This window comes from uncultured Winogradskyella sp. (genome assembly GCF_937958655.1).
GTDB lineage: Bacteria > Bacteroidota > Bacteroidia > Flavobacteriales > Flavobacteriaceae > Winogradskyella.
The window spans coordinates 1-45,772 of the sequence record NZ_CALGNH010000030.1 but is presented as its reverse complement, the minus strand read 5'-3'; the positions used below and the strand labels follow the sequence as shown (position 1 = coordinate 45,772).

44 protein-coding genes are annotated in these 45,772 nt (G+C 33.8%); 17 read left to right on the top strand and 27 right to left on the bottom strand.

Going from position 1 to position 45,772, the window contains the following annotated elements:
• The coding region (locus tag Q0800_RS06485) for a Type 1 glutamine amidotransferase-like domain-containing protein (RefSeq protein ID WP_299128433.1) at positions 1-208 on the bottom strand (208 nt) is incomplete at its 3' end.
• Positions 209-335: 127 nt separating this feature from the next.
• On the opposite strand from Q0800_RS06485, the gene Q0800_RS06480 reads away from it, so the two are divergent.
• From Q0800_RS06480 to Q0800_RS06460, 5 genes are all read left to right on the top strand, one after another.
• On the top strand, positions 336-1,154 hold the full coding sequence (locus tag Q0800_RS06480) for a carboxypeptidase-like regulatory domain-containing protein (protein ID WP_299128432.1): 819 nt from the start codon (positions 336-338) through the stop codon (positions 1,152-1,154).
• Complete coding sequence (locus Q0800_RS06475) at positions 1,138-1,932, top strand: hypothetical protein (RefSeq protein ID WP_299128431.1); 795 nt, start codon at positions 1,138-1,140, stop codon at positions 1,930-1,932. The genes Q0800_RS06480 and Q0800_RS06475 overlap by 17 nt, the downstream gene beginning before the upstream one ends.
• 46 nt (positions 1,933-1,978) lie before the next feature.
• Positions 1,979-2,485 (top strand): DUF6702 family protein, encoded by a 507-nt coding sequence (locus Q0800_RS06470; protein ID WP_299128430.1) that lies wholly within the window; start codon positions 1,979-1,981, stop codon positions 2,483-2,485.
• A gap of 63 nt (positions 2,486-2,548) precedes the next feature.
• Positions 2,549-4,846, top strand: coding sequence for a M1 family metallopeptidase (locus tag Q0800_RS06465; protein WP_299128429.1), 2,298 nt, complete (start codon positions 2,549-2,551; stop codon positions 4,844-4,846).
• Between the two features lie 94 nt (positions 4,847-4,940).
• Complete coding sequence (locus tag Q0800_RS06460; RefSeq protein ID WP_299128428.1) at positions 4,941-5,231, top strand: twin-arginine translocase TatA/TatE family subunit; 291 nt, start codon at positions 4,941-4,943, stop codon at positions 5,229-5,231.
• Here Q0800_RS06460 and Q0800_RS06455 read toward each other — a convergent pair.
• The 6 genes from Q0800_RS06455 to Q0800_RS06430 all read right to left on the bottom strand — a co-directional run bounded on the left by Q0800_RS06455 (position 5,228) and on the right by Q0800_RS06430 (position 11,531).
• A complete protein-coding gene (locus Q0800_RS06455) occupies positions 5,228-5,875 on the bottom strand; it encodes an O-methyltransferase (RefSeq protein WP_299128427.1) in 648 nt (215 codons plus the stop codon). The genes Q0800_RS06460 and Q0800_RS06455 overlap by 4 nt on opposite strands.
• 51 nt (positions 5,876-5,926) lie before the next feature.
• The gene (locus tag Q0800_RS06450) at positions 5,927-7,054 is read right to left on the bottom strand and encodes an amidohydrolase family protein (RefSeq protein WP_299128426.1); all 1,128 of its coding nucleotides are present in this window, start codon (positions 7,052-7,054) and stop codon (positions 5,927-5,929) included.
• Between the two features lie 59 nt (positions 7,055-7,113).
• Positions 7,114-7,602: a 3-hydroxyanthranilate 3,4-dioxygenase gene (locus Q0800_RS06445; RefSeq protein ID WP_299128425.1), complete on the bottom strand. Its 489-nt coding sequence runs from the start codon at positions 7,600-7,602 to the stop codon at positions 7,114-7,116.
• Between the two features lie 112 nt (positions 7,603-7,714).
• Complete coding sequence (locus Q0800_RS06440) at positions 7,715-9,130, bottom strand: NAD(P)/FAD-dependent oxidoreductase (protein ID WP_299128424.1); 1,416 nt, start codon at positions 9,128-9,130, stop codon at positions 7,715-7,717.
• Between the two features lie 71 nt (positions 9,131-9,201).
• Complete coding sequence (gene kynU, locus Q0800_RS06435) at positions 9,202-10,470, bottom strand: kynureninase (RefSeq protein WP_299128423.1); 1,269 nt, start codon at positions 10,468-10,470, stop codon at positions 9,202-9,204.
• A gap of 377 nt (positions 10,471-10,847) precedes the next feature.
• Positions 10,848-11,531: a hypothetical protein gene (locus Q0800_RS06430; protein ID WP_299128422.1), complete on the bottom strand. Its 684-nt coding sequence runs from the start codon at positions 11,529-11,531 to the stop codon at positions 10,848-10,850.
• Between the two features lie 39 nt (positions 11,532-11,570).
• Between Q0800_RS06430 and Q0800_RS06425 the strand changes: the two genes are divergently transcribed.
• The gene (locus Q0800_RS06425) at positions 11,571-12,371 is read left to right on the top strand and encodes a class I SAM-dependent methyltransferase (protein WP_299128421.1); all 801 of its coding nucleotides are present in this window, start codon (positions 11,571-11,573) and stop codon (positions 12,369-12,371) included.
• Positions 12,372-12,529: 158 nt separating this feature from the next.
• On the opposite strand, the gene msrA is transcribed toward Q0800_RS06425, so the two are convergent.
• From msrA to Q0800_RS06410, 3 genes are all read right to left on the bottom strand, one after another.
• A complete protein-coding gene (gene msrA / locus Q0800_RS06420) occupies positions 12,530-13,192 on the bottom strand; it encodes a peptide-methionine (S)-S-oxide reductase MsrA (protein WP_299128420.1) in 663 nt (220 codons plus the stop codon).
• A 126-nt stretch (positions 13,193-13,318) separates the two neighbouring features.
• A complete protein-coding gene (locus Q0800_RS06415; protein WP_299128419.1) occupies positions 13,319-14,104 on the bottom strand; it encodes a C4-type zinc ribbon domain-containing protein in 786 nt (261 codons plus the stop codon).
• Between the two features lie 2 nt (positions 14,105-14,106).
• A complete protein-coding gene (locus Q0800_RS06410) occupies positions 14,107-15,201 on the bottom strand; it encodes a Nif3-like dinuclear metal center hexameric protein (protein ID WP_299128418.1) in 1,095 nt (364 codons plus the stop codon).
• A gap of 40 nt (positions 15,202-15,241) precedes the next feature.
• Between Q0800_RS06410 and lpxK the strand changes: the two genes are divergently transcribed.
• Entirely contained in the window at positions 15,242-16,243 is a 1,002-nt protein-coding gene (lpxK, locus tag Q0800_RS06405) for a tetraacyldisaccharide 4'-kinase (protein ID WP_299128417.1), read from the top strand.
• Here the strand turns inward: lpxK and Q0800_RS06400 are convergent.
• Genes Q0800_RS06400 through Q0800_RS06370 form a run of 7 tightly spaced genes read right to left on the bottom strand, consistent with a single transcriptional unit; the run spans position 16,240 to position 23,535 of the window.
• Complete coding sequence (locus tag Q0800_RS06400) at positions 16,240-18,474, bottom strand: ATP-binding protein (protein ID WP_299128416.1); 2,235 nt, start codon at positions 18,472-18,474, stop codon at positions 16,240-16,242. The two genes, lpxK and Q0800_RS06400, sit on opposite strands and share 4 nt — an antisense overlap.
• Positions 18,475-18,501: 27 nt before the next feature.
• Complete coding sequence (gene gap, locus Q0800_RS06395; RefSeq protein WP_299128415.1) at positions 18,502-19,518, bottom strand: type I glyceraldehyde-3-phosphate dehydrogenase; 1,017 nt, start codon at positions 19,516-19,518, stop codon at positions 18,502-18,504.
• On the bottom strand, positions 19,518-20,390 hold the full coding sequence (gene lipA / locus Q0800_RS06390) for a lipoyl synthase (RefSeq protein WP_299128414.1): 873 nt from the start codon (positions 20,388-20,390) through the stop codon (positions 19,518-19,520). The genes gap and lipA overlap by 1 nt, the downstream gene beginning before the upstream one ends.
• Before the next feature lie 42 nt (positions 20,391-20,432).
• Positions 20,433-21,677, bottom strand: a complete 1,245-nt coding sequence (locus tag Q0800_RS06385; protein WP_299128413.1) for a divalent metal cation transporter — start codon at positions 21,675-21,677, stop codon at positions 20,433-20,435.
• Positions 21,677-22,222: a sigma-70 family RNA polymerase sigma factor gene (locus Q0800_RS06380; protein ID WP_299128412.1), complete on the bottom strand. Its 546-nt coding sequence runs from the start codon at positions 22,220-22,222 to the stop codon at positions 21,677-21,679. The genes Q0800_RS06385 and Q0800_RS06380 overlap by 1 nt, the downstream gene beginning before the upstream one ends.
• On the bottom strand, positions 22,213-23,325 hold the full coding sequence (locus Q0800_RS06375; protein WP_299128411.1) for a glycosyltransferase: 1,113 nt from the start codon (positions 23,323-23,325) through the stop codon (positions 22,213-22,215). The genes Q0800_RS06380 and Q0800_RS06375 overlap by 10 nt, the downstream gene beginning before the upstream one ends.
• A gap of 6 nt (positions 23,326-23,331) precedes the next feature.
• Positions 23,332-23,535, bottom strand: a complete 204-nt coding sequence (locus tag Q0800_RS06370; protein ID WP_299128410.1) for a membrane or secreted protein — start codon at positions 23,533-23,535, stop codon at positions 23,332-23,334.
• 131 nt (positions 23,536-23,666) lie between these two features.
• On the opposite strand from Q0800_RS06370, the gene aqpZ reads away from it, so the two are divergent.
• The gene (aqpZ, locus tag Q0800_RS06365; RefSeq protein ID WP_299128409.1) at positions 23,667-24,353 is read left to right on the top strand and encodes an aquaporin Z; all 687 of its coding nucleotides are present in this window, start codon (positions 23,667-23,669) and stop codon (positions 24,351-24,353) included.
• A gap of 87 nt (positions 24,354-24,440) precedes the next feature.
• Here the strand turns inward: aqpZ and Q0800_RS06360 are convergent, their stop codons facing one another.
• From Q0800_RS06360 to Q0800_RS06345, 4 genes are all read right to left on the bottom strand, one after another.
• Positions 24,441-25,229 (bottom strand): anti-sigma factor, encoded by a 789-nt coding sequence (locus Q0800_RS06360; protein WP_299128408.1) that lies wholly within the window; start codon positions 25,227-25,229, stop codon positions 24,441-24,443.
• Positions 25,230-25,238: 9 nt separating this feature from the next.
• Entirely contained in the window at positions 25,239-25,772 is a 534-nt protein-coding gene (locus Q0800_RS06355) for a sigma-70 family RNA polymerase sigma factor (protein WP_299128407.1), read from the bottom strand.
• Positions 25,773-25,956: 184 nt separating this feature from the next.
• Positions 25,957-26,970 carry a UDP-N-acetylmuramate dehydrogenase gene (murB, locus tag Q0800_RS06350; protein WP_299128406.1) on the bottom strand — a complete coding sequence of 338 codons (1,014 nt, stop codon included), beginning with the start codon at positions 26,968-26,970 and terminating at the stop codon, positions 25,957-25,959.
• Complete coding sequence (locus Q0800_RS06345) at positions 26,970-28,160, bottom strand: pyridoxal phosphate-dependent aminotransferase (RefSeq protein ID WP_299128405.1); 1,191 nt, start codon at positions 28,158-28,160, stop codon at positions 26,970-26,972. The genes murB and Q0800_RS06345 overlap by 1 nt, the downstream gene beginning before the upstream one ends.
• A gap of 166 nt (positions 28,161-28,326) precedes the next feature.
• On the opposite strand from Q0800_RS06345, the gene Q0800_RS06340 reads away from it, so the two are divergent.
• Complete coding sequence (locus Q0800_RS06340; RefSeq protein WP_299128404.1) at positions 28,327-29,655, top strand: aspartyl protease family protein; 1,329 nt, start codon at positions 28,327-28,329, stop codon at positions 29,653-29,655.
• Between the two features lie 41 nt (positions 29,656-29,696).
• On the opposite strand, the gene Q0800_RS06335 is transcribed toward Q0800_RS06340, so the two are convergent.
• The gene (locus Q0800_RS06335; RefSeq protein ID WP_299128403.1) at positions 29,697-30,122 is read right to left on the bottom strand and encodes a DUF1573 domain-containing protein; all 426 of its coding nucleotides are present in this window, start codon (positions 30,120-30,122) and stop codon (positions 29,697-29,699) included.
• A 185-nt stretch (positions 30,123-30,307) separates the two neighbouring features.
• Here Q0800_RS06335 and Q0800_RS06330 point away from each other — a divergent pair, with 185 nt between their 5' ends.
• The 7 genes from Q0800_RS06330 to Q0800_RS14165 all read left to right on the top strand — a co-directional run bounded on the left by Q0800_RS06330 (position 30,308) and on the right by Q0800_RS14165 (position 39,215).
• On the top strand, positions 30,308-32,962 hold the full coding sequence (locus Q0800_RS06330; protein ID WP_299128402.1) for a valine--tRNA ligase: 2,655 nt from the start codon (positions 30,308-30,310) through the stop codon (positions 32,960-32,962).
• The gene (locus Q0800_RS06325) at positions 32,955-33,449 is read left to right on the top strand and encodes a gluconokinase (RefSeq protein ID WP_299128401.1); all 495 of its coding nucleotides are present in this window, start codon (positions 32,955-32,957) and stop codon (positions 33,447-33,449) included. Before Q0800_RS06330 ends, Q0800_RS06325 begins: the two co-directional genes overlap by 8 nt.
• A gap of 2 nt (positions 33,450-33,451) precedes the next feature.
• Entirely contained in the window at positions 33,452-34,849 is a 1,398-nt protein-coding gene (gndA, locus tag Q0800_RS06320) for an NADP-dependent phosphogluconate dehydrogenase (protein ID WP_299128400.1), read from the top strand.
• A complete protein-coding gene (locus Q0800_RS06315; RefSeq protein ID WP_299128399.1) occupies positions 34,849-36,192 on the top strand; it encodes a gluconate:H+ symporter in 1,344 nt (447 codons plus the stop codon). The genes gndA and Q0800_RS06315 overlap by 1 nt, the downstream gene beginning before the upstream one ends.
• Before the next feature lie 229 nt (positions 36,193-36,421).
• On the top strand, positions 36,422-37,861 hold the full coding sequence (locus tag Q0800_RS06310) for an NADP-dependent isocitrate dehydrogenase (RefSeq protein WP_299128398.1): 1,440 nt from the start codon (positions 36,422-36,424) through the stop codon (positions 37,859-37,861).
• A gap of 313 nt (positions 37,862-38,174) precedes the next feature.
• Entirely contained in the window at positions 38,175-38,699 is a 525-nt protein-coding gene (locus Q0800_RS06305) for a hypothetical protein (protein WP_299128397.1), read from the top strand.
• A 315-nt stretch (positions 38,700-39,014) separates the two neighbouring features.
• Positions 39,015-39,215 (top strand): PLDc N-terminal domain-containing protein, encoded by a 201-nt coding sequence (locus Q0800_RS14165; protein WP_366518835.1) that lies wholly within the window; start codon positions 39,015-39,017, stop codon positions 39,213-39,215.
• A gap of 62 nt (positions 39,216-39,277) precedes the next feature.
• On the opposite strand, the gene rodA is transcribed toward Q0800_RS14165, so the two are convergent.
• From rodA to Q0800_RS06280, 5 genes are read right to left on the bottom strand one after another with little or no spacing between them, the layout of a single operon-like run.
• Entirely contained in the window at positions 39,278-40,558 is a 1,281-nt protein-coding gene (rodA, locus tag Q0800_RS06300; RefSeq protein ID WP_299128396.1) for a rod shape-determining protein RodA, read from the bottom strand.
• Between the two features lie 2 nt (positions 40,559-40,560).
• Positions 40,561-42,501: a penicillin-binding protein 2 gene (mrdA, locus tag Q0800_RS06295; RefSeq protein ID WP_299128395.1), complete on the bottom strand. Its 1,941-nt coding sequence runs from the start codon at positions 42,499-42,501 to the stop codon at positions 40,561-40,563.
• Positions 42,498-43,001 (bottom strand): rod shape-determining protein MreD, encoded by a 504-nt coding sequence (mreD, locus tag Q0800_RS06290; RefSeq protein WP_299128394.1) that lies wholly within the window; start codon positions 42,999-43,001, stop codon positions 42,498-42,500. Before mreD ends, mrdA begins: the two co-directional genes overlap by 4 nt.
• Complete coding sequence (gene mreC / locus Q0800_RS06285; protein ID WP_299128393.1) at positions 42,994-43,815, bottom strand: rod shape-determining protein MreC; 822 nt, start codon at positions 43,813-43,815, stop codon at positions 42,994-42,996. The genes mreD and mreC overlap by 8 nt, the downstream gene beginning before the upstream one ends.
• A 10-nt stretch (positions 43,816-43,825) precedes the next feature.
• Positions 43,826-44,854, bottom strand: coding sequence for a rod shape-determining protein (locus tag Q0800_RS06280; RefSeq protein ID WP_155088459.1), 1,029 nt, complete (start codon positions 44,852-44,854; stop codon positions 43,826-43,828).
• Positions 44,855-45,111: 257 nt separating this feature from the next.
• Between Q0800_RS06280 and Q0800_RS06275 the strand changes: the two genes are divergently transcribed.
• The coding region (locus Q0800_RS06275) for a hypothetical protein (RefSeq protein WP_299128392.1) at positions 45,112-45,772 on the top strand (661 nt) is incomplete at its 3' end.

Here is a 45,772-nt window from a genome sequence, read left to right as displayed (position 1 = left end):
GTATACCTTTAATTGTTTTACCTATTTTATTAAAGGCCTTAGAAGCGATTTTAGTGTAGTCGTCATAAGACATTCCTCCAGGTCTGGCGTAAGGGATAAATAAAATTTCGTTAGCAGATTTAAAATGACTACGTAGGGCGTCCAAAAGATAGTCTAAATAGCCACTGCCATGGACCGTAGATGTACTTGCAATTAATAGTGATTTCATAGTGTAAAAATAATCCTAAATACCAAGATAACCCAAGCTCAATGTTGTTGAATTTAACAAAGTTTTATTAGCCAAATTTTATGAGAAGTGAATATAATCAACGAACTTTATAAATCAATAACCAAATATGAAACATATAATTACAATTGTACTCTTTGCTTTAACACTCACAACGTATAGCCAAGACATTGAGCGTGTGCAAATTAACGGCAGAATAGCCGTTACCACCCAAGATAAAGAAGGCGTAGCTGTCTATAATACCTCATCTAATAAAGGTACGGTTACGGACAAAAACGGAGAATTTACCATAAAAGTTGCGCTTAATGATCTTATTCAATTTAGTTCTCTACAGTTTAAAGATTTTGATGTAAAGATTTCAGAAGAAATAATAACGTCTAAAAAGCTTACAGTTATCTTAGTAGAAGAGGTTAATAAATTAGATGAAGTTGTTATTTTACCTTTTGGTTTAACAGGAAATCTAAATGCAGACCTAGAAAATGTAAGAACCTATAATGTTAGTTTAGATGATGTTTATTTTGGCTTAGATCATTTGGAAGACTTTGAGTTTTCACCAGATTTTAAAACCAAAGCAGATAACTTGGCTTTTAATGAAAACAACCCAAGAGTAGAGCATATGCTTAATGTCGTAAACCTTGCAGAGTTTGTTGTAAGGCAAGTGGCAGATATAGATAAAGACTACCCTGTAGATCATAATGCTAATAGCATACAACAAACACCCTTTAAGCAAGCCTTAGATAAATATAGTATGAACTATATTCATGTAAATTTTAATATTCCTTTAAAAGAAGTAGACAACTTTATAGCGTATGTAGAACGTAAAGGAGTGGACAAGAAACTTTTACAAAAGGATAAAGAACTACAATTTTTAGAGCGTATTACGCAATTAAGTAGATCTTTTCTAAAAATGAATGTTGAAAAGAATTAGGCTTTTTATTTACTTAGTTACGCTATTTTCTTTTTTTTTGGTAAATGCCCAAAGGAAAGAACTTAAGGGTAAACTCATGGCCAATGATGAGGTAGAAGGGTTACACATTTTAAATAGAACAGCTTCTAGTTATGCCATATCAGAAGATGATGGAAGTTTTAGGATTAAAGCCAAAGCCTTGGATACCTTGCTAATTTCTGGTTTAAAATATGAAACTACTACTCATATTGTATCGCAATTACAAGAAGCGTCAGGGCAATTGTCAATTCAACTGATTGAAAAAATTAATGCCTTAGATAAAGTTATAGTTGGAAAAATCTTAACCGGAAGTTTAGAATCTGATTTAGAGAATTCAGATGCCAAAACTGAGATCAATTTTTACGATTTAGGAATCCCAGGAAACACAAATTTACCTTTAACACAAAATGAACGTAAACTCCATGATGCAGAAAGTGGCGGGCCAATATACACAGGTTTAGGGCTTAACGTTCATAAATTACTTAATAGAATCAGTGGCAGAACAAATAAGCTCAAAGTAATTGTAGATCTAGACAATAGAGATAAATGTATTACTAGACTGAGAACAAACTACGAATCTATTATTTTTGAAAACGTTGACTTAGACGAAAACCTTAAGGTAGAATATTTTTTATTTTGCCAAGAGGACGCCCAATTTTTAAATCTTTGCAATCAAAAAAATGAAATAAAATTAATAGAATATCTACATCAAAAACTTAAAGATTACCAAAAAAATAGAGCATCTTTAAAGAAAGACTAATTTTGGAATGTTTTTTGGTTCCCCTTAAATTCACAATTATTCTAGTATGAAAGCATTATATCTTTTACTCTTATTTTATCTTACACCACTAAATATATCACAAGATATAAAGCATGAGTATTATGTGAGTGTTACTAATATTGAGTATGTTAAGGATCAACAAGCACTTCAAATTATCAGTCAAATTTTTATAGATGATTTCGAAAAGTTGTTGCAACAACGGTACGACGAAAGCATTACACTAGCACCAGACAATGATGCTACAACCATAGATAAATACATTAAGCGCTATTTAAACGATAAGTTAGAGATAGCGGTAAACGGACAACCTGTAACTTTAAATTATTTAGGTAAAGATTATAAAGACGATATTACGTATTGCTATTTAGAAGTTGAGGGTATTTTAAACCCTAAAACAGTTGCTGTAACAAATACAATTTTGTTTGATGTTTTTGAAGAGCAACAAAATATATTAAGAATAAAAGGTCTTAGTAAAAATAAGAGCTTTCTACTCATCCCTGGTAATGATAATTGCATGTTAAACTTTAACTAAAATTATGTTAATGCAACTCATTTGAGTAATTTTATGCAGCATTTTTAAACAACACTATTTATAATGAAAATCTTCAAGTATTTCTTGGTAGCAATACTATTTGTATCTGCAAGTACCTCTGCACAAAATGAGATTGAGCCAGTGCGTAAACCTGGTCACACTAATCAAAACAAATTCAAGCAATTATACGATGAATTTGCAACTCCAAACATGTTTAGGACTGGTTCTGGTGCACCTGGTCCAGCCTATTATCAGCAGCAAGCGGATTACAAAATGGATATAGAGATTGATGACGTAAATGCTAGGCTATACGGAGACGAAACTATTACCTATACAAATAATTCACCAGACGAATTAAAATATTTATGGGTTCAGTTAGATCAAAACATGCGTGCTAAAGATTCTAAAACCCCTCTAATCAATAGTACAGGTATTGGTCCTGCTACATCTGCATCTAGAGCAACATCTACCTATTTAAAAGAACGTTTTGATGGCGGTTTTAATATAGAGCACGTAAAAGATGTTAATGGTAAAGACTTACCACATACTATTAACCGTACTATGATGCGTGTAGAATTGCCAAAAGCAATGAAAACAGGCGATAAGTTTTCTTTCAGTATTAAATGGTGGTATAATATTAACGATCACGTTAAAGACGGTGGGCGTTCTGGTTATGAGTATTTCGAAGAAAATGATAACAGAATATATGTAATGGCTCAGTTCTATCCTCGTATGGCTGTGTACAATGACGTAGAAGGTTGGCAGAATTCTCAGTTTTGGGGACGCGATGAGTTTGCTTTACCATTTGGTGATTTTGATGTGAACATTACAGTACCTGCCGATCATATTTTAGACGGTACAGGATATCTTACCAACAGAGAAGATGTCTTTACAAAAGAGATGATGAAGCGCTATAAAAAGGCTAAGAAATCTTTTGATAAACCTGTAATGATTGTAAACGAAGAGGAAGCTCGTAAAACAGAAAAAACTAAAAGTAAAGACAAGAAAACGTGGAAGTTATCTGCACAAATGGTTAGAGATTTTGGCTTTGCTACATCCCGAAAATTTATTTGGGATATGATGGCGGTTAAAATAGGTGACCGAGATGTTATGGCCGTTTCTATGTATTCTAAAGAAGGAAATCCACTATGGGAGCAATGGTCTACAAGAACCGTAGCTAGTACTTTAAAATCATATTCGCGTATGACGTTTGATTATCCGTATCATAAAGCCATTTCTGTGCATGCACCAATGGGAATGGAGTACCCTATGATTTGTTACAATTTTGGTCGTCCAGATAAAGATGGTAACTATTCAGACAGAACTAAGTACGGAATGATAAGTGTTATTATACATGAGGTTGGTCATAATTTCTTTCCTATGATAGTTAACAGTGATGAGCGTCAATGGACATGGATGGACGAGGGGTTAAATACCTTTGTGCAATACGTAGCAGAACAAGATTTTGGGGAGTGGAATCCAACAGCATTATCTACAGAGCACGCTAAGTATCCGTCTCGTAGAGGTCCTGCAAAAAATATTGTGAGGTATATGGGTGGAAACCAAGATTATATTGCGCCAATTATGACTAAAGGTATAAACACCTATCAGTTTGGAAGTAACGCTTATAGCAAGCCAGCAACAGGTTTAAATATTTTGCGCGAAACTATAATGGGACGAGATCTTTTTGATTATTCATTTAGAGAGTATGCTAACCGTTGGATGTTTAAACACCCAACACCAGAAGATTTTTTCCGTACTATGGAAGATGCATCTGCAGTTGATTTAGATTGGTTTTGGAGAGGGTGGTTCTATACTACAGACTACACAGATATTGGTATAAAAGAAGTTAAGAAATATGCCGTTACCAGCAATCCAAATGAGAATGGTAGAAAATTAGCAGAACGCTATAATATGAATCCCAGTGACTTAGTTTATTTTATTGGGGAAGGTGACGAAGGTTATGATGATGCTTTAAACTCTAATGTAGCTATTGAAGAGTTGCCTACCGTAAAGGAATATATTATGGATAACTTTACACCAGAGCAACAAAAAACTATGAAGAAATCTCCTAAATACTTCTATCAAGTTACTTTTGATAAACCAGGTGGATTAGTAATGCCTTTAATTGTGCAGTACGAGTATGCAGATGGTTCTAAAGAAAAAGTAACCTACCCAGCGCAAATTTGGAGATACAATGATAAAGAAGTTAGTAGAGCAGTAGCTAGTGATAAAGAAATTGTGGCTATTACTGTAGATCCAGATTTAGAAACAGCCGATATTGATACAACTAATAATTCTTGGCCAAGAGAAGCTAAAGAAAGCGACTTTAATAAGTTTAAGAACAAGGTGAAGAACTAAGTTTAGTAATTTAACTAAACAATTCTAAGATAATAAGCCGACACTTTAACGAGTCGGCTTTTTTTATTAAATAAAGTCGCTATATATTTGCAATGTGATACAATTAAATACATTATTATTTATTGGAGGTACAGAAGTCGTATTTATACTATTTATTGTGGTACTCGTTTTTGGTGCTGATAAACTACCAGAAGTTGCCAGAGGCTTAGGAAAAGGCATGCGTACTCTAAAGGATGCAACTAATGATATAAAGCATGAAGTAACTAAAAGTGCCAATGATAGTAACTTAATTGATACAGATGCCGCCAAAGATATTCAGAAAGAAATCAATAAAATTAAAGATGATGTTGAAGATTTTTCTGGTTCAATCAAAAGAAATCTCTAAATCATTTTTTTTCTACTAATAGTAAGACCATCTCGGATAGGAAATATAACGGTCTCAATACGATCATCAGTTTTAAGTAACGTATTATAGTCTAAAACAGCTTTTGTAGAATTGTCTTTAGGATTTAGCTTCTCAACAACTTTTCCATGCCACAATACATTGTCTGAAAGTATAATCCCGCCAGGATTTAATTTGTCTATAATAAGATTAAAATAGTTGCTGTAGTTGGGTTTGTCTGCATCAATAAAAACTAAATCAAAGGTATAGTTTAACGTTGGTATAATGTCTAATGCAGATCCTGTATGCTGTATGATTTGATGTCCAAACCCAGATTTATCAAAATATTTACGCTGAAAATCAACAAGCTCTTCATTAATATCAATTGTGTGAAGCGCACCTTTAGACTGTAAACCTTCTGCAAGACAAATTGTGGAGTATCCTGTAAAGGTTCCTAATTCTAGGACGGATTTTGGGTTTACGAGTTTAGAAATCATGCTCAAAACTCTACCTTGGTAAGGGCCGCTAAGCATTATGGGTTGCAGGACTTTTTGGTAGGTTTCTTGTGTGAGTTGTTGTAACAATTCTGGTTCATTTTCAGAATGATCAACAATATAGTTATCTAGTTTTTCGGGTAGAAAGTACATAGTTGTTACCAGACCTTTCAGGTTTTTAAAACCTTAAAGGTCTTAATTGCGTTAATTTAAGATCCGTTTTGTCAATTTATCTTTCGCCTTTTGGTCATCACCACACAGCCATTGTATTACATTATCTTCCCAAATAGCATCGCTCTCATCTTTTGTAATTATTTTACGATCAATGGCTAAGTCTAAAATTTTACCAGGATATGAGGACTGTTTTTTACTCTCCATTTCACCTAGAGGATAAGGGTCATCTAAACCCATAAGTACTTGCTTAGAAGTCTGGTTTTTTATGAGTAGCTCTAAACCACCAGTATCGTGTACTAGCGTATCAAAGAAAATATTTTTGTGTCCCACAGCTTTTCTAGGATGTTCTTTATCCTCAAATAAATCTGGACGGCCATCAAAACCTTGTATACGCCTCCCTAAGTTAATCTGTGCTAACTGGCCACCATGTGCAAAACAGACACGCATGTTAGGAAATTTTTCATAATATCCATTTAGAGTTAAAAAATGATAGGCATCTGCACATTGAGCAAGCATCCAAATAAGATGAAAACGCCAAGATGTATTTTCTAATTTTATAAATTTCTCACCATCATAAGGGTGGATTTCAACGGCAAGATTATATTTATCTGCAAGCTCAAAAATAGGTTCATTCTCTTCGTCAAAAATACAACGCCAAGTCCCTATAGTATCCATGTAGTGCGTTGGTAGGCATAAAAGCTGAAGACCTAATTCTTCAACACAACGCTCTATTTCCCAACAAGCACCTCTAACAAATCCTGGATGTACAACAAAACCACAGGTAAATTTACTCGGATTGTCGTGCTGAATTTTTGCATTAAAATCATTTTGAAACCGCAATGCCTTCTTCATTTCTTCTAAACGTAAACCATTACCATATAACTGAGAAAGGTTTAAAACTACAGCATGGTCAATATTAAAATGCTCCATCCAGGCTAATTTTTCATTTAAGAAAAAACTAGAATCTGTAATTGGTCTATTCCAATCTTTTTGAAGCATGAATTTTCGATCCTTATCCACCCAAAAAATACCTTTGTCTCGCATAAAATCTGGTATTTCTTCAGGATAGGGCAGAAGGTGAGAATGACCATTTATACGCAGTTTAGCCCTGTCTAACTTCCCTAAAGGGGAAGCATTATTTTGATAAATATTACTCATAGTTAGTCTAGCTTTCTTCCATCTGGTAAGTTAATCCCAATAATTATTTGGTGTGCTTTTTACTTTTTAGCACTTTTTTTCTTCATTTTATGATAGCGATCAAAAATAGCAGGCATATCTGTTTCAATATTGTTTAGCGTAAACTCTTCTTCATATTCTAATTCTCCATTGTCTTCAGAATACCATTGTAATTTGTCTTTTACGCCTTCTGGTCTCGGATATTCTATAACTAAACCCACTGTATTTGGGCCTCTACGTGGCGAATGTGGAATTTTTGGAGGTAGTACAAAGATGTCTCCTTCTTTAATATTAATGTCTTTGGGTATACCTTCATCTATTATTTTTAGGACAATATCACCTTCAATTTGGTAGAAAAATTCTGGTGTTTCGTTGTAATGATAATCGGTACGACTATTTGGCCCACCAACAACCATAACAATAACGTCAGCATCTTTCCAAACCACTTTATTACCAACAGGTGGCTTTAATAGGTGACGGTTTTCTTCTATCCAAGCTTTAAAATTTATTGGCGGATATAGTTTACTCATTATTAAAAAGCCCTTTTTAATTTCCCTAAAGGGGAAAAACTCAAAGCGGGAATTTGAGTTAATTATTTAATTTATTTTAAGCACTCTTTGTGCGATTTTTAGTCACTTCCTTCTAGGAAGGTAAGGATAAACCAAATTGTGCAACTTTATCGTCCTCTAAAATCGCTTCAGTTTCAGTTTTAACTTTATCTAAGATGTCATTTATAGCGTCATTGGTTGAAATTATCCCATCAGCTAACATATTGAAAATGGCTTTATCTTGGGCACGACCTCTTAACATAGCTTCTCTGTAACCAATATTTTCATTAAAGGTAACCAAACTATACTTAGAAGAATAATCGTCTGGAAATTGCTTCTCAAGTTCCATTTCAATTTTTCGTTTTTCTTGGAAAATAGCCTGACCAACATGATCCTTCATCTCATGAAAATTATCAATGGCTAAATCTGCAATGGCATCAGTATCTTGCTTTCTTGTTTTGTTATATTCTGAGAATACGGTTTCCCAGTCGCCTTTATGTGTATCTAAAATAGAATCAAATTCTACAACATCTTCAAAGGAGGCGTTCATTCCTTGGCCGTAAAATGGTACAATGGCGTGTGCGGAATCTCCCATTAAAAGTGTGTTGCCTTTGTAATTCCAAGGTGAACATTTTACCGTACCCAAAGGTGCCGTTGGGTTGCTAAAAAAGTCTTCAACCAAATTAGGCATAAGCTCTAAAGCATCTGGAAACTCTTTCTCAAAGAATTCGGTAACAATCTCTGGAGTCGTAAGGTTATTAAAATTATAGTCACCTTCGTCATAACTTAGGAATAACGTAACCGTAAAACTACCATCTAAATTTGGTAAGGCAATAACCATAAAGTCACCTCGTGGCCAAATATGAAGTGCATTTTTGTGTGTTTTATAACTGCCATCTTTAGCTGGTAGAATACTGAGTTCTTTATAGCCATGTGTTAACCAATGTTGCGAAAAACTGAATAGAAATTTTTTCTCTAAAAAGTAGCTTTTGCGTAGTGCAGAGCCTGCACCATCTGTGGCTATGATACAATCTGCATCTTCAATAAACTGATCCTTTGTATGGTAGTCTTGAAAAAGTGCTGTGGTCTTTTCAAAATCTACCGATTTGCATTTTTTATTAAAGTGAATTTTTACATTCTCGTGTTTTTCGGCTTCATTAAGTAACAAAGCATTTAAATCGCCTCTAGAAATTGAATTGATATATTCATAATCCCTACCACTGTAATTAGATAAAAACGTATTACCTTCTTTATCATGCAGCATTCTGCCATGCATAGGGATGCAGAGTTCCTTTACTTTGTCTTCTATACCTACCAATTTCATGGCTTTATTACCACGGTCAGAAAACGCAAGGTTAATAGATCGGCCAGCTGAGATCTCTGTTTTACGTAAGTCTGGGCGCATTTCGTATACAGTGACGTTATAACCTCTTTGTCCCATGCGCAGCGCTAAAAGACTTCCGCAAAGACCTGCTCCAATAATTAGTATGTTTTGTTGTTTGTTTTCCATATTTGTCATTACTGCAAAGGCAGGAATCTATTTTATAATAGTGGATTCCGCATCAAGTGCGGAATGACAAGTTAGTTTAATATTTTCTTTAGTTTATCAACCATCAGGTATACATCTTCAAACGAATTATATAAGGGGACAGGTGCACAACGAATAACATCTGGCTCGCGCCAATCACAAATGACTCCTGCTTTAGTCAGTTTATGGTGTAATTGTTTGTCTGCATTTAAAACCTGGATGGATAATTGGCAACCACGTTCTTTTGGGTTTTCGGGCGTCATAATTCTAATAACATCTTCGCCGAGATTTTTTAGCAAATATTCAAAGTAGCCTGTTAGCTTTTTAGATTTTTTCAATAGGTTATCCATTCCAACCTCATTAAACATATCTAAGGATGCTTTTATCGCTGCCATGGATAGTATTGGTGGATTACTCAATTGCCAACCTTCAGCACCAGGTAATACATCAAACTCGTGGCGCATATTAAAGCGTGTTTCTTTATTATGACTCCACCAACCTGTAAATCGGTTGAGGTTTTTGTCGTAAGCATGCCTTTGGTGTACAAAGCAACCAGATAGGCTTCCAGGTCCTGAGTTAAGATATTTATAGGTACACCAAACAGCAAAATCTGCACCAGAGTTGTGTAAATCTAAATCTACATTTCCGGCTCCATGGGCGCAATCAAATCCAACCTTACAGCCATAACTGTGTCCGAGTGTTGTAATGCGTTTTAAATCGAAAAATTGACCAGTGTAGTAGTTAACTCCTCCAATCATTATTAACGCAATCTCGGACCCATGCGTTTTTAGAATCGTTTCTAAATCTTCATAATTTAGTAATTCTTCATTGGTTCTAGGTTTCCAAAGGATAACACCTTCTTTATCATCGTAACCATGATGACGTAATTGAGATTCTACGGCATATTTATCTGAAGGAAATGCATCACTTTCAATCAGTATTTTATAACGCTCATTGGTGGGTTGGTAAAAGGAAGCCATCATAAAATGAAGGTTTGCCGTCAATGAATTCATTGTTACCACTTCTATAGGTTTTGCACCTACTAATTTGGCTGAACTTTCCGTTAAAAACTCATGATACGGTAACCACGGGTTTTTAGCATGTATATGTCCTTCTACACCAAGGTGAGCCCAATCTTTTAACTCTTGATTAATATAAGCTTTAGTAGATTTAGGTTGCAAACCGAGTGAGTTACCACAGAGATAGATGAGTTCGTTTCCATTTTCATCCTTTGGAATATGAAATTTTTGCCTATAAGTGGCTAATTTATCTAAAGTATCTTGCGCTTTGGCGTAATTTAGACCAAGTTGATAGTCGGACAAAATGAGAGTGATTTTCGGTTAAACATACCAAACCAAGTCTAAGATGTTTACTTCTATTTGGTACTAACAAAAATAGGGATTTAAAAGCAAAAAAAAGCGCTTTGAAAACAAAGCGCTAATGAATATATATAGACGCACAAGGCGGAAAATGTAAGTTATACGTTTTATGTCGTAAAGACGGACGTGAAACTTACATTATAGATTTCAAAAGTAATGCCAAAATTATATAAATTCTATTATTACTTAATTCCTTTTGTCTATTAAAGTTATTTTTTGAGGTTTGCTTGTTATTCTAACCTACGGACGGACGCGTAATTTCATCATTACCATAATTTGAGATTTCTCACTACGATTGAAATAACAAACGGTTTAAGTTTTTAATTATCTAGTGTAATGCTAACGTTTGTGAAGTTTAAATTCCAGTTGCCATTATCTTTTTTATGGTCAATAGCAATTTTAATACCGTTAAAATCTTTATAGTTTTCAAAAGTGTTAGTTAACGATGGTTTTTCTGAGTTTCCTTTTCTAAATACCCATTCTTTAATTAGGTAACTGTTGTCATAATAAATATCATAAGCATCGCCTGGTGTGTAGCCGCCTTTTTCGCTATAAAGTAAGGTAATCATATTTAGTTGTTCTTTGTGTATTGGAGACTCGGCTGTTTTAGGCTTAGAAATTGTTGCTGAGGTGTCCCAAACGAGTTGAAACGGTGTAAATACCCAAAATTTATCATTTATAAAGGCTTTATCTGCATTTAGCGCCATACTATCTAATTTATTTCTATTGTATTTTACGATTTGTTCACCAGCCTTTATAACCACACTATCTTTTTTTGGAAACCAAATCCAAGACCTACCATTACCTTTTATGGTGTCTCTATCTACTTTAAATGTAAATTTCACCTCCGATACATTTTTCCAATTTTGGTAGCCGTGTGCATTGGCTATTTTTTCAGCTATACTAACCGCTTTAGCTTCAGTTTTGGTCACCGATTCTTTTTGTTCTGATTTACATGATACCAAAACGGATACACAAATAATAAATGCGGATAGATATTTCATGAGAAAGAAGCTTTAATTTAGATGCAAAATTAACCAACGATGGGAGATCACACTAATTATTTTGAAGTAAATAAAGCCACTTGGAATAAGAAAGTAGCCATACATGCTCAAAGTGAGATGTATAACATGGAAGCTTTTAAAGCAGGTAAAACGTCTTTACATGCTTATGAGCTTAAAGCTTTGGGTGATGTTAATGGTAAGTCATTGCTACATTTACAATGTCATTTTGGGCAAGATACACTGAGTTGGAGTAGATTGGGAGCCGATTGTGTTGGTGTAGATTTGAGTGATGAAGGTGTAAAATTAGCAAAACAGTTAAATAAGGACTTAAAGCTCAGTGCTGAGTTTGTCTGCTGTAATGTTTTAGATACATCTCATTACATTACTAAAACTTTTGATATTGTTTATACAAGTTATGGAGTTATTGGTTGGTTACCAGATTTAAAACCTTGGGCTAAAATGATTGCTGACCGCCTTAAGGTTGGCGGTACCTTTTATATTGTAGAGTTTCATCCCATTCTTTGGATGTTTGATTATGTAGATGGAAGCCCCAAAATGAAATACCATTATAACCAAAACGGCATTATTTATGAGGAATATGAAGGAACGTATGCTGACCAATCTTCTAAGATGGTGAGTAAGGAATATGGGTGGAATCATGGTTTAAGTGAGGTGGTTAATGCACTTATTGAAGCTGGGTTGCAAATTGAATACTTAAACGAATATGATGAAAGTCCTTATGATGTGTTTCCTGACTTAATAAAGTTAGATAATGGCATGTATAAAATGAAGAATCAATTATTTCCAATGTTATTTGAGATAAAGGCTACGAAAATTTAGTGATTTAAATACCTACAAGGTCTCCAAGACCTTGCAGGATACATATATTTATGATTTTCATAATCTTGAAAAAACACCTCTAAATTTCTCTGAAGGGGACATTCCTATCAACAAACATTAATACAATTGTCATCTTTAGAGGGCTTTACTTTTGTAAATCAATGCTTATCGTCATCCTTTAGTAACTCAGGAAACTTTGCTTTAAAACGATTTAACCTAGGAATAGAAACAGCTCTTATGTACCTTTGATTAGGATTTCGTTTTTCAAAATCTTGATGGTAGTCTTCTCCTTTATAGAATTTTTGAAATGGATATATTTCTGCTGCAATAGTCGTCTCTAGTTTTTTGGCTAATGCCGCTTTTTTCTCTTCAATGATTTGTTTTTGTTGGTCATCTTGGTAAAAGATAATAGAACGGTATTGAGGGCCTTTGTCTGGACCCTGCCCATTAACTTGTGTTGGGTTTTGAGAACCAAAATACACATCAACCAATGTTGCAAAGCTTACCACATTAGGGTCGTAAATAACTTCTACAGCTTCCGCATGGCCAGTGGTACCTGTATTACTTTTTTCGTAAGTGATATCTGTAGTATGTCCGCCAGCATAGCCGTTAATTACTTCCTCTACACCTTTAACACTTTCATATATCGCTTCTACGCACCAAAAGCAACCACTTGCAAAATAGGCTCTGGCTTTACCATTTTGTAATGGCACAACTACGGGTTCTGCTTCCATTACAGCTTTTTGTTTAGGGTTGGTTTGGGCTTGGTTATGGCAGCTAAATACTAAGAGTACGGCTAAAACCGTTAGAAGATTTTTCATGTGGATTTTCTTTTTTTAATAGACGTTCAAAAATACGATTCCTTAAAGTGAATTGTTTTAAAGTTTTATTAAATAAAAAAAGCCTTCACAAATTGTAAAGGCTTCTTATTTTATATTTTAAACTCATTATTTACTTAGTTTAGTAAATAGCTTTTCCATTTTTACTTTTTCTTCTTCTGCTAATGCAGCATCAACCAATATACGACCACTGTGCTCATCTGTAATTACTTTTTTACGAGATGCGATTTCTACCTGTACTTGTGGAGGAATTGTAAAGAAAGAACCGCCAGAAGCACCACGCTCAATTGGTACTACGGCTAAACCGTTTTTAACATTATTACGGATTCTTAGATAAGCTTTCACTAAACGCTCATCGATTTTCTTTTGAAAATCTGCCGATTTATTTAATAATGCTTCCTCTTCTTTTTCAGTTTCCTTTAAAATCTCATTAAGTTCACCTTTTTTATGCTTAAGATGATCCTTACGGTCTTTTAAACGGTCTTTAGTTTCTGAGATCACCTCTTTTTTCTGCTCAATTTGAGCTTTAAATTCTTTGATATGCTTTTCAGCCAATTGAATTTCTAATTCCTGAAATTCAATCTCTTTAGTCAACGAGTTGTACTCTCTGTTATTTCTAACATTGTTTTGTTGCTCGCTATATTTTTTAATTAAAGTTTTAGCTTCTTCAATTAAGTTCTTTTTGCCTTTAATTTCGTCATCGATAATAGCTAAGCTATCTTTTAATTTCTCTAAACGCGTACTTAAGCCTTCAACCTCATCCTCTAAATCTCTAACTTCTAATGGAAGTTCTCCTCTAACATTTCTTATCTCGTCTACTCGAGAGTCAATTAACTGTAAATCGTATAACGCCCTTAAACGGTCTTCTACAGTAGCTTCAGCTTTTTTTGCCATAATTATAAATACTTTACCGGATTTGTATTTGTCTTAGATAAAACGACTGCAAAACTAGTAATTTTTTTTGAGAGATAGTCGGTTAAAAACGATTTTGTGAACTGCTCACTTTCATAATGACCTATGTCGGCCAAAACTATGCTGTCTTCTGCACTAAAAAAGTCGTGATATTTAAGATCTGCGGTGACTAAAAGATCTGCCTTAGAAGCTTTTGCGGCGCCAATAGCAAAACTGCCCGAACCACCTAAAACTGCAATGGTTTTAATGGGTTTGTTACGTAATTTAGAATGTCTTATACAATCTGTATTCATTTTTTGTTTTATGAATGCTAAACATTCTTTTTCATCCATAGCGTCTTTAAGTTCACCAATCATTCCCATACCAATATGCTGATTGGTGTTTTCTAAGGTTGTTATTTCGTAAGCAACTTCCTCATAAGGGTGTGCTTTAAATAAGGCTTTTAGGATTTTACTCTCCAAGTGTTTTTTAAAGGTGACAGCAACTGAGGTTTCTGCTTCGGTGTGTAGCACTCCTTTTTTACCAATGGTAGGGTTAGAGGCTTCATTACCTTTATAAGTGCCCTCTCCTTTAGAACTAAAGCTGCAGGATTCATAGTTGCCAATATTACCAGCGCCAGCAGTAAATAAAGCCTGTCTTAATGCTTCAGCATGGTTTGTAGGAACGTAGGTTTGTAACTTTTTTATGGTGCCAGATTGTGGTATTAAAATCTTTTTGTTTTCTAAATTAAGTTGATCACATATAATAGAATTAACACCTTTAAAAGCGTTATCTAAGGCTGTGTGAATAGAGAAAATAGCAATATTGTGCTGTATGGCTTTAATAACTACACGTTCTACATAGGTTTTTCCTGTTAAATTTTTAAGGCCTTTAAAAATAATAGGATGAAAGCTCACTATCATATTACAACCCTGTTCAATGGCTTCATCTACAACAGCCTCTAACGTATCTAAAGTTACAAGGATACCTGTGATGGTTTGTTTTTTATCTCCTACTAAGAGCCCAACATTATCAAAATCTTCGGCATAGGCGAGTGGAGCAAGCTCATTGAGTTGGTCTATTACATCTTGAACAGTCATAAGTGCATATTTGTTTCAAAAATAATATATTTTAGTGCTCGTGAAGATACTACGCAATATATTGTTTCCGGTGGTGCCTATTTATTATCTAATAACTAGACTACGTAATTGGCTTTATGACAAGGGTTTTAAATCGTCTAAATCTTACGATATTCCTATAATTTGTGTTGGTAATCTTAGTACTGGTGGTACAGGTAAAACTCCTATGATTGAATATTTAATACGATTGTTAAAGGATAAAAAAAATGTAGCAACACTCAGTAGAGGTTATAAACGGATTACAGAAGGTTTTGTTTTAGCAGATAAAAATGCAACGGCTGATACTATTGGTGATGAGCCTTTTCAGTTTTTTAGAAAATTTAAGGGTATTAAAGTTGCTGTTGATGGAGACCGTCAAAATGCCATTGCTAAATTATTAGCTTTAACGGATAAGCCCGAACTTATTTTGCTAGACGATGCGTATCAGCACAGAAAGGTAAACGCTGGGTTTAATATTCTTTTAACGGCTTATTATAAGCTATATAGTGATGATATGGTTTTGCCAACTGGGAATTTAAGAGAACCTCGTTCTGGTGCTAAACGTGCGGATATTATTGTTGTTACCAAGTGCCCAAGTACGATTACTGATTCTGAAAAGAATACAATAATAGATAAGCTTAAAATTAGAAAGCATCAAAGGGTGTTTTTTAGTACAATTCAATATTCTGATAAGGTGATATCAACTACAGGTGAGTTAATCCTAAAACAACTGCCTAAATTTACTTTAGTTACGGGTATTGCAAATGCAAATCCACTGTTAGAATTTTTAAATGAAAATAGCTTAGCGTTTAATCATATTGAATATCCAGACCATTATAGTTTTAAGCCAGAGGATGTTGAAATGTTATCTCATAATGATTTAATTGTTACTACGGAGAAAGATTTTGTAAGATTGTCTGAGTATGAAATTATAGCGTCTAAGTTGTATTATTTGCCTATAGAATTGGCTATTGATAAACGAGACGATTTTGATAAAATGATTACTAATTTTATGGGTATTTAAAAGAAAGTTGACACAACTTCTTTACCAGAAAGGACATCGTATAGTTTACCTTCAAAGTCTTCTTGCTTAAAAGGTTTTGAAATAATATCGTTGAAACCAGCTTCACCAAACTCGTGCATTTTATCTTCTAATGTTACAGCTGTTAAAGCAAAAATAGTTAAGTCTTTATCAAAAGTTCTTATAATTTTAGTGGCTTCTAGTCCACTAATACCTGGCATATGTATGTCCATTAGAACAATATTATAAGTTGTAGTTTTTACTTGTTCTACGGCAGCTTCGCCATTATCAACCACATCACACGAAAGTCCCATTTTATTTAAGATCTTTTTAGTAATCATTTGATTGATCTTATTGTCTTCAACAATTAAAATTTTAACATCACTTAAATCCAATTCTTCCATTTTATTAATTTTTGTAATTTCTTCTTGTGGTTTAATAGCTATTTCAGCTTTTTCTAAAGGAATCTCAAAAAAGAACGTGGTGCCTTTGCCAAGTTCACTCTTAAGGTAAATCTTACCTTTAAGGATTTTAATAAGTCCTTTAACAATAGAAAGTCCAAGGCCAGTACCTCCATATTTTCTGTTAATTTGAACAGAGCCTTGGGAGAAACTATCAAACATTTGATCTTGTTTTTCTTTTGTAATACCAATGCCATTATCTTCAATTTCAAAGCGAATCGAATACACATCGTCTTTTAGACCGATTTTATAGGCGCGTATCCAGATGTCACCATCTTTTGTGAATTTAATTGCATTTCCAAGTAGGTTAATTAGGATTTGGGATATTTTTAATTGGTCACCATTATAGGTTTCAGGTAACGATTCTTCATAGTCTAGATGTAATTTGGTGCCATTGTTTTTTGCAGAATTGCTTAAGGCAGAGATCACATTTTCTATTTTATCTTTAAGGTTAAACGTTTCAGGGTCTAGTTCTACTTTATTAGCTTCAATTTTATTAATTTGAAGAATATCATTTATAAAAGTGAGTAAATAATCTCCAGAGAACTTAAGTGATTTTAAATGTGGTATTTGGTGCTCTTTAGGTTTTTCGTCTAATAACATATTGGTTAAGCCCGTAACGGCATATAGCGGTGTACGTAGCTCGTGTGTAACAGTAGAGAGAAAATTAGCTTTGGTCTTAGAGGCTAGCTCTGCCTTCTCTTTAGCCACTATAAGTTCATCATTTTTTTTGTGCAACATATTATTAGTCTTTAACCTTATGTTGTTGTTTTTATATAATGATAGGGTTAAAAGTGAGAGTATTGTAATTAGGGCAATACTTAAAATAGTGGTAATACGTGTAAAATTTTCTTCGGCATGTACTTCATCAATTTGCTGCTGTAATTGGGCGTTGGCATCATCTTTATATTTATTGATATATAAAGATGATACTCCTGGTGCTAAATTTGCACGTTTAACATCTAATATAGAATCGGATAATGTAATGTGTTGTTCTATATATTCGAGAGAATTTTTATAATTACCATTTTTTTGGTAGACATCGCTTAAGGTTAAGTACGCTTCATTTATATTTTCTATTATTTTATAAGATTTAGCAATCCTTAAGCCTTGTTGAGCCAAAGTTAGGGCGAGCTCATTATTATCTAAGGCGCTAGAAACTTTTGCGGATTCAATAAGTGCACTACTTAGTCTTCTGTTTTGATCATATTTTTTTGTAATTATGATTGTTTTGTCTAATTGTGCTTTTGCCTTATCGTAATTTTTTAATGCAATATACGCCTTGGCTTCATTTAGCGTCACCTCTGAAATGTATTCTTCTAAATCCTCTTGCTCAAAAAGTGTCTTTGCAGAATTATAATATTCAAGAGCCGCTTTATAATCGTTATTTGCGCTATGGATTACACCTTTAATATTATAGGTTATAGCTAAATTAGCGTAATCATTATGTTCGCGTTGAAGTTTTATTGCGGTTGTAAGCTCTACGATGGCTCTTTCTGTTTCACCAACGAGATATCTTAATTTAGCAATTTTAGTACGAACAATACCTTCGCTTTTTACGTCCTCAATTTTAGTTGCAATGTCTAAGGCGCTAGATAGATTACCTAGTGCGGGATAGTAATCACCACGATCAGCGTCTAGTTTGGCTTGGTCGACACGGTTCTGTAGTCTCAATGCTAATATATCTGAATCTTCTCCACCTCTTTTTTGTGCGAAAATTAGACTACTAGTACATACTATAAATACAAATATGTGGTATTTAACTTGAGACATTTTGTTAAAATTATTCAACAAATATAATTATTTATTCGATAAAAGTGTATTTTTATCCGATAAATTACATATTAAGTCTAAAATTCTAGAACTGTAGCCCGTTTCATTATCGTACCAACCTACGATTTTTACCATATTTCCGATGACTGATGTCATTTGAGCATCAAAAATACAGGAGTGCGAATTTCCAACAATATCAATAGATACTATAGGATCTTCGGTGTATTCTAAAATACCTTTTAAATGCGATTTAGATGCGGTTTTAAAAATAGTATTAACGGCTTTAATAGTCGTATTTTTTTCTACATTTATAGTGATGTCCGTTAATGAGCCGTTTGCTACAGGAACTCTAATACCGCAGCCTCCTATTACATTGGACAGATCTGGAAAAATCTTGGTAAGTGCTTTTGCAGCACCTGTAGTTGTAGGTACTATAGATTGGCCAGCGGCTCTGGCACGTCTTAAATCTCTATGAGGTTGGTCGTGTAAACTTTGATCCGTTGTATACGAATGTACTGTAGTTATGTAGGCTTGCTTAATACCGAAATGTTGCTTAATTAAAGCTATCATTGGAGCCGCATTATTTGTTGTACAAGATGCGTTAGATACCATAGTTTCATAACCTTCAATGCTACTATCGTTAACACCTAAAACGATAGTTTTTATATCATCATCTATTGCAGGAACAGATAATATAACACGCTTAGCGCCCTTATTAATGTGCTTTTGTAGGTCGGCCTTAGATTTAAATTTTCCGGTGGCTTCAATTACAAAATCAGGATTTACTTGAGTCCAGTCAATTAACTCTGGGTGGTTTTTATTATATAAAGGAATGGAGGTGCTATTAATGATAATATGATCTTTGTCTGAAGAGATCTCCTCCTTTAATACGCCATGAATACTATCATACTTTAAAAGATGACTTAGTGTTTTACAGTCTGCTAAGTCATTAATAGCAACAATTTGGATTTGAGGGTGCTGAAGGGCTAATCTAAAAACTCGGCGCCCAATTCTGCCAAATCCATTAATGGCAACTCTAATCATTAATTAATGTGTTTTTGAGCTTTGTAAGAAGATCTTACTAAGGCACTACTCTCTACATGTCTAAAACCAAGCTCTAAACCAATTTCCTTGTATTCATCAAACTCATCTGGGTTAATAAAGCGTTTAACAGGTAAGTGTTTTTTGCTAGGTTGGAGGTATTGCCCTATGGTTACTACATCTACATCATTTTCGCGCAAATCATGTAAGGTTTGTATAACTTCCTCGCGCGCCTCGCCTAGCCCTAACATAATACCAGACTTGGTTCTGCGTTGGCCTTGGGATTTTAAATATTTAAGAACTCTCATGCTACGGTCGTATTTTGCTTGTATCCGGACTTCGCGTGTGAGGCGTCTTACGGTTTCAATATTATGTGACACTACTTCTGGTGCAACATCTATAATTCTGTCAATATGTTTTTCTATACCTTGGAAATCTGGTATTAAGGTTTCTAAGGTGGTTTGTGGATTCATTCTACGAACGGCCTTAACCGTCTCTGCCCACATTATACTTCCCATATCTTTTAAGTCGTCTCTATCTACGCTCGTTAATACAGCATGTTTAATTTGCATAATTTTTATGGAGCGCGCTACCTTTTCTGGCTCGTCCCAGTCTACGGTTTCTGGTCTGCCAGTTTTTACACCGCAAAATCCGCAAGAGCGTGTACAAACATTACCTAATATCATAAAGGTAGCTGTGCCTTCTCCCCAACATTCACCCATGTTTGGGCAGCTTCCTGAGGTGCATATTGTATTTAATTTGTATTTATCGACAAGGCTTCTAAGTTCGGTGTATTTTTTACCTGTAGGTAATTTTACACGTAGCCACTTAGGTTTGCGTTCTGGTAAAATGTTTGAATCTACTTTGGTCTCCATTTAATTTTTCAATTTCAATAAACAAAGATACGAAGTAAAAAATTAAAGTAGGGTTAAATACCATAGGCCAAATCCAATGAGAAAAAGAATACCAAGGCATGATAAAACATGCAATTTTAAGCTTGGTCTCCAGAGTTTTGGAGTATGCTTTCCGGAGATTAACGTGTAGTTAATAATAGCATAAAATGGTGCGGTAATGAAAGAAAGAATTGTAGCTATTTTAATTAATAAACCCATTTCTGAGGCCAAAACAAAAAAGATGAATAGCGTGCCAAAGGCTAAAATGAGTATCCAATATAAATACCCGTTTTTAAATCTTTTGTTAAAAATTAAATTTGTGCTTTTAGACATGGCTCTTGGAGAAGCGTCTAAAGTTGTAATTGTAGTACTAAACATGGTTGTAAATGCCGCAATACCAATTACCACATGAGCCCAATTACCAAGACTTTTAGTGTACAAATCAATAAGTTGATAAGAAAATACAGCAGCTTTATTACTAAAGGTTTCTCCACTATTAAACATTACAAAATAACCAAGACAAACAAAAGCAACTCCAAGAATTACAGCGCCAAAATAGCCAATATTAAAATCTAACAAAGCCCGCTTAGGTGAAAAATCATTTTCATCTTTCTTCTTTTCTATGGCCCAAATTGAGTGCCAAACGGAAATATCTAAAGGTGCAGGCATCCAACCCATAAAAGCAATTAAGAATGCAACTTTAGTAGTGTCTTTTGGTAATATTTGAACTAATGAAATAGGTGATTCAAATTCTGAAAAAGCAAAACATACAGCAACTAATGTGCTAATGGTTAGTGTAATAATAATAACTTTAATAAGCTTGTCTAAAGTAGCGTAAGTTCCTAAAAATAAAATGAGAAGACAGATGCTTAGAATAATTATAGTCCATAATTCTACACTAGATATACTTTGTATTCCCAAATTTAAAAAACTAATATCACCAAATAGTGAATTTGCTAAACCAGCAGTAACTATGGTAACTGCTGCTTGTATTGTAAACATTGTGGCTAAGTTTAATAGAAAATAGGTAATAAGTATTCCTTTACCTAATTTATAATAGCCTTCTAAGAGACTTTCGCCAGTTGCGGAGGCATAGCGAGGCCCATATTGAAAAAAGGGATATTTAAATAGGTTAACCAACAAAAGCGCCCAAAGTAAGCCTAAGCCAAAATCAGCGCCAGCTCTTGTGGACTGTACTAAATGTGATACACCAATGGCTGCACCTGCAAATAATAGTCCTGGTCCTAATTTTTTTAGCGTCGTAAACATTATGATGTGGTAATAATCGCTGCTAAGAGTTTTTTGGCTCTTAAGAGTTTTACCTTAACATTATTTATTGGTGCATTAAGTTCCTGAGATATTTCTTTATAACTCAATTCTTGAAAGTACCTTAAGTTAATTACCTCTTGGTAATGTGGCTTCAGCTTTTTTATATCTCGTAGTAACTTGGCCAAGTTTTGTTCGGTTATAATTTTATCTTCTGGAGTAGGTGAGTCGTCAACAATTTCTAAATAGTTGTTCTCATTGTCTTTAGAGGTGCTTTGTATTATTCTATTCTGTTTTCTAACTAAATCAATATGAATATTTTTAGAAATTGTGATAAGCCAAGTACTAAACTTATACTCCTCTTTAAAGGTTTTTATTTTATCAAAAGCTTTTGAAAATGTTTGGATTGTAATGTCCTCAGCATCATTTTCATTTTTAGTACGTTTTAACTGAAATGAATAGACATCATTCCAAAAGGTATCTAATAAAAAATTAAACGCAATTTGGTCATTATTTTTGGCTTTAGTAATTGCGTCTTTTATTTCCAATGTTTTGGTGTAGCTATAAGATTTGCACTAAAGATACTTAATTGTGTAGTAATTAAAAATAATTCTAAAAAAGGTGATATAAGAACAAGATTAGTATCCTCTAATTTTTTAGCTGCTAAGCCAAAGCTAAAAAGTTGAATAACGAAACGTAGGCTTATTAAGACCGTGAGTAGTTGCCAATGGTCTCCCAGAGTTAATAATAGTATGCCTAAAACCCAAAATAATAACTGAGACGTATAAAATAAACCTAGTAATATTTTGTGCTTTGTTTTATATAACCTCGATGTGCTAATATGTCTTCGTTTTTGTAATATCCAATCTTTAAACGTTTTTTTGGGTTCGGATTCTGTGAAACTTTCTTTAGATACGCAGATAGCAGTGTTTTGAGCGTGGGCAACTTCGTTTATAAACAAATCATCGTCTCCAGATTTAATCGCCATGTGCCCATTAAAACCATTATTGTAAAAAAACAATCCTTTACGATATGCCAAATTTCTACCAACACCCATGTAAGGTATTCCTAAATTGGCATACGAAAAATATTGTAATGCAGTCATTACAGTTTCATAACGAATTAATTGGTTTAATAGAGATAATCGTTTTTTAGCATAAGCACCATAACCCAACACAATAGCCTTTTGGTTAGAAAATTTGCTACTAACATGCGCTAACCACTGGTTAGATATAGGTCTGCAATCTGCGTCTGTAAAAACCAAAAAATCATGACTTGAGGCTTTTATACCAAGTGTTAAAGCATATTTTTTATTTCCCCAAAACGCTTCATTAGTTTTTACGTCTACTATTTTAATTCTATTATGTTTAGCTTCAAATTCTTTCATTACCTCTAAAGTCTCGTCAGAAGAGCTGTCATTAACTAAAACTATTTCGAAGTTTGAATAGGCCTGACTTATAATAAAAGGAAGATTTTTCTTTATGTTTTGTGCTTCATTTTTTGCACAAATAATAACAGAAACTGGAATATGTTTTTTTAAATAAGTGTCTTCTCGTTTTATTGAAAATGAAAACAAAAAACTAAGGTAGTATATAACTTGAATACTTACTATTACTGCAAAAACAATAAATAGTATTGTAGTAAAACTCATTAAAGGCTATGAGTGTTGAGGTTCGTTACAATTATCAAACTGGTCTGGTGTTTTTCCGCAGAAACCACATGCTTCACCTTCTCTATTTAACATAGGGTTTTGACTGGCACACGTCCCTGCAAATTCGCCATCTTTTTTTGCCCATAGTTTTATAGCAATACCAGCAATGGCTAGGGCTAACAATCCAAGAGTGAGGAATAATAATTTCATAATAATACAACTATTTATGCAAAGATAGGGCTTTTACATTTATTCTGCACAGGCTTTAATTGTGACCTAAAACGGAAGTCTTGGGTCTCACAATTAGAAATATTTATTAACTAACTTATTAATTATCAATTATGAAGAAATTATTTGCAGAATTTTTTGGAACATTTTGGCTTGTGTTTGGAGGTTGTGGTAGTGCAATTTTTGCTGCAGGTTTTCCTGAATTAGGGATTGGATTTGTAGGAGTGTCTTTAGCCTTTGGTTTAACCGTATTATCAATGGCATATGCTGTTGGGCACGTGTCTGGTGCGCATTTTAATCCTGCTGTATCCATAGGGCTTTGGGCTGGTGGTAAATTTGAGGCTAAAAATTTAATTGGTTATATCATTGCCCAAGTTGTAGGAGCTACAACAGCTGCCTGTGCACTTTATCTTATTGTTTCTGGGCAATCTGGTTTTGAATCTGTTGGTGGGTTTGCATCTAATGGATATGGAGATTTGTCACCTGGTGGGTATAGTATCACATCTGTAATCATCGCTGAGATTATTTTAACGGCATTTTTCTTATTAGTAATACTTGGTAGTACCTATCCTAAAGCTCCAAAGGGATTTGCTGGTATTGCTATAGGATTAGCATTAACTTTAATTCATTTAATTAGTATTCCAATCTCTAATACGTCAGTTAATCCAGCAAGATCATTGAGCCAAGCTTTATTTGCTGATGGCGCTTATTTATCTCAAGTATGGGTGTTTTGGGTGGCTCCAATCGTAGGTGCTATAATTGGTGGCATTATTCATAAATCATTTTTCGCAAAAGAATAACATCTTAAAAGGTTGTAATAAATAAAAAGAGGCTTCTTTAAAGAGGCCTCTTTTTATTTACAATTTTTATGATACAGCAATCAATGACTATTGTTTTAATGAAACTTCAGCTACTGCATTATCGTTAGCATTGTTTTCTGTGCCATCTGTACCTATTTTAATACTTAGTGCTAGGGCGTCTTCCATATACGGAATAGGTTTTAATTGACGTTCTGACTCGTCTAAGATCCCTAAATTAACCATTCTGTCCTGCAGTTCTGCCCAAATTTGATAGTGCTGATCTTTTGGTAATTGTGGTAAGGAGATCACATCAATCATAGTTGTTTTGTCAACAGGATTAATATAAGCTACAGTCTTTAAGTTTTTGGCGCGCTCATTTCCATTGATGACATATTTTTTAGCGTCTGGATTGTTGAGATTATTTAGCACTTTAGATAATTCGTTAAGTTTAGAGTTGTTATTATCAATATCTCCTCTGAGGTCAAAAATTTCATCGACTACAATGTTATTCTCATCTGTTAACTCTAAGTTTTTTTGATAAAGAAGAAAGGACATGGTTGCAAATAATACTGCAGCAGCACTCGCAGCAATACTGTACCATGGTGTTTGTTTTTGCTGAACGAGTTGTATAACTTTAGTATTACTAGTGTCGTCTAGCTCTTCTAGTATGTTAGATAATATATTTTTAGGAACATTTGTAGCACCCGCTTTAGCTATAATCTCAAGGTTATCTTGTAGCTTCTGATATGCGTCTGCGGCTTTTGGGTATGTACTAATAAAGTACTCAACTTCTTTGTTCTCTTCAATAGAAGTTTCGCCTACTAAATACTTGTTGAGTAGATTAGAATCTAAAAACTTATGTAATTTCTTATCCATGTCATTAGTTTAAGGATTATAAACTTTTTTAAGTTCGCGTAATCCAATTTTTAATCTCGATTTAATTGTGCCTAGTGGAATGTTTAATTCATCACTAGCTTCTTGTTGTGTCATACCCTGAAAAAATAAGGCGTCTAACACAATTTGGTACTTTTCTTCTAAACGGCCAACGTGGTCTTTAATATCCAAGACGTCTTGGTTTAAATTGCTTGTTGGAAGTATATATACGTTAGAAGTATCAATTTGGACTTCTTTATGGTAGCGATTATTAAAACTTCTCAGTTTATCAATGGCTGTGTTTCTAGCAATTCTAAAGAGCCATGTAAAAAGTTTTGCTTTACTGGCATCGTATTTATGCGCATTTTTCCAAATTTTCACAAAGGTTTCCTGTAAGGCGTCTTCTGCTATTTCTTCGTTAATAGTGATTTTTAAAATAACACCGTATAAACTATTAGAATAGTTTTCGTAGAGAAGATTTATAGCACGTTTGTCCTTTACCTTAAGTAGGTCTATAATGTTTTGCTCAGTAGATGTAATACTCAAAATGTTAAAATCTTATTTAAGAACATCCAATTAGGATTTTATATCGTAAATATAGTTAATTAGACCTTAAGGGTTAATAGCAACATATATTTTTAGAATAATGTGCGCTACTAAAAGCGAGTGTTAATAGCATATTTAAATTATTCTAAATTCAGAAGCTACAATGAAAATTGTAGCTTTTGTTTTATATGATATTCACTTCAGTTTCTATATCTATTTTAAAGAGTCTTTTAATGGTTTCTTTAATTAAAATGGCTAAAGTAAATATGTCTTTCCCGTTTGCATTTCCGTAATTAACTAAAACTAGGGCTTGTTTATTGTGTACTCCGTAATCATTAAAACGTTTGCCTTTAAAACCAGCTTTTTCAATAAGCCAGCCCGCAGGTACTTTTACGGCTTTATCAGATACTTTATAGGATGGTATTTCAGGAAAGTTTTGGCTTAGCTTTTGAAATTGTTCAATAGAAATTACAGGGTTTTTAAAAAAGCTTCCGCTATTCCCAATCTTTTTAGGATCGGGTAATTTACTTTGTCTTATTGCAATAACAGCCTTAGATATATCTTCTATTGTTGGCTTGGCAATATTAAATGTATTGAGCTGTTGCTTTATAGCACCATAATTGAGATGGAGTTGATGATGAACTTTCGTTAACTTAAAGTTGACACTTGTTATGATATAGTTTCCTTTGAGTTGCTGTTTAAAAACAGATTCTCTGTAACCAAATTTGCACTGGTCCTTGGTGAATGTTTTTACCTTTTGGGTTTTAATATTTATGGCTTCGCAACTCACAAATACATCTTTGAGTTCTACACCATATGCACCTATGTTTTGTATGGGTGCTGTGCCAACATTCCCAGGAATAAGGGATAAATTTTCTATACCACCATAGTTATGCTTAAGGCACCATACTACAAAATTATGCCAATTTTCACCTGCCATAGCCTTAATAATAACGGCATCTTCCGTCTCACTAAATATACTAATGCCTTTAAGGTTAATGTGTAAAACAAGTGCTTCAATATCTTGGGTAAGTAACATATTACTGCCACCTCCAAGGGTAAATATAGGTTGAGTATTATGTTTCTTTAAAATGTCTTCTAAGCTGTTAATATCTGTGATATTACAATATAGTTTGGCTTTTGCGTCTATGCCAAAAGTGTTAAAGGGTTGTAAAGAAACATTTTTTTCTATGACCATTAATCTTTATAAACTTTTAAAGCTTCTGCTAAAACTTGTACAGCTCGTTTTAAACTTTCCTCATTTAAGACATAAGCAATTCTAATTTGGTTATTGCCAACATTTGGTGAGGAGTAAAATCCTGCGGCAGGAGCAACCATAACGGTATTGTTATTATAATCGAAGGATTCTAATAACCAACGTGCAAAATCATCTGAATTTTTCACAGGTAACTCTGCAATGCAATAAAACGCTCCATTAGGTTTGGCCACTTTTACACCTGGGATGTTTTGAAACTCAGCAATGAGCAAGTTTCTTCGGTTTACATAGTCTTCAATTACATCATCAAAATAACTTTGTGGAGTGTCTAAAGCAGCCTCACTAGCTATTTGTGCCAATGTAGGAGGACTAAGACGTGCTTGTGCAAATTTTAATGCTGTTTTTATAACTTCTTTATTCTTTGAAACTAAGTAACCAATACGAGCACCACACATGCTATAACGCTTAGATACAGAGTCTATAACAATAGCATGGTTCTCTAAACCTTCTTCTTGTAAAATAGAATAATGGCTAATACCATCGTAAACAAATTCTCTGTAAACTTCATCTGCTATTAAAAATAAATCGTGCTTTTTTACGATGGAAGCTAACTTTTTTATTTCCTCTTTAGAATATAAATAGCCTGTAGGATTACCAGGATTACATATTAAAATAGCTTTTGTTTTGGATGTGATTAATTTTTCAAATTCTTCAATAGGTGGTAATGCAAAATTATCTTCTATCTTAGAAATTACAGGAACAACATTTACACCAGAGGCTGTTGAAAATCCGTTGTAATTGGCGTAAAAGGGTTCTGGTATTATAATTTCATCATCTTCATCCATAATACTACCAAAGGCAAATAATAGCGCTTCGCTACCACCAGTAGTTACTATAATGTCGTTATGGGTAACATTAATAGAATTACGCTTGTAATAGTCTGCAATTTTTAGTCTATAATTTTCAGAGCCTTCAGACCGAGAATAAGCAAGTATATCTAGTGAATGATTCTTAATAGCATTTAGAGCAATTGCAGGTGTTTTTATATCTGGTTGACCAATGTTGAGGTAATACACAGTTTTTCCTTTTTTTTCTGCATCTTCAGCAAAAGGTACCAATTTTCTAATTGGTGACTCAGGCATGGTTATTCCTTTTCTTGAAATTTTTGGCATTATAATTAATTTAGAGAGCAAAGGTCTTAAATTTCTTAAATTATTTGTAAAAAAAGAACCTTAAATATACTGACAATCTAAAGATTTGTAAATTCATTTAAAAATACAGCTATTGAAATTGTTTTTTAGGTATCTAAGTTTATGTTTTGTAGGGTTATCTTGTAGTTTGCTTTATTCTCAAAGTGGTTTTTTTCTTAATACTCAGGAAAGTAAAAAAATTAAATTTGAGTTTACAAGTAATCTCATAATTTTACCTGTAGAAGTCAATGGAGTTACTTTATCTTTTGTTTTAGATTCTGGCGTAAGTAAACCCATTTTGTTTAATCTTTCTGAGAGTGATTCTTTAAATTTAAAAGATACCGAGACCTTTTTTTTACATGGATTAGGTGCTGATGGAAAAATAGAAGCCTTAAAATCTAAAAATAATATATTTAAAATTGGTGATGCTATTTCAACCAATCAAGATTTGTATGTTTTATTTGACAATTCTATAAACTTTACACCTAGGTTAGGCGTGCTTGTTCATGGCATTATTGGGTATGATTTGTTTAAGAATTTTGTTGTTGAGATTAATTATAACTCTGAGTATATAAAGATTTATAAGCATGAGACGTTTAAACTAAAAAACTCCAAAAAATGGCAGACTATCCCTATAAATTTATACCGAAGAAAACCTTATGTAAATGCTAATGTGTTTTTTAGTGAGCAAAATATAAAAACTGTTAAATTATTAATAGATACTGGGAGTAGTGATGCATTATGGCTTTTTGAAGATATTAAAAATGGAATTATACCAGATACTGAAAGGTTTTTTAGGGACTACCTTGGTAAAGGGCTTAGTGGTTCAGTTTATGGTAAACGATCAAAGGTTAAAAAATTTAATCTTGCCAACTATAATTTGAACGATGTTAACGTCTCTTTTCCAGACCCGTCTTCTGTTGATCTTGCAAAGATGCACAAAGACAGAAAAGGAAGCTTAGGAGGGGATATTTTAAAAAGGTTTAATATCATTTTTGATTACAGAAATCAAGATATTCATTTAAAAAAGAACTCTTATTTTAAAAACCGCTTTACGTATAACAATAGTGGAATTATACTAGAGCATAATGGTAATATGTTTGTAAAGGAACGTGTAAATATCTCTAGGCAAAATCAGCCCTCAAATGGTTATAGTTCTGTCCGTAATAATGATAAGTCTAGTAGGGCAGTAAAAATCGATTATTCTATAGATTATATAATGCGGTTAAAGCCCGCCTATAAAATCGTTGAAATTAGAGAAACGTCTAATGCTTATGCATCTGGTTTAAGGGTTGGAGATATTGTGATTAGTATTAATAAGGTATTGGTTTATAATTATAGATTACCCGAAATTAACCAGTTTTTCCATGACAAAACAGGGACAACGCTCACTATGAAAGTAGAAAGAGACGGCAAAGAAAAATTCTTTAAGTTTAAGTTAGATGATGCTTTTAAAATAAATAAGCCCTCAAACTGAGGGCTTTAATTCTTATGTTTTGTTTTATAAGTAGATGTTTACTACTGTTCCATCATACTTTTACTTTTCTTTTCTAAAACACTCGTTTTATTAGGATCAATAACTAATCCTTTTATTTTAAGTGCTACCGTAGGAGTTTCAGCATTAGAGATAACCGTAATTGTTTTGCGTATTGGGTTCACTCTTTTAGTGTCATACTTTACTTCAATCTCACCGGTTTCACCTGGCATAATAGGATCTTTTGGTTTTTTAGGAACCGTACATCCACAGGTAGATTTAACACTAGAAATTATTAAAGGTGCGTTACCTGTATTTGTAAATTCAAAAGTTCTTACACCATCAGCCCCTTTTTCTATAGTGCCGTAGTCAATAACTTCAGTCTTAAATTCAATCTTAGCTGCTTTTTTTTGAGCAGAAATACCAAGACTCATTAAACCTATAAACAAAATTGCTATTACATTTTTCATCATTTTTTATTTAAAATTGATATTCAAAGCTACTTACTTTTTTAATCGCGTCAAAATTAATTAGATGTATTACAATGTATTTAACAGTATTTAAACTTTACGGTAACATTAATCATCCATATAATTTTTCAAAAAAAGAAATATAAGTACTTTTGTTAGTTACTTATCAAAAACAGTACCAAAACATGGAAATCCCATCAAAATATAATGCATTAGCAGTAGAGGCAAAGTGGTATGACTACTGGATGAAAAACAAGTATTTTCAATCCAAGCCAGATCATAGAGAGCCTTATACCATTGTAATTCCTCCGCCGAACGTTACAGGAGTACTACATATGGGACACATGCTTAATAATACCATTCAAGATGTTTTAATACGGAGAGCAAGACTGTTAGGTAAAAATGCCTGTTGGGTACCAGGTACTGACCACGCTTCTATAGCAACCGAAGCAAAAGTGGTTGCTAAATTAAAGGAACAAGGCATAGATAAAAATGACTTGTCTAGAGCTGAGTTTTTAAAACATGCTTGGGATTGGACCGAGGAGTATGGTGTTGTTATCCTAGAGCAATTAAAAAAACTAGGCTGTTCTTGTGATTGGGAAAGAACAAAATTTACGATGGACGATGATATGTCTCAAGCCGTAATAAAAGTATTTGTAGATTTATTTAACAAAGGCCTTATTTATAGAGGCTATCGTATGGTTAATTGGGATCCTGAAGCAAAAACTACACTGTCCGATGAAGAGGTTGAATATATAGAAAAACAAGGAAAACTCTACTATGTAAATTACAAAATAGAAGGCTCAGATGAGACCTTAACAATAGCAACAACACGACCAGAAACCATCTTAGGTGATACCGCTATTTGTATTAATCCACAAGACCCTAGACACACTAACTTAAAGGGTAAAAAAGCGATTGTGCCAATATGTAATCGTGTTATCCCTATTATAGAAGATGATTATGTTGATGTTGAATTTGGGACAGGTTGCTTAAAGGTAACACCTGCACACGATGAAAATGATAAAATCTTGGGAGATAAACATCAGTTAGAAGTCATCGATATTTTTAATGAAGATGCTACGCTAAACAGTTATGGCTTACAATATGAAGGTAAGGATCGCTTTGTAGTTAGAAAAGCCATTGTAAAGGAGCTTGAAACACTTGGTCAAATACAAAAAATTGAAGATTACAATAATCGTGTTGGTATCTCTGAGCGTACAAAAGCCATTATAGAACCACGTCTAAGTGATCAGTGGTTTTTAAAGATGGAAGATTTGGTAAAACCAGCGATTACAGCGGTGCTAAAAGATGGTGATGTTAAACTTTTTCCTAAAAAGTTTGAAAACACCTATCGCCATTGGATGGAAAATATCCGAGATTGGAACATCTCAAGACAATTACTTTGGGGACAGCAAATACCTGCCTATTATTATGGTGATGGTAAAGAAGATTTTGTTGTTGCTGAGACTAGAGAAGCCGCTTATGAATTAGCCAAAAAGAAATTAGCTCTTACATCGAGCGATGTTGATACATCTTTTAAAATAGAAGACTTAAGGCAAGACGCAGATGCACTAGATACATGGTTTAGTTCTTGGCTCTGGCCAATGTCTGTGTTTGATGGTATTCGAAACCCTGAAAACGAAGAAATTAAATACTACTACCCAACCAATGACCTCGTAACAGGTCCAGATATATTATTCTTTTGGGTGGCCAGAATGATTATTGCAGGTTATGAGTATAAGGATGAAAAACCTTTTGAAAACGTTTATCTAACAGGTTTAGTTAGAGATAAGCAACGTCGCAAAATGTCTAAGTCTTTAGGGAACTCTCCTGATGCTCTTAAGTTGATAGAAGAATATGGTGCTGATGGCGTAAGAGTAGGACTTTTATTAAGCTCTGCGGCAGGCAACGACTTGTTGTTTGATGAAGCACTCTGTCAACAAGGAAAACAATTTTCTAATAAAATATGGAATGCCTTTAGGTTGATAAAAGGGTGGGAAATAGATGAAAATATAGAACAACCAAGCTCAAGTAAAATCGCTGTAGAGTGGTGTCAATCTAAATTTCAAGAGGTACTGGTTGACATAGAAGATCACTTTAGTAAGTACAGATTAAGTGATGCCCTAATGGCTATGTATAAGTTAGTGTATGATGATTTTTGTGGATGGTTTTTAGAAATGATAAAACCTGCTTACCAACAACCTATAGACGCTAAAACCTTAAATACTGCAATTGAATTGTTAGAGGATAATTTAAGGATACTGCATCCTTTTATGCCATTTTTAACTGAAGAGATTTGGCAATTAATAAGCCAAAGAACTACCGAGCAGGCACTTATTATCTCAAAATGGCCAAAACCTAAAACGATTAATAAAGATCTTATTGCTGAGTTTGATTTTGCGGCTGAGGTCATCTCTGGTCTAAGAAATATTAGAAAGCAAAAAAACATAGCCAATAAGGATGCTATTGGATTTTCTATTGTAAATAATGAAACTACAAAACCAACCTTTGATGAGGTAATTGTAAAAATGGGAAACCTTAGTAGTTTTAATTACGTATCAGAAGCTGTGGAAGGAGCCTTAACCTACCGCGTAAAATCTAATGAATACTTTATTCCTATGGAAGGTAGTATAGATGTTGAGGCCGAAATTACGAAGCTAACAGAAGAACTCAACTACACAGAAGGTTTTCTTAAATCTGTTCAGAAAAAACTGTCCAACGAACGTTTTGTAAATAACGCTCCAGAACAAGTTGTGGCTTCAGAAAAGAAAAAAGAGGCAGATGCCTTAGCTAAAATAGAAACAATTAAAGCTAGTTTAGTAAGTTTAAATGCATAAGAAATCTAGGGTTATTATTGTTTTAGGCGTAAGCGGTTCTGGCAAATCTACGATTGCAGAAGGATTATCTTTAAGCTTAAATATACCATATTATGATGCAGATGACTTTCACCCAGAAGCTAACATCAAAAAGATGTCTAGTGGTCAATCACTTAACGATAAGGACCGTCAGCCATGGCTAGAGGGATTAGCTCATAATATTTTAGAATGGTCGCGAAAAAACGGTGCTGTATTAGCCTGCTCTGCACTCAAAGAAAAATATCGTACTTTACTTACTTCAAAATGTAAAGAAGCAGTTACTTGGGTCTATTTAAAAGGTGATTATGAGCTCATTAAGTCAAGGATGGAATTAAGACAAGACCATTTTATGTCTTCTCAACTTTTAAAATCTCAATTTGAAGCTTTAGAAGTACCAAATTATGGATTACAAGTTGATATTAGTTTACCACCTCAAGTAATTATTAATTCAGTTTTAGAAAAATTATAACTATGGAGCAGTCTGCCTTTGGTGTTATTGGACTAGGTGTTATGGGCGCAAGTCTAAGCTTAAATATTGCAGATAAAGGATTTTCATTGTCTGTATATAATAGGTTAACACCAGGTGAAGAGCACATGGTGTCTCAGCTTTTAGAGCGTAAAACGGATAAAATGCATATCCAAGGATTTACGGATTTGGAGGCATTTATAGACTCATTACAAAGACCTCGTAAATTATTGATAATGATTAAAGCTGGTAAAGCTTTAGATCAAGTTATAAATATAGTATTACCCTCACTTTCTGAAGGTGATATTATTATAGATGGTGGTAATTCACATTACAGTGATACAAAACGCCGTTGTCAAAATTTGCTAGAACATAAGATTCATTTTTTAGGATGTGGTGTTTCTGGCGGAGAAGAGGGAGCATTGAAAGGACCGTCTTTAATGGTAGGCGGTAATGCAGAAGCTTATCAACAAATTTCTGAAATTTTTGAGTCCATTGCAGGTAAAGATAAGCACGATAAACCTTGCTGTGCTTATGTTAGTAAAGATGGATCTGGGCACTTTGTTAAGATGGTTCATAATGGTATAGAATATGCCGAAATGCAGTTGCTTGCAGAATTATATGCGCTTTTGCGCAATCATTATTCTAACGATAAAATAGCCGAGATATTTAAGGCATGGAATGCTACTGATCTTGGAAGTTATTTGTTAGAAATTACTACAGATATTTTAACTAAAAAAGAAGGGGAAGACTACCTTTTAGATAAAATATTAGACAAAGCAGGTAATAAAGGTACAGGCTCATGGTCCTCTAAAGCAGCTTTAGATTTTGGATCGGTTAATAGTATGATGGCATCTTCAGTATTTGCACGTTATATCTCATCTTATAAGGCCAAGCGTGTAGAGCTCTCAAAATATGTGGTAAGAGAGAAGCAACATAACACTAGTTCTATTAAGGATTTAGAAAACGCTTATCGATTTGCAAGAATTATTAATCACTATCAAGGTTTTGATCTCATAAAAAAAGGAGCGCAAGAAAATGATTGGGATATAGATTGTTCTGAAATTGCTAGAATTTGGACAAATGGCTGCATCATAAGATCTCATTTTATGGAAGCCTCAACGCACTATTTAAAAGCGGATAAAACGTATTTAGATCATGAGGTATTTATAAATTTACTTCAAGAAAGCGAAGGCCAAATTAAAGTGTTATTAAAGAATGCTTTAGACTCTAATGTAAGTGTAAATACATTTTATAATGCTTATGATTATTGGTTGTCGCTCTCAACGGCAAATTTACCAGCCAACTTAATACAGGCACAACGCGATTATTTTGGTGCGCATACGTATCAAAAAATCGGAAGCTCAGAAGACCAATATTTTCATACTAATTGGATAGAATAATGATTGATTTTTCACTTGTAGGAGCTGTTTTATCAGGAGTTGTAGTATTAATAATACTCATCCTTCGCTTTAAAATTCAGGCCTTTGTAGCCTTGTTGATTGCGAGTGTTTTGGTCGGAATTTTGTCGGGATTAAATCCAATGGAAATTATTAAAACCGTACAAGAAGGTATGGGTAGTACCTTAGGCTTTGTAGCTGTAGTTGTTGGTTTGGGTGCTATATTTGGAGCTATTTTAGAGCATTCTGGTGGTGCGGAATCTCTTGCGGTTTTTATGCTTAGTAAGTTTGGAGAGAAGCGATCCTCTTGGGCATTGATGCTTACGGGCTTTATTGTTGCTATCCCGGTTTTTTTTGATGTGGGATTCATTATATTGGTTCCAATGATTTATGCGCTTCAGCGTAAAACAGGCAAATCTCTGCTTTTATATGGTATTCCGCTATTAGCAGGTCTCGCCATAACCCACACTTTTATTCCTCCTACTCCTGGGCCAATTGCAGTAGCAGATATTTTATCAGCAGACTTGGGTTGGGTAATACTATTTGGTATTATAGTTGGGATCCCGACAGCTATTGTTTGTGGGCCAGTATTCGGAAAATTTATAGCTAAACGTATTTTTGTTGAAGCGCCAGAGGTCATTGAAAAGGATACAAAAAACATTAATTATCCACCAGTAGCTGCTATTATTAGTATTATTTCAGTACCAATTGTTTTGATTGTTTGTAACACGGTTATTAATAGTCCATTAGTCACTGAAGGCGCAATACCTAACGAAATAAAGGAGTGGATAAGTATGATTGGCCATCCTTTTACGGCACTGATTGTTGCTAATCTTATTGCATGGTACAGTTTAGGCTTAAGAAGAGGATTTACAAAAACCGAATTACTTAATATTAGCACAAAGTCTCTAGCGCCAGCAGGAGCTATTATTTTAATAACTGGCGCTGGTGGTGTTTTTAAGCAGATACTAGTCAATACTGGTACAGGTGAGATGTTAGCTAATTATTTTGCGGATAAAGGTATTGGCATTATTTTTTTCGGTTTTATGGCGGCTGTTATAATTAGAATTCTTCAAGGATCGGCTACCGTGGCTATGATTACCGCAGCAGGATTAACAGCACCATTAATTTCTCTCAATGCTTCAGAGCCCGAAAAAGCCTTATTGGTAATTGCTATTGCAGCTGGTGCCAGTATTATGTCTCATGTTAATGATAGTGGTTTTTGGCTGGTTGGAAAATACTTAAGGTTAAATGAAAAACAAACGTTTAAGAGTTGGACTATTATGACCAGCCTTTTAGCCTTAACTGGTTTTATTTCGGTGCTATTAATCTCCTTATTTATATAGCTATTTAGATACTGTTGTCCTTTTCATTCATTCTAAAGGCTTTATGTTTTAGTTAAAATTTCATAAAATTTTTAATGTTAACTGCATTAAAAAAGTTAAAGATCTCTAACATTTACAGGCTACGAAAAGCTTTTCAATAAGATATGTTTATATATAATATTAAAAACATATATAAAAATATATGTAAAACTAATATCATCTTTGTATTGTAATTTAATACAGTGTAATTATGATAAAAGTATCGTTAGCAAAAGGTGATGGAATTGGTCCAGAAATTATGAATGCGACTCTTAATATTCTATCAGCTGCAGGAGCTGATTTAGTTTTTGAAGAAATTGAGGTTGGTGAAAAAGTCTATCTCACAGGTAATTCTACAGGGATTTCAGATGAAGCTTGGCAATCTATTAGGAAAAATAAAGTACTTCTTAAGGCACCAATTACAACTCCACAAGGAGGAGGTTATAAAAGCTTGAATGTAACGATGCGTAAAACGCTTGGACTATACTCTAACGTAAGGCCGTGTCGTAGTTTACATCCTTTTGTGACAACGAAACATCCAGATATGGATGTTGTTATCATAAGAGAAAATGAAGAAGACTTGTATGCTGGTATAGAGCACCAACAAACAGATGAGGTTGTACAGTGTTTAAAATTAATAAGCCGTCCTGGATGCGAAAAAATAGTGACCTATGCGTTTGAGTATGCCAAGAAATATGGAAGAAAAAAAGTAACCTGTTTTACCAAAGACAATATTATGAAGCAAACGGACGGTCTGTTTCACCAAGTCTTTGATGAAGTTGCTTCTAGATACCCAGACATCATTAACGAGCATTGGATTGTGGATATAGGTTCTGCTTTATTAGCCGATTCACCTGAGGATTTTGATGTTATTGTAATGCCGAATTTATATGGTGATGTGGTGTCTGATATTGCAGCCCAAATTACAGGCTCTGTTGGTTTGGCGGGTTCCGCAAATATTGGACAAGAATGTGCTATGTTTGAAGCAATTCATGGCTCTGCGCCTGATATTGCTGGAAAAAACACTGCTAATCCTTCAGGATTAATAAATGGTGCTGTAATGATGTTGAATCACATAGGACAAAGCGATGTTGCTGAGAAAATCCAAAATGCATGGTTAAGAACTATAGAAGATGGAGTTCATACCAATGACATTTATGATCCTATTATGAGTACCAAACGTGTTGGAACTAAAGAATTTGCCCAAGCTGTAATCGCCAATTTAGGAAACAGACCAAAACAATTGCCAGAGGTAAGCTTTGAAGATAATACACCGTTAATTTTACCAAAGTATCAAAGAAGACCGTCTAAAGATAAAAAAGTAGTTGGAGTCGATCTGTTTGTGGACTGGAATGGAGATGATGCCAATGAATTAGCTGAAAAACTACAAAAGTTGAATAATGATGAATTGGAACTATCAATGATTACTAACAGAGGTATTAAGGTTTGGCCTAATGGATTTAATGAAACATTTTGTACAGACCACTGGCGTTGTAGATACTCTGTAAAAGAAGAAGGGAAAGAATTGTCTAAGGGAAAAATTGTAGAAATATTACAAGCTGCTATGGATCATGATATAGATGCCATTAAAACAGAGAACTTATATACTTTTGATGGAATAAGAGGCTACTCATTAGGCCAAGGGCAGTAGAAAGTTTTTATAAACTAATATTCCGAAAAGCTATCGTTCAGGACAATTACTGTCAATCAAAACCACTTTTAATTTTGTTAAATAAATATAATTCCAAAATTTTTAAAAAAAGAAAAAGCTATTTTTTACCACTGCAATTCTAACGTTAATTGTTTTTAGTTGCTCAACCGAAGAGAGTTCTGATAAAGAAAAAGAAGAGCCTTATAAAAAAGCTTATAAGATTGACTCAAAAAAATCAATATCAAACACTATTGGTGAAATTGCCAATGAGTATTTTACAATTTCAAATCAAAGAAACAATACTATATATGATATGCATGAAATCTTTGATGAAAAACTGTTTAAAAATTATATCTTGGCATCATTCATCGAGGATTTAAAATTAGAAGGCTCTTTCAAAGTAAAATCAGCTTTAGTGTATTATTCTATGAAGCATTTGGTTGAAAATACGAGTCTCACATTTGTCATTAGAACTATAGAAAATGAAAATGGCGAGAGCATACTTGAAGTTCTAAGCCCAGTTACTGGTGAAATTATCTATTACAATTTAAATAATATTAATGAATCTGAATATTTAAACTTGAGAAAAAAATATTATAATTACAGCCCTAAGATAAACTCAAAAGGTACAACCTGTTTTGAAAATTTTAATGCATGTTTCAACCATATGAACGGAGACGAGAGTAATCCGACAGATGAGATGATATGTGACTGGATTCCCTGTAATACATTTGCGTATGTAGGATGTGTCATTCTTAGGCAAGAAGGATATATTCAAGACAGTGATTGCTTTAAAGGATGTCGAGCATGTGATGTATTTATTGACGACGTAAATTAAATTATTATGAAGCATTTAAACTTATTGTTTGGTATCCTATCTTATATAGTAGCAGGTATATTTTTTCTTTCGAAGCAATATTATCGGACAGGTTATACTGAAAAACATGATTGGCTTAATTATTTTATTTTTCTTTTCATTGGTTTTGGTATTTTCTTTTTTCTGAAATGGATTTATTTGGTCCTCAAAAGTAATAGCCTAAAAAAATAATTAAAGTACTCAGAGTATAGAGTATAATAAAAGAGGTCGTTTATCAGTTGAGCAATATATATTAGTTGCTCTCTGAGATGTAAGTTGTATAACAAAGAAACCATTATGCTTGTAGAAACAGAATTTGTAAATTATTTCATAGGTTGTTACACACTAACTACTCTTTTTCTGTGTATTGTTGTGCTTAGATCACAGAAGCATCTAAAAGATAAAATAGTTTGGTTAGTATTATTGTTGTTTTTACCTGTGTTTGGTGTCTTTTTTTACATAATGTCAAGGACATTTAAAGTGAATGAAATTACTTAAAAGACTTAATTGTAGATTAAAAAATTGCTCTTAAAAGCCTGCTTAATAAGTGGGCTTTTTCATTACCATTCATTAATCTTATTGCTATCTAATTTTATAAAAATAAATAGTAGAATGGTGAAACCCCAAAGCCCAGAACCACCATAGCTAAAAAACGGCAGAGGTATACCAACTGTAGGTATTAAGCCCATAACCATACCTGTATTTATGGTGAAGTGCACAAAAAATATAGAGGCAACTCCATAACCGTAAACGCGACTAAATTGAGATTTTTGTGATTCGGCTAAGTATAATATCCTAATGATTAATACTATAAATAAAAGCACTACAAAGGCACTTCCTAAAAAACCCCATTCCTCACCAACTGTGCTAAAAATATAATCTGTATGCTGTTCTGGTACAAATTTACCAGTAGTCCTTGTCCCTTGTAAAAAGCCTTTCCCTGTCCATCCACCAGAACTTATGGCTTGTTCGGACTGTATGAGATTATAGGCCTCCCGTTTTTTCATAAGCTCTAATTTTGCTGGGTCTTTTTCTAACCGTAGCCAAAGACTTATTCTATTCTGTTGGTGTGGTTTTAAGCCATGCTCATAAAATAATTTAACACTATAGGAAAAGGCAATACATGCTATGAGTACAATGATGTATTGTAGTATATTGGGACGTTTTTTATTTTTAAGAAAGTACCTTGCTACCAATACAACGCTTGTTAATATACCAGCCGCAATAATCCCAAATTTTAAAGCTAAGACTGCTAAAGTAATTACCGAAAGTGCCACTATTAAGTAAACTTGTTGTAAGCCTTCTCTATAAAACACAAAGAAAAATGCCAAATAAACAATAGTACTACCAGCATCATTTTGTAGTAAAATTAATAGCGCAGGGAGAACTATAATAGCAGCAACACGTATTTGATCTTTTAACGTTTGCATATTTGTCTGTAAGTCGCTTATGTATTTAGCAACGGCTAATGCAGTAGCAAATTTTGCGAATTCGCTGGGCTGTATGGTCATGCTACCAATACCATACCAAGAACGTGCACCATTAACATCCTTGCCAAAAATGAATAAACCTAGCAAAGCTAAAATAGCAACCAAATAAATGAGGCTAGCAAAGCGTTCGTAAAACTTAGCTTCAAAAGAGAGGATTAATACTATGAGTACAAATGTTAACCCAATAAAAACAGTCTGCTTTCCGTAGGGTTGACTCATGTCAAAATAACTCGTTATTTCACCGACATGAGATGCAGATAGAATATTAACGTAGCCAAAACCGATTAAGAGCAGAAATAAAATAATCGTAATCCAGTCTAATCTAAAACGTCTTTGGTTTTCTCTCAACATAATTAAGACTTATTAATTTCAGCTTTTATTTTTATATTTTGTTGAAAATCCTTTTCATCAATGGGATCTAATATTGTTTTTCTGTTTATGCCAAAAGGTTCATTAGAAAAAGGTTTTTCATATTCATGCTCTAAAGAATAACGCAGTACAAAGTTTTCCATGTCTGTTCTTGTAATCTCCCCTTTAATGTAATATTCTATCATTAAACTTGCCATTCTACCAGCAAAACGACTTCCGTAATAGCCATTTTCAACAAAAACTGCGATGGCAATTTTAGGATTATCTTTAGGTGCAAAGGCTACAAAAATGGAGTGATCTGTTAATTGGGTCTTTACACTATCTATAATGGCAAAATTTTCGGCAGTACCTGTTTTTCCACAGATTTCAATACCTGGTACTTTTAATCTTTTTGCAGTTCCTTTGTTATACACGTCATGCATGCCTTGTACTACAGGTTCAAAATGACGCTTGTCTATGGTTGTATATTTTGGTGTTGTAAATTTATTGGGTATGGTTTCATCTTCAATAGTTTTAATAATATGAGGGGTGTAATAATACCCTCTATTGCCAATAGCTGCTGCCATATTAGCAAGCTGAATTGGTGTCGCCAAAACTTCACCTTGTCCTATTGCGTTAGATAATGTAAAGGTGGTGTACCATCTATTTTTGCCATAACCTCTATTGTAAGTTTCTGCAGTTGGTACTTTACCTGGTTGACCTACAGAGAGATCATTATTAAGGTAATTGCCAAGTCCAAAGCTCTTTACGTGCTTACTCCAATTGTCCATGCCTTCTGCTGGTGAATCGTATTTATCTATAATTCTTCTATAGACATTTGCAAAATAAGCATTGCAAGATTCATAAATCCCAATATTCATATCAGCAGGACTTCGATGCACGTGGCAACCCATTTTTCTATTGCCATAACGATAGCCTAACGCACAACTAAAGCGATCCTTAGTGGTAACAACGCCTTCTTGTAATCCAACAAGGGCATTAAGTGTTTTAAATGGCGATCCAGGTGGGTACATGGCTTGTAAACCTCTATCAAATAATGGTTTTGCAATACTATCTCTATATAATTTATTGAAATTCTTAGAGCGATCTCTTCCTACTAGTAAATTAGGATTGTAAGACGGGCCAGATACCATGGCTAAAATTTCGCCTGAGCTCGGTTCAATGGCAACGATTCCTCCGCGCTTGTTTTTCATAAGTAATTCACCATAGGCCTGTAATTTAGATTCAATGGTTATGGTAATATCTTTTCCTGGCTTTGGCAAGGTATCATAGATTCCGTCTTTATATGGTCCAATATTTTTATTAAAGCGATCTTTTTGAATAAAGGTAATACCCTTTGTGCCTCTAAGAGTGTTTTCGTACGTTTTCTCAATGCCTTGCTTCCCTATTAAGTCACCAAGTCTGTAATAGGGCTGTTTGGCGATAATACTTTTATTAACTTCTCCAATATCGCCTAATACATTGGCTCCGATGGTGGTTTGGTAAGATCTTAAGGATCGTTTTTGGATGTAAAATCCAGTGTATTTTCTCATTTTTTCTTGTAGTACAGCATAATCACTCTTAGATAATTGTTGTACAAAAGGTGAGGGTAAACGTGGTGAATAATTTTTTGCTTTTTGAAACTTTTTAATGTAATCAGCTTTGGTGATTTTTAGCAGATTGCAGAATTCGTAAAAATCTGTAGAATCTAAGGGTTCCACATCTCTTGGTATGACCATAACATCATAAGAGGGCTGATTGGCAACTAGTAATTTGCCGTTTCTGTCGTAAACATACCCTCTTTTAGGGTAAGTAAACTCTTTTTTAATAGCACTATCCTCAAAAATATTATAGGCAGTACTATTGTATACCTGAAGGTAAAATAAGCGCGCAACAAAGATAAGACCGACTAATATGACCGAAGCTAATAGTAATAATTTTCTCATGTTTTATTACGGCTGAATAGAATGATTATTAACGTACTTAGTATAATGGTGAATATACCAGAAAACAACGTTTTCTTAAGTATTAATATTATGCTTGAGATGTTAAAAATCTCTAGAGAAAATAAAACCAAGTGATGTAGGGTTGTAGCAATAATAATATAGGTAATTAAATTACCTAAGTCGGTTTTGGAGAATTTTATGGTTTGGTGCTCGTAAAGCATCCCAAAAGAATTTTTTAGGGCTAAAGGCCTAGCGTAGGCCAATACTACCGAAGCTGCAGCATGTACGCCACCAGAATCAGAAAACAAATCAATGAGCACACCAAGTAAAAAACTGACAAGTAAAAGTGTTAGTCTGGTATCTCTAATAGGATATAGAAAAATGAAAATAATATAAATGTATGGGTTTATATAGCCCAAAAAATTAATATTATTACAGATGGCTACCTGCACTAATATTAGCACTATAAACCGAATAATATATAGAGCGGTATTATTCATTAGACAATTTTTCTAGAAGTTGTATTTCTTGTTTGTCTAAATTTTCTAAAATATAAACAACACCAATGTTAGACATGTCGTTAAACAATCTCACCTGTATAGTGTAGGTGTCACCACTTATATCTTTATTAAAAGTTTCAATAGTACCAATACCAATGCCTTTAGGAAATATTGTAGACTCTCCACCAGTTTCTATAGTATCACCTATTTTAACTGATGCAAAGGAGGATATATCTTCTAATTGAACAAGGTTTGGTGATTTTGTATCCCATCTTAACGAGCCTCTGTGATTGGTAGATTTTAATTTAGCATTAATTCTACTTTTTTTACTTAAAATAGATAATACTCTGGCGTAGCTGTTAGAGGTATTGTCAACAATACCTACAATACCTTTAGAGGTTATAACCGCGAGATCTCTAGTAATACTATCTTTTTTTCCTTTATTAATGGTAAGGTAATTGTTTGGTAGTGTATAACTGTTTTTATAAACATCTGCAACGGTAACTTTATACCTTAAATTTGAAAAACTAGAATCTACATTTACAGAACTCTTAGAAGATTTTGTATTCAGCACAGTAGATCTTAAGCGTTTATTCTCTTCTGCAAGTATTTGGTTTTGTTCTTTAAGGTTAAAATAACTTCCAATAGAATTTATAGTGCCATAAACACCTCCTGTAAGTCCATTAGCAGAATTAATAAAAACACTTTTATGGTAGGAGTGCGATTGTATGGTTAAGGCTAGCGATATGCCAAAAAGAAATAAAAACAACAGAAAGGTTTTGTTTCGTATAACAAAATTGAAGATTTGTTGCATTATTTACCTTTTATTTAATCAATACGCTTTTGTATTTTGAAAGATTTTTGAGCACAATACCTGTACCTCTAACTACAGCTCTTAGAGGATCTTCTGCAATGTAAACCGGTAAATCTGTTTTTTGGGATAAACGTTTGTCTAAACCTCTAAGCATAGAGCCACCACCTGCTAGATAAATCCCTGTATTGTATATGTCTGCTGCTAATTCTGGTGGAGTTTGAGATAAGGTTTCCATTACTGAGTCTTCAATTCGGAGTATGGACTTATCTAATGCTTTGGCAATTTCACGATAAGAAATGTTGACTTGTTTAGGCTTTCCTGTTAACAAATCACGGCCTTGTACACTCATATCTTCTGGAGGTAAATCTAAATCCTCAGTTGCTGCACCAATTTGTATTTTAATTTTTTCCGCAGTCCTATCGCCAACATACAAGTTATGCTGCGTTCGCATGTAATAAATAATATCGTTTGTAAATACATCTCCCGCAACTTTAACTGATTTGTCGCAAACAATACCTCCAAGTGCAATAACAGCAATTTCAGTTGTTCCACCACCAATATCCACAATCATATTTCCTTTAGGCTGCATTATATCTACTCCAATACCAATCGCAGCTGCCATAGGTTCGTGGATAAGATACACCTCTTTGCCATTAACGCGCTCACAAGATTCTTTTACCGCGCGCATTTCAACTTCTGTAATACCAGATGGTATACAGACTACCATCCTTAGAGCAGGATTAAAAAATTTCTTTTTAAGCGCAGGGATATTCTTAATAAACAAACTTATCATTTGTTCAGAAGCATCAAAATCTGCTATAACACCATCCTTAAGAGGACGAATGGTTTTAATGTTTTCGTGTGTTTTCCCTTGCATCATGTTGGCTTCTTTACCAACGGCAATTATTTTTCCACTAATGCGATCTCTGGCTACTATTGAAGGATTATCAACTACAACTTTATCATTGTGAATGATTAACGTATTAGCGGTTCCTAAATCTATCGCTATTTCTTCAGTTAGGAAATCAAAAAATCCCATGTGTTATTCTAAATAATTAGTTTTCATAAAAATAATGTATAAAAGTAAGAAATCCTAAGTAATAAATGATGGTTAAATAGATTAAGTTCAAGTATTTGAATCATAAAAAAAAATTAAGCTCATCAGTATTTGTTTCTCCTATTATAAGTCGTTGTAAGATAGTACTTTGAAATATTTATTTTTTGTGTTAGCTACCTAACATTTTTTTTGAGTGATGACAATTAATTTTGAAATGTTAAAAAAAAACAAACATAAAAATGAAACAAAAATTACAGTTTAGAAATCTGATTAAAGCTCTCGTAGCTTTATCAGTATTTATTGTAGGTGTGCAGGTGAGTTCAGCTCAAGGAGCGACTTTTACCAGTGTTAATCCTGCAACTGATGTACTAACGATCACAAATACTGGATCGTCGATGGTAAATGTTACTAATTACTGGCTTTGTTTAGGCCCAGGGACTTATGTTAGGGTTGGTACGGTAACTCCAATTAGTGGTAATTATATGTTAATGGCTAATGAATCTATTACCTTATCGTATGATATGACAGAATCAGAAGATGGACTTAGCTTATTCAGCACTAGCAGCTTTAGTTCTTCTGATCCAAATATATTAGTGTCTTTTGTTCAATGGGGAGCTACTAATCAAGCGAGATCATCACAAGCTGTGACTGCTGGTAGATGGGATAACGTAACTAATTTTATTTCAGGGAATGGACCTTACACCACAGTTAATGGTGGTTCTGCTGCTGCTTGGTCAACTTGCGAGGCAGACGCTGCATCTATACAGATCGTAGGTGGAGGCACAGAGGCAACGATATGTGCAAATGATGGAGTAGGTGATCCGATTGATGTAGAGATAGTAGGTATGGGAGTAGGAGCCAACAATGGTTGGGTAATTACCGACCAGGCAACAGGAGAGA

What these genes read in the sequence shown, in the direction of transcription:
- Q0800_RS06480 (WP_299128432.1), top strand. Translation starts at nt 336, where the DNA reads ATGAAACATATAATTACAATTGTACTCTTTGCTTTAACACTCACAACG.
- Q0800_RS06475 (WP_299128431.1), top strand. Translation starts at nt 1,138, where the DNA reads ATGTTGAAAAGAATTAGGCTTTTTATTTACTTAGTTACGCTATTTTCT.
- Q0800_RS06470 (WP_299128430.1), top strand. Translation starts at nt 1,979, where the DNA reads ATGAAAGCATTATATCTTTTACTCTTATTTTATCTTACACCACTAAAT.
- Q0800_RS06465 (WP_299128429.1), top strand. Translation starts at nt 2,549, where the DNA reads ATGAAAATCTTCAAGTATTTCTTGGTAGCAATACTATTTGTATCTGCA.
- Q0800_RS06455 (WP_299128427.1), bottom strand. Translation starts at nt 5,875, where the DNA reads ATGTACTTTCTACCCGAAAAACTAGATAACTATATTGTTGATCATTCT.
- Q0800_RS06450 (WP_299128426.1), bottom strand. Translation starts at nt 7,054, where the DNA reads ATGAGTAATATTTATCAAAATAATGCTTCCCCTTTAGGGAAGTTAGAC.
- Q0800_RS06445 (WP_299128425.1), bottom strand. Translation starts at nt 7,602, where the DNA reads ATGAGTAAACTATATCCGCCAATAAATTTTAAAGCTTGGATAGAAGAA.
- Q0800_RS06440 (WP_299128424.1), bottom strand. Translation starts at nt 9,130, where the DNA reads ATGGAAAACAAACAACAAAACATACTAATTATTGGAGCAGGTCTTTGC.
- Q0800_RS06430 (WP_299128422.1), bottom strand. Translation starts at nt 11,531, where the DNA reads ATGAAATATCTATCCGCATTTATTATTTGTGTATCCGTTTTGGTATCA.
- Q0800_RS06425 (WP_299128421.1), top strand. Translation starts at nt 11,571, where the DNA reads ATGGGAGATCACACTAATTATTTTGAAGTAAATAAAGCCACTTGGAAT.
- msrA (WP_299128420.1), bottom strand. Translation starts at nt 13,192, where the DNA reads ATGAAAAATCTTCTAACGGTTTTAGCCGTACTCTTAGTATTTAGCTGC.
- Q0800_RS06415 (WP_299128419.1), bottom strand. Translation starts at nt 14,104, where the DNA reads ATGGCAAAAAAAGCTGAAGCTACTGTAGAAGACCGTTTAAGGGCGTTA.
- Q0800_RS06410 (WP_299128418.1), bottom strand. Translation starts at nt 15,201, where the DNA reads ATGACTGTTCAAGATGTAATAGACCAACTCAATGAGCTTGCTCCACTC.
- Q0800_RS06400 (WP_299128416.1), bottom strand. Translation starts at nt 18,474, where the DNA reads ATGTCTCAAGTTAAATACCACATATTTGTATTTATAGTATGTACTAGT.
- gap (WP_299128415.1), bottom strand. Translation starts at nt 19,518, where the DNA reads ATGATTAGAGTTGCCATTAATGGATTTGGCAGAATTGGGCGCCGAGTT.
- lipA (WP_299128414.1), bottom strand. Translation starts at nt 20,390, where the DNA reads ATGGAGACCAAAGTAGATTCAAACATTTTACCAGAACGCAAACCTAAG.
- Q0800_RS06385 (WP_299128413.1), bottom strand. Translation starts at nt 21,677, where the DNA reads ATGTTTACGACGCTAAAAAAATTAGGACCAGGACTATTATTTGCAGGT.
- Q0800_RS06375 (WP_299128411.1), bottom strand. Translation starts at nt 23,325, where the DNA reads ATGAGTTTTACTACAATACTATTTATTGTTTTTGCAGTAATAGTAAGT.
- Q0800_RS06370 (WP_299128410.1), bottom strand. Translation starts at nt 23,535, where the DNA reads ATGAAATTATTATTCCTCACTCTTGGATTGTTAGCCCTAGCCATTGCT.
- aqpZ (WP_299128409.1), top strand. Translation starts at nt 23,667, where the DNA reads ATGAAGAAATTATTTGCAGAATTTTTTGGAACATTTTGGCTTGTGTTT.
- Q0800_RS06360 (WP_299128408.1), bottom strand. Translation starts at nt 25,229, where the DNA reads ATGGATAAGAAATTACATAAGTTTTTAGATTCTAATCTACTCAACAAG.
- murB (WP_299128406.1), bottom strand. Translation starts at nt 26,970, where the DNA reads ATGGTCATAGAAAAAAATGTTTCTTTACAACCCTTTAACACTTTTGGC.
- Q0800_RS06345 (WP_299128405.1), bottom strand. Translation starts at nt 28,160, where the DNA reads ATGCCAAAAATTTCAAGAAAAGGAATAACCATGCCTGAGTCACCAATT.
- Q0800_RS06335 (WP_299128403.1), bottom strand. Translation starts at nt 30,122, where the DNA reads ATGAAAAATGTAATAGCAATTTTGTTTATAGGTTTAATGAGTCTTGGT.
- Q0800_RS06330 (WP_299128402.1), top strand. Translation starts at nt 30,308, where the DNA reads ATGGAAATCCCATCAAAATATAATGCATTAGCAGTAGAGGCAAAGTGG.
- Q0800_RS06325 (WP_299128401.1), top strand. Translation starts at nt 32,955, where the DNA reads ATGCATAAGAAATCTAGGGTTATTATTGTTTTAGGCGTAAGCGGTTCT.
- gndA (WP_299128400.1), top strand. Translation starts at nt 33,452, where the DNA reads ATGGAGCAGTCTGCCTTTGGTGTTATTGGACTAGGTGTTATGGGCGCA.
- Q0800_RS06315 (WP_299128399.1), top strand. Translation starts at nt 34,849, where the DNA reads ATGATTGATTTTTCACTTGTAGGAGCTGTTTTATCAGGAGTTGTAGTA.
- Q0800_RS06310 (WP_299128398.1), top strand. Translation starts at nt 36,422, where the DNA reads ATGATAAAAGTATCGTTAGCAAAAGGTGATGGAATTGGTCCAGAAATT.
- Q0800_RS06305 (WP_299128397.1), top strand. Translation starts at nt 38,175, where the DNA reads ATGCATGAAATCTTTGATGAAAAACTGTTTAAAAATTATATCTTGGCA.
- Q0800_RS14165 (WP_366518835.1), top strand. Translation starts at nt 39,015, where the DNA reads ATGCTTGTAGAAACAGAATTTGTAAATTATTTCATAGGTTGTTACACA.
- rodA (WP_299128396.1), bottom strand. Translation starts at nt 40,558, where the DNA reads ATGTTGAGAGAAAACCAAAGACGTTTTAGATTAGACTGGATTACGATT.
- mrdA (WP_299128395.1), bottom strand. Translation starts at nt 42,501, where the DNA reads ATGAGAAAATTATTACTATTAGCTTCGGTCATATTAGTCGGTCTTATC.
- mreD (WP_299128394.1), bottom strand. Translation starts at nt 43,001, where the DNA reads ATGAATAATACCGCTCTATATATTATTCGGTTTATAGTGCTAATATTA.
- mreC (WP_299128393.1), bottom strand. Translation starts at nt 43,815, where the DNA reads ATGCAACAAATCTTCAATTTTGTTATACGAAACAAAACCTTTCTGTTG.
- Q0800_RS06280 (WP_155088459.1), bottom strand. Translation starts at nt 44,854, where the DNA reads ATGGGATTTTTTGATTTCCTAACTGAAGAAATAGCGATAGATTTAGGA.